The organism is Enterobacter mori LMG 25706 (assembly GCF_000211415.1).
GTDB lineage: Bacteria > Pseudomonadota > Gammaproteobacteria > Enterobacterales > Enterobacteriaceae > Enterobacter > Enterobacter mori.
Genome location: NZ_GL890775.1, coordinates 833,999 through 889,750 on the forward strand (window position 1 = coordinate 833,999; position 55,752 = coordinate 889,750).

The 55,752-nt window shown below is 53.9% G+C and carries 57 protein-coding genes, 1 tRNA gene, 1 other RNA gene and 2 pseudogenes (1 of these 61 running past the window's edge); 32 read left to right on the forward strand and 29 right to left on the reverse strand.

Going from position 1 to position 55,752, the window contains the following annotated elements:
- The 4 genes and pseudogenes from ENTMO_RS26505 to ENTMO_RS0109005 form a co-directional block, all read right to left on the reverse strand.
- Positions 1-119: pseudogene (locus tag ENTMO_RS26505) on the reverse strand (pyrimidine utilization protein B); the annotation flags it as partial.
- Entirely contained in the window at positions 119-1,210 is a 1,092-nt protein-coding gene (gene rutA / locus ENTMO_RS0109000) for a pyrimidine utilization protein A (RefSeq protein ID WP_010429516.1), read from the reverse strand. The pseudogene ENTMO_RS26505 and the gene rutA, both read right to left, overlap by 1 nt.
- Positions 1,211-1,525: 315 nt before the next feature.
- Positions 1,526-2,143: a hypothetical protein gene (locus tag ENTMO_RS26100; RefSeq protein ID WP_157133711.1), complete on the reverse strand. Its 618-nt coding sequence runs from the start codon at positions 2,141-2,143 to the stop codon at positions 1,526-1,528.
- A 178-nt stretch (positions 2,144-2,321) separates the two neighbouring features.
- Positions 2,322-3,839: a hypothetical protein gene (locus ENTMO_RS0109005; protein WP_202795936.1), complete on the reverse strand. Its 1,518-nt coding sequence runs from the start codon at positions 3,837-3,839 to the stop codon at positions 2,322-2,324.
- 649 nt (positions 3,840-4,488) lie between these two features.
- Here ENTMO_RS0109005 and rutR point away from each other — a divergent pair.
- The gene (gene rutR / locus ENTMO_RS0109010) at positions 4,489-5,127 is read left to right on the forward strand and encodes an HTH-type transcriptional regulator RutR (RefSeq protein WP_010429525.1); all 639 of its coding nucleotides are present in this window, start codon (positions 4,489-4,491) and stop codon (positions 5,125-5,127) included.
- Between the two features lie 53 nt (positions 5,128-5,180).
- Here the strand turns inward: rutR and ENTMO_RS0109015 are convergent, their stop codons facing one another.
- Positions 5,181-5,573, reverse strand: coding sequence for a lysozyme inhibitor LprI family protein (locus ENTMO_RS0109015; RefSeq protein ID WP_010429528.1), 393 nt, complete (start codon positions 5,571-5,573; stop codon positions 5,181-5,183).
- Between the two features lie 51 nt (positions 5,574-5,624).
- A pseudogene (gene putA / locus ENTMO_RS23990) lies at positions 5,625-9,588 on the reverse strand (trifunctional transcriptional regulator/proline dehydrogenase/L-glutamate gamma-semialdehyde dehydrogenase).
- A 422-nt stretch (positions 9,589-10,010) separates the two neighbouring features.
- Between putA and putP the strand changes: the two are divergent.
- Together putP and ENTMO_RS0109030 are read left to right on the forward strand one after the other, a co-directional pair.
- A complete protein-coding gene (putP, locus tag ENTMO_RS0109025) occupies positions 10,011-11,519 on the forward strand; it encodes a sodium/proline symporter PutP (RefSeq protein WP_010429531.1) in 1,509 nt (502 codons plus the stop codon).
- Between the two features lie 115 nt (positions 11,520-11,634).
- The gene (locus tag ENTMO_RS0109030) at positions 11,635-12,054 is read left to right on the forward strand and encodes a DUF3574 domain-containing protein (RefSeq protein WP_010429533.1); all 420 of its coding nucleotides are present in this window, start codon (positions 11,635-11,637) and stop codon (positions 12,052-12,054) included.
- An 81-nt stretch (positions 12,055-12,135) separates the two neighbouring features.
- Here ENTMO_RS0109030 and ENTMO_RS0109035 read toward each other — a convergent pair whose 3' ends face one another.
- Complete coding sequence (locus ENTMO_RS0109035) at positions 12,136-13,320, reverse strand: NupC/NupG family nucleoside CNT transporter (RefSeq protein WP_010429536.1); 1,185 nt, start codon at positions 13,318-13,320, stop codon at positions 12,136-12,138.
- Positions 13,321-13,571: 251 nt separating this feature from the next.
- Here ENTMO_RS0109035 and efeU point away from each other — a divergent pair, with 251 nt between their 5' ends.
- The 4 genes from efeU to phoH all read left to right on the forward strand — a co-directional run bounded on the left by efeU (position 13,572) and on the right by phoH (position 18,150).
- Complete coding sequence (gene efeU, locus ENTMO_RS0109040; protein ID WP_010429539.1) at positions 13,572-14,405, forward strand: iron uptake transporter permease EfeU; 834 nt, start codon at positions 13,572-13,574, stop codon at positions 14,403-14,405.
- A 40-nt stretch (positions 14,406-14,445) separates the two neighbouring features.
- Positions 14,446-15,573 (forward strand): iron uptake system protein EfeO, encoded by a 1,128-nt coding sequence (gene efeO, locus ENTMO_RS0109045; RefSeq protein ID WP_010429542.1) that lies wholly within the window; start codon positions 14,446-14,448, stop codon positions 15,571-15,573.
- A 5-nt stretch (positions 15,574-15,578) separates the two neighbouring features.
- On the forward strand, positions 15,579-16,862 hold the full coding sequence (gene efeB / locus ENTMO_RS0109050; RefSeq protein ID WP_010429545.1) for an iron uptake transporter deferrochelatase/peroxidase subunit: 1,284 nt from the start codon (positions 15,579-15,581) through the stop codon (positions 16,860-16,862).
- Between the two features lie 499 nt (positions 16,863-17,361).
- Positions 17,362-18,150, forward strand: a complete 789-nt coding sequence (gene phoH / locus ENTMO_RS0109055; protein ID WP_010429550.1) for a phosphate starvation-inducible protein PhoH — start codon at positions 17,362-17,364, stop codon at positions 18,148-18,150.
- 294 nt (positions 18,151-18,444) lie between these two features.
- On the opposite strand, the gene ENTMO_RS25175 is transcribed toward phoH, so the two are convergent.
- Positions 18,445-18,581: non-coding RNA, RtT sRNA (locus ENTMO_RS25175), on the reverse strand.
- Between the two features lie 44 nt (positions 18,582-18,625).
- A tRNA-Ser gene (locus ENTMO_RS0109060) sits at positions 18,626-18,713 on the reverse strand.
- Positions 18,714-18,945: 232 nt separating this feature from the next.
- Between ENTMO_RS0109060 and ghrA the strand changes: the two genes are divergently transcribed.
- From ghrA to ENTMO_RS0109080, 4 genes are all read left to right on the forward strand, one after another.
- The gene (gene ghrA, locus ENTMO_RS0109065) at positions 18,946-19,884 is read left to right on the forward strand and encodes a glyoxylate/hydroxypyruvate reductase GhrA (RefSeq protein WP_010429553.1); all 939 of its coding nucleotides are present in this window, start codon (positions 18,946-18,948) and stop codon (positions 19,882-19,884) included.
- Between the two features lie 84 nt (positions 19,885-19,968).
- Entirely contained in the window at positions 19,969-20,706 is a 738-nt protein-coding gene (locus tag ENTMO_RS0109070) for a phosphatase (RefSeq protein ID WP_010429555.1), read from the forward strand.
- Positions 20,707-20,725: 19 nt separating this feature from the next.
- Positions 20,726-21,280 (forward strand): TorD/DmsD family molecular chaperone, encoded by a 555-nt coding sequence (locus ENTMO_RS0109075; protein WP_010429557.1) that lies wholly within the window; start codon positions 20,726-20,728, stop codon positions 21,278-21,280.
- A gap of 96 nt (positions 21,281-21,376) precedes the next feature.
- Positions 21,377-21,859: a DUF1097 domain-containing protein gene (locus ENTMO_RS0109080; protein WP_143350036.1), complete on the forward strand. Its 483-nt coding sequence runs from the start codon at positions 21,377-21,379 to the stop codon at positions 21,857-21,859.
- A gap of 43 nt (positions 21,860-21,902) precedes the next feature.
- On the opposite strand, the gene csgG is transcribed toward ENTMO_RS0109080, so the two are convergent.
- The 4 genes from csgG to csgD are packed head-to-tail and all read right to left on the reverse strand — an operon-like array spanning position 21,903 to position 24,250.
- Positions 21,903-22,736 carry a curli production assembly/transport protein CsgG gene (gene csgG, locus ENTMO_RS0109085; protein WP_010429561.1) on the reverse strand — a complete coding sequence of 278 codons (834 nt, stop codon included), beginning with the start codon at positions 22,734-22,736 and terminating at the stop codon, positions 21,903-21,905.
- A 26-nt stretch (positions 22,737-22,762) separates the two neighbouring features.
- Positions 22,763-23,179 carry a curli production assembly/transport protein CsgF gene (gene csgF / locus ENTMO_RS0109090; protein WP_010429564.1) on the reverse strand — a complete coding sequence of 139 codons (417 nt, stop codon included), beginning with the start codon at positions 23,177-23,179 and terminating at the stop codon, positions 22,763-22,765.
- Positions 23,180-23,205: 26 nt separating this feature from the next.
- The gene (csgE, locus tag ENTMO_RS0109095) at positions 23,206-23,595 is read right to left on the reverse strand and encodes a curli production assembly/transport protein CsgE (protein WP_010429567.1); all 390 of its coding nucleotides are present in this window, start codon (positions 23,593-23,595) and stop codon (positions 23,206-23,208) included.
- A gap of 4 nt (positions 23,596-23,599) precedes the next feature.
- Positions 23,600-24,250, reverse strand: coding sequence for a biofilm master transcriptional regulator CsgD (gene csgD, locus ENTMO_RS0109100; protein ID WP_010429571.1), 651 nt, complete (start codon positions 24,248-24,250; stop codon positions 23,600-23,602).
- 757 nt (positions 24,251-25,007) lie between these two features.
- Between csgD and csgB the strand changes: the two genes are divergently transcribed.
- The 5 genes from csgB (at position 25,008) to ymdB (ending at position 27,456) form a co-directional block, all read left to right on the forward strand.
- Complete coding sequence (csgB, locus tag ENTMO_RS0109105) at positions 25,008-25,463, forward strand: curli minor subunit CsgB (protein ID WP_010429575.1); 456 nt, start codon at positions 25,008-25,010, stop codon at positions 25,461-25,463.
- Positions 25,464-25,502: 39 nt separating this feature from the next.
- Positions 25,503-25,958 (forward strand): curli major subunit CsgA, encoded by a 456-nt coding sequence (gene csgA, locus ENTMO_RS0109110; protein ID WP_010429577.1) that lies wholly within the window; start codon positions 25,503-25,505, stop codon positions 25,956-25,958.
- Positions 25,959-26,018: 60 nt separating this feature from the next.
- On the forward strand, positions 26,019-26,351 hold the full coding sequence (csgC, locus tag ENTMO_RS0109115) for a curli assembly chaperone CsgC (protein ID WP_010429579.1): 333 nt from the start codon (positions 26,019-26,021) through the stop codon (positions 26,349-26,351).
- A gap of 164 nt (positions 26,352-26,515) precedes the next feature.
- Positions 26,516-26,836, forward strand: a complete 321-nt coding sequence (locus tag ENTMO_RS0109120) for a type 1 fimbrial protein (RefSeq protein WP_010429582.1) — start codon at positions 26,516-26,518, stop codon at positions 26,834-26,836.
- A 77-nt stretch (positions 26,837-26,913) separates the two neighbouring features.
- On the forward strand, positions 26,914-27,456 hold the full coding sequence (gene ymdB / locus ENTMO_RS0109125) for an O-acetyl-ADP-ribose deacetylase (protein WP_010429585.1): 543 nt from the start codon (positions 26,914-26,916) through the stop codon (positions 27,454-27,456).
- A gap of 25 nt (positions 27,457-27,481) precedes the next feature.
- Here the strand turns inward: ymdB and mdoC are convergent, their stop codons facing one another.
- Complete coding sequence (mdoC, locus tag ENTMO_RS0109130) at positions 27,482-28,618, reverse strand: glucans biosynthesis protein MdoC (RefSeq protein ID WP_029485032.1); 1,137 nt, start codon at positions 28,616-28,618, stop codon at positions 27,482-27,484.
- 273 nt (positions 28,619-28,891) lie between these two features.
- On the opposite strand from mdoC, the gene mdoG reads away from it, so the two are divergent.
- From mdoG to ENTMO_RS0109145, 3 genes are all read left to right on the forward strand, one after another.
- The gene (gene mdoG / locus ENTMO_RS0109135) at positions 28,892-30,427 is read left to right on the forward strand and encodes a glucans biosynthesis protein MdoG (RefSeq protein WP_010429591.1); all 1,536 of its coding nucleotides are present in this window, start codon (positions 28,892-28,894) and stop codon (positions 30,425-30,427) included.
- On the forward strand, positions 30,420-32,948 hold the full coding sequence (gene mdoH, locus ENTMO_RS0109140) for a glucans biosynthesis glucosyltransferase MdoH (protein ID WP_010429594.1): 2,529 nt from the start codon (positions 30,420-30,422) through the stop codon (positions 32,946-32,948). Before mdoG ends, mdoH begins: the two co-directional genes overlap by 8 nt.
- Positions 32,949-33,031: 83 nt before the next feature.
- Positions 33,032-33,259, forward strand: coding sequence for a YceK/YidQ family lipoprotein (locus ENTMO_RS0109145; RefSeq protein WP_010429597.1), 228 nt, complete (start codon positions 33,032-33,034; stop codon positions 33,257-33,259).
- Positions 33,260-33,266: 7 nt separating this feature from the next.
- Here the strand turns inward: ENTMO_RS0109145 and ENTMO_RS0109150 are convergent, their stop codons facing one another.
- From ENTMO_RS0109150 to ENTMO_RS0109160, 3 genes are all read right to left on the reverse strand, one after another.
- Positions 33,267-33,641 (reverse strand): MysB family protein, encoded by a 375-nt coding sequence (locus ENTMO_RS0109150; protein WP_010429599.1) that lies wholly within the window; start codon positions 33,639-33,641, stop codon positions 33,267-33,269.
- Between the two features lie 86 nt (positions 33,642-33,727).
- The gene (gene mdtG, locus ENTMO_RS0109155) at positions 33,728-34,957 is read right to left on the reverse strand and encodes a multidrug efflux MFS transporter MdtG (RefSeq protein ID WP_010429600.1); all 1,230 of its coding nucleotides are present in this window, start codon (positions 34,955-34,957) and stop codon (positions 33,728-33,730) included.
- Between the two features lie 139 nt (positions 34,958-35,096).
- Entirely contained in the window at positions 35,097-36,023 is a 927-nt protein-coding gene (locus ENTMO_RS0109160; protein WP_010429601.1) for a Kdo(2)-lipid IV(A) acyltransferase, read from the reverse strand.
- A 219-nt stretch (positions 36,024-36,242) separates the two neighbouring features.
- On the opposite strand from ENTMO_RS0109160, the gene trhO reads away from it, so the two are divergent.
- Positions 36,243-37,292 carry an oxygen-dependent tRNA uridine(34) hydroxylase TrhO gene (gene trhO, locus ENTMO_RS0109165; protein WP_010429603.1) on the forward strand — a complete coding sequence of 350 codons (1,050 nt, stop codon included), beginning with the start codon at positions 36,243-36,245 and terminating at the stop codon, positions 37,290-37,292.
- A gap of 37 nt (positions 37,293-37,329) precedes the next feature.
- Here trhO and ENTMO_RS0109170 read toward each other — a convergent pair whose 3' ends face one another.
- The 9 genes from ENTMO_RS0109170 to mdtH form a co-directional block, all read right to left on the reverse strand.
- Entirely contained in the window at positions 37,330-37,908 is a 579-nt protein-coding gene (locus tag ENTMO_RS0109170) for a YceI family protein (RefSeq protein ID WP_010429605.1), read from the reverse strand.
- Position 37,909: 1 nt separating this feature from the next.
- Positions 37,910-38,476, reverse strand: a complete 567-nt coding sequence (locus tag ENTMO_RS0109175; RefSeq protein WP_029485034.1) for a cytochrome b — start codon at positions 38,474-38,476, stop codon at positions 37,910-37,912.
- Positions 38,477-38,702: 226 nt separating this feature from the next.
- Positions 38,703-38,816, reverse strand: coding sequence for a DUF2770 family protein (locus ENTMO_RS24595; RefSeq protein ID WP_010429609.1), 114 nt, complete (start codon positions 38,814-38,816; stop codon positions 38,703-38,705).
- Positions 38,817-38,865: 49 nt separating this feature from the next.
- The gene (gene solA, locus ENTMO_RS0109185) at positions 38,866-39,984 is read right to left on the reverse strand and encodes an N-methyl-L-tryptophan oxidase (RefSeq protein ID WP_010429611.1); all 1,119 of its coding nucleotides are present in this window, start codon (positions 39,982-39,984) and stop codon (positions 38,866-38,868) included.
- 116 nt (positions 39,985-40,100) lie between these two features.
- Positions 40,101-40,355 (reverse strand): biofilm formation regulator BssS, encoded by a 255-nt coding sequence (gene bssS, locus ENTMO_RS0109190; RefSeq protein WP_003858012.1) that lies wholly within the window; start codon positions 40,353-40,355, stop codon positions 40,101-40,103.
- Positions 40,356-40,629: 274 nt separating this feature from the next.
- On the reverse strand, positions 40,630-40,875 hold the full coding sequence (gene dinI, locus ENTMO_RS0109195; protein ID WP_010429615.1) for a DNA damage-inducible protein I: 246 nt from the start codon (positions 40,873-40,875) through the stop codon (positions 40,630-40,632).
- A gap of 74 nt (positions 40,876-40,949) precedes the next feature.
- Positions 40,950-41,996 carry a dihydroorotase gene (gene pyrC, locus ENTMO_RS0109200; RefSeq protein WP_010429618.1) on the reverse strand — a complete coding sequence of 349 codons (1,047 nt, stop codon included), beginning with the start codon at positions 41,994-41,996 and terminating at the stop codon, positions 40,950-40,952.
- A gap of 127 nt (positions 41,997-42,123) precedes the next feature.
- Positions 42,124-42,684 carry a lipoprotein gene (locus tag ENTMO_RS0109205; RefSeq protein WP_010429621.1) on the reverse strand — a complete coding sequence of 187 codons (561 nt, stop codon included), beginning with the start codon at positions 42,682-42,684 and terminating at the stop codon, positions 42,124-42,126.
- A 124-nt stretch (positions 42,685-42,808) separates the two neighbouring features.
- On the reverse strand, positions 42,809-44,017 hold the full coding sequence (gene mdtH / locus ENTMO_RS0109210) for a multidrug efflux MFS transporter MdtH (RefSeq protein WP_010429623.1): 1,209 nt from the start codon (positions 44,015-44,017) through the stop codon (positions 42,809-42,811).
- 238 nt (positions 44,018-44,255) lie between these two features.
- Here mdtH and rimJ point away from each other — a divergent pair, with 238 nt between their 5' ends.
- The 4 genes from rimJ to murJ all read left to right on the forward strand — a co-directional run bounded on the left by rimJ (position 44,256) and on the right by murJ (position 48,091).
- Positions 44,256-44,840: a ribosomal protein S5-alanine N-acetyltransferase gene (rimJ, locus tag ENTMO_RS0109215; RefSeq protein WP_010429626.1), complete on the forward strand. Its 585-nt coding sequence runs from the start codon at positions 44,256-44,258 to the stop codon at positions 44,838-44,840.
- Positions 44,841-44,849: 9 nt separating this feature from the next.
- Positions 44,850-45,500: a YceH family protein gene (locus ENTMO_RS0109220; protein ID WP_010429628.1), complete on the forward strand. Its 651-nt coding sequence runs from the start codon at positions 44,850-44,852 to the stop codon at positions 45,498-45,500.
- 2 nt (positions 45,501-45,502) lie between these two features.
- Positions 45,503-46,426, forward strand: coding sequence for a Gfo/Idh/MocA family protein (locus ENTMO_RS0109225; protein ID WP_010429632.1), 924 nt, complete (start codon positions 45,503-45,505; stop codon positions 46,424-46,426).
- Between the two features lie 129 nt (positions 46,427-46,555).
- The gene (gene murJ / locus ENTMO_RS0109230; RefSeq protein ID WP_010429634.1) at positions 46,556-48,091 is read left to right on the forward strand and encodes a murein biosynthesis integral membrane protein MurJ; all 1,536 of its coding nucleotides are present in this window, start codon (positions 46,556-46,558) and stop codon (positions 48,089-48,091) included.
- Between the two features lie 59 nt (positions 48,092-48,150).
- On the opposite strand, the gene flgN is transcribed toward murJ, so the two are convergent.
- The 3 genes from flgN to flgA all read right to left on the reverse strand — a co-directional run bounded on the left by flgN (position 48,151) and on the right by flgA (position 49,627).
- Positions 48,151-48,576, reverse strand: coding sequence for a flagella biosynthesis chaperone FlgN (gene flgN, locus ENTMO_RS0109235; protein ID WP_010429636.1), 426 nt, complete (start codon positions 48,574-48,576; stop codon positions 48,151-48,153).
- 4 nt (positions 48,577-48,580) lie between these two features.
- The gene (gene flgM, locus ENTMO_RS0109240; protein ID WP_010429637.1) at positions 48,581-48,874 is read right to left on the reverse strand and encodes a flagellar biosynthesis anti-sigma factor FlgM; all 294 of its coding nucleotides are present in this window, start codon (positions 48,872-48,874) and stop codon (positions 48,581-48,583) included.
- A gap of 93 nt (positions 48,875-48,967) precedes the next feature.
- Entirely contained in the window at positions 48,968-49,627 is a 660-nt protein-coding gene (gene flgA / locus ENTMO_RS0109245; RefSeq protein ID WP_010429641.1) for a flagellar basal body P-ring formation chaperone FlgA, read from the reverse strand.
- A gap of 157 nt (positions 49,628-49,784) precedes the next feature.
- Here flgA and flgB point away from each other — a divergent pair, with 157 nt between their 5' ends.
- The 8 genes in view from flgB to ENTMO_RS0109285 are tightly spaced (at most 57 nt apart) and all read left to right on the forward strand, a layout consistent with a single transcriptional unit that may run on beyond the window.
- Positions 49,785-50,201 carry a flagellar basal body rod protein FlgB gene (flgB, locus tag ENTMO_RS0109250; protein WP_010429643.1) on the forward strand — a complete coding sequence of 139 codons (417 nt, stop codon included), beginning with the start codon at positions 49,785-49,787 and terminating at the stop codon, positions 50,199-50,201.
- A 3-nt stretch (positions 50,202-50,204) separates the two neighbouring features.
- The gene (gene flgC / locus ENTMO_RS0109255) at positions 50,205-50,609 is read left to right on the forward strand and encodes a flagellar basal body rod protein FlgC (protein ID WP_010429647.1); all 405 of its coding nucleotides are present in this window, start codon (positions 50,205-50,207) and stop codon (positions 50,607-50,609) included.
- A gap of 11 nt (positions 50,610-50,620) precedes the next feature.
- Positions 50,621-51,331, forward strand: a complete 711-nt coding sequence (gene flgD, locus ENTMO_RS0109260) for a flagellar hook assembly protein FlgD (protein WP_010429650.1) — start codon at positions 50,621-50,623, stop codon at positions 51,329-51,331.
- Between the two features lie 26 nt (positions 51,332-51,357).
- Positions 51,358-52,608, forward strand: a complete 1,251-nt coding sequence (gene flgE, locus ENTMO_RS0109265; RefSeq protein ID WP_010429652.1) for a flagellar hook protein FlgE — start codon at positions 51,358-51,360, stop codon at positions 52,606-52,608.
- 20 nt (positions 52,609-52,628) lie between these two features.
- Positions 52,629-53,384, forward strand: a complete 756-nt coding sequence (locus ENTMO_RS0109270) for a flagellar basal body rod protein FlgF (protein ID WP_010429655.1) — start codon at positions 52,629-52,631, stop codon at positions 53,382-53,384.
- An 11-nt stretch (positions 53,385-53,395) separates the two neighbouring features.
- Positions 53,396-54,178, forward strand: a complete 783-nt coding sequence (gene flgG, locus ENTMO_RS0109275) for a flagellar basal-body rod protein FlgG (protein WP_000625853.1) — start codon at positions 53,396-53,398, stop codon at positions 54,176-54,178.
- Between the two features lie 57 nt (positions 54,179-54,235).
- The gene (gene flgH / locus ENTMO_RS0109280) at positions 54,236-54,934 is read left to right on the forward strand and encodes a flagellar basal body L-ring protein FlgH (protein WP_010429658.1); all 699 of its coding nucleotides are present in this window, start codon (positions 54,236-54,238) and stop codon (positions 54,932-54,934) included.
- Positions 54,935-54,946: 12 nt separating this feature from the next.
- Positions 54,947-55,752: the 5' portion of a flagellar basal body P-ring protein FlgI gene (locus tag ENTMO_RS0109285; RefSeq protein ID WP_010429662.1), read on the forward strand. It continues 292 nt past the right edge of the window; only the first 806 of its 1,098 coding nucleotides appear in the window; it begins with the start codon at positions 54,947-54,949; its stop codon lies off the right edge, out of view.

The following is a 55,752-nucleotide window of genomic DNA, read 5'->3' on the forward strand; positions in this document are numbered from 1 at the left end:
CCTGCCAGGTCCAGATAGCCGCCCTGGCTGGCGTAGGCGTTTTGCATGTCCACCACGATCAGCGCGCTCTGCTCCGGCGCAAAGGTGATGGCTTCCGGGCGTGCGTTAAGGGTCGTCATTACGCCACCTCCTTCGTGACGGCAGGGATGTGGGCGCGGCACTGCATCAGCGGCTGGATGCGCTCGCCGAAGGTCTCCACGCCGGTCAGGAAATCATCGAAGGTCAGCAGGACGCCTTCCGCCCCGGGTACGGCCGCCACTTCGTCAAGCATTCTGGCCACGCTGGCATAAGAGCCGACCAGGGTGCCCATGTTGATATTGACCGCAGAGGTGGGGTCGGCCATCTGGCGCACGTTGGTATCCGCCCCGGAGCGGGTATCCTTCTGGCTCTGCTCGGTGAGCCAGCTCAGGGCCTCCTCGTCGGCACCGTCCTTATAGCACTCCCATTTCGCGCGCGCGGCGTCGTCGGTTTCGTCGGCGATCACCATAAACAGCACGTAGGAGCCCACGTCGCGTCCGGTCTTGTCGGCCGCCTCTTTCATGCGCGCGGCAGTCGGGGCGAAGGCGGCAGGCGTGTTCACGCCTTTACCGAAGCAGAAGTTGAAGTCAGCGTATTTGGCGGAGAATTCCATCCCCGCGTCGCTCTGCCCGGCGCAAATCACCTTCATCGGCTCCGACGGTTGCGGGCTGACGCGACAGTCGTTCATGGTAAAGAAGTCACCCTTGAAATCGCTTTTGCCTGTACCCCACAGATCGCGCAGCACCTGCACGTATTCGGTCAGGTAGTCGTAGCGACGCGAGAAGTAGTCGTCACCCGGCCAGAGCCCCATCTGCTCGTATTCGGGTTTTTGCCAGCCGGTGACCAGGTTGACGCCAAAGCGCCCGCCGGAGATGGAGTCGATGGTGGAGGCCATGCGCGCTACGATCGCTGGCGGTAAGGTGAGGGTGGCGGCGGTGGCGTAGATTTGGATCCGCGAGGTGACCGCGGCCAGCCCGGCCATCAGGGTAAAGGACTCCAGGTTGTGATCCCAGAATTCGGTTTTGCCGCCAAAGCCGCGCAGCTTGATCATCGAAAGCGCAAAGTCGAAATGGTAGTGCTCCGCTTTCTGCACGATAGCTTTATTCAGCTCAAAGGTCGGCATGTATTGCGGTGCGGTGGTCGAGATAAGCCAGCCGTTGTTGCCGATGGGTACAAATACGCCAATTTTCATCACGAACCTCTCTTCATTTCAGTGTGGGGTGAAAGTCAGACGTGGCGCTGCATCCTGCATATCCTGTTCAGCCTCGTGAAAAGGGATTTGCAAAGGGGATGCCAGTTTTTAAAATTGCTTTGTTATTAATGTGTTAATTAGGGGTTGGTGAATTGGGTGTAAATAAAGTGGACTAAATGGTCAAAAGAAATGCACACAAAGCAGGCAACGGTGCGCGATGGCGGTGCAGGGTCGGTGAGGGCAGTGCAGCACGATCCCTGTGCGGGCCGGGATTGCAGGTTAGCGTTTATTGTGGCTTCAGGTATAAAAACGTCTTTACTTAGTTGCTGGTTTAGCATTAACCACTGTCTCCTTACCTTTGATAGCATTATCTAATATTTTAGAGAATAGTTGTGCGTAGGCATTTTGGTCTATGGCATTTGAACCATAAGCCATGCATAGCGAGAAGCTAGACGATAATACAAATAAAGCCGATGACATTTCATCGTCTTTATTCAGAACAACCACATCAGAAGTATCTTGAGCATTACGTTTCCCTGTAATAGATACTTTCGGTACGGTGATTGTAGCTTCTGTATTGCGGATTTTTTTTAATGCTTCTGCAGCTTGAGATGGAAGAGTACAAAGTACTGGTTCAAAGTGTGCTGTATCACCCTTCCGGTAGAGGACATAAGATAAATTTTTCATAGGATTGGTTAAAATTAATTTACCTTGCACTCTGCAATTGCTATCTCTGTGGTGTAAAATTCCATTAGCATCCTTATAATCATCGCAATTATATGAAGCTTGATTGGTAATCGCTAAAATATCAGTTTCCTTAGGTGCCTCTGAGGTGCACCCACTTAAAATTAAACTAGCCAAAACAATAGAGGGAGAAATTAATTTGTTTGAGTCTGAGAGAATGCGTAAATAAAAGCAAAAGTAAGTCGACATGGGTGACTCCAATCAAAATGATAATTAAAATAACAGGCGGTCTCTATATCACATAACTATAGCCATTCAAAAAAATTATTCACTAGCACATTAGTTGTAGTTAATTAAATGGGTTCAATCTTTATTCACCATTGAGGGACCCTGATGGCTGAACATGTTACGGAGTTAGCCAACGTTTTTATTTCATTGCATAAGCCTGGATGAGTCTCCACAACAACCGACCCATAGGTAATCGATAGATATCGCTATGAGCATCCCCACCTGTTCCAAAGGAATTGTATTGTGTAATTCCGTTTGATGTATCAATGTAATCAATAACTCTTGCCCCATTAATACCGTTAAGAGGATTTATACATTTTTCTGATGTATCACCACGGTTGCATAGTGAAAATTTACCTTTTTTTTCTGTAGCTGATGTATCTGAGGCAGTCATACAGTGAAATGTTCCCGAGTAAACTGGTTGCGTACAAGCTTTCACATAACTTTTCACTGCTCCTGCAGGGTCAGTCCATTTCGCAAATTTTACTGCTGAGTCGAATTTCGATGCTGTTAATACTAATTTAGTATTACCCAACCTCATGTAATCTCTGTATGGCGCTCCTTCTTCACTTAACCCTGGAAAGAACCTGTTGATACTCATGGCACCCTGCAATGACACAGCTAAATTTACAGGGCTCGAGACCGTTGTGTCATTTTTTATTAATGGACTGCTAAATAGCGCTCGAGTCATAGCGCGAGCACCGAAACTATGACCAATGGCGATGACAGGAAGTTTGATGCCTGATTCGCTCATACTCTCAGGTATAGTTTGATTGATAATTTTATTGAGCCAGATGAGACCCAGTTCGTCCGCATCGTTTGCTTTGTTTAGGTAACTAGCAACATTATCAAGTCTAGTGGACCAATATGAAGGCCAGGTAATACCAATTACGAGCGGCCTAAAAGAAAGGTTATTTTTTTCGGAGGGCTTTATTACTCGTACTCTGGGAATTAGCATGTTACTTGCGGGACTTGAAGGGTTTTCTTTAACATCATCCTGTTGTTCAAGAGAGGCTGTTATTATATTTCCAGTAATGTCATTAAAATTACGAATTGCGTCACTTTGAGACGTATTCCAACCCATGACGATGATCAGGATATGGCTATAACCGCCACTTTTAAGATCATGCTTGAGATTGCTTTTAAGCGCAGTAAGCCCAACGTCACTATTTTTATAAAATGAGTATAATTTAGCGTCATTTGCATCTTTAATCGAACTTGAAATGTCACATGCATTCCACCCGCTTATTTTAGCTATGTCGACATTTGATTTATCAACCAACTCTTTTGATATATAGGAGTTATAAACAAAACAGTAATTACTAGTAATATAAGGAGTGACTGATTTTTCATTTATGATATTAAAGTCATTTTTTATGATATGAGAGATAAACATGGATTTTATATTGTATTTTGTAAGTGGTTTTATTTCACTTGGTCCGCCAATAATTCCTTTTGGTGATTTTTCAACCCCAATGATATATCCGGGGCTGTGAAGGGCTATACCTGAAGGATAATATAACATTGAATGAAAACTTCGAGTGGTTGAGTCATTGAGCTCAAGTTTTTTTTCATAAGGAGCCATTACCGTATCAGCATTGCTACAGCTGCTGGCAGCAGAACAAAACATGATGGTGAAAATTTTTGATAATTTCATGTGCTTTTACCCAATCAAGTGCTGTGATTTGAATTTTTTTGAATGCAATAATTCATAAACAATAGAATCTATTTATAAAAATACCTTAATATCACTTAAAAACAATTCAATGTGTTAAAGAATAAATGTGATTTGTTCTCATGCCCCCCATCAAATAGTTTTCTAATCATAAAAGCACAGTGCTTCAAGTTCGAGTAGGTAACTTCATTAAACTTAGACCTGCTTAAAAACAACTCCAGTGATTTCCGGTTAGAAATGAAAATAACATTAAAATACTGAGTTTTATTTTTATTGTGGTGTTTAATTTCATGGCATTAAACTCTTTCAGGATTTTATTGATTTTACTTTGGTAGAATAGAAAGCTTTAACAATAGATTCATTCTCCAAATGAATAAATGGTGTATTGAAAAAAACATCAGTCTGTTTCTAAAAAAATTTATGGTTCATATAGTTTTAGCAACCGCACCAGGCACTAAGCGGACCGTCTACAGGACCGAGTAGTCAGCGATAAAGAAGGGGTAACAGCATTCGCACCTGAACTCCCACAACAGCTTGTCTTTTTTCGATTTTGCTCAGAGCCTGCACCCCAAAATGTCGAGAGAAAGCAGGGCTTTTGCTATGCTATGGCAAACCAATAAGGAGAGCGGGAATGACACAAGGCGCAGTGAAAACACCGGGTAAACGTTCACAGGCGGTGAGTGCGAAAAAGCAGGCTATTCTGAGCGCGGCGCTGGATACGTTTTCGCAATTTGGCATCCACGGCACGCGCCTGGAGCAGGTGGCGGAGCAGTCCGGGGTATCCAAAACCAATCTGCTCTACTACTACCCGTCGAAGGAGGCGCTCTATATTGCGGTGATGCAGCAGATCCTCGATATCTGGCTGGCGCCGCTGAAAGCGTTCCGCGCAGAGCTGGCCCCGCTGGTGGCGATCAAGGAGTATATTCGCCTGAAGCTGGAGGTGTCGCGCGATTACCCGCAGGCATCAAGGCTATTCTGTCTTGAGATGCTGCAGGGCGCGCCGCTGTTGCAGGCGGAACTCACCGGAGATTTAAAGCAGCTGGTGGACGATAAATCGGCCATTATCGCCGGATGGGTCGCCAGCGGAAAGTTGGCCCCGGTCGATCCGCATCATCTGATCTTTATGATTTGGGCCTCCACCCAGCATTACGCTGATTTTGCGGCCCAGGTTGAAGCAGTGACCGGCAAAACGCTTCAGGACGAGGCGTTTTTCCAGAGTACGCTGGATAACGTGCAGCGGATGATTATCGAAGGGATCCGTGTGCGCTAGTTTCCCTCACCCTAACCCTCTCCCACAGGGAGAGGGAATAGTTCCGTGCCTTGTCAGCCCGGAGGGCGAGGGCAGCTTAAGTCGCCCTCTTCACACTGCATCAGCGAGGCCAGAAACGCTTCGCGCTCGACCGTTTTCTCCGCCAGGCACTGGTTAACAATCATTGGCTGGACGCTTCCGCCTTCCGTCCCCGAACCGATAAACGCGCAGTCCGCATCGCGCAGGGTAATCCACGCCTGCTGCGCTTTTTTCAGCAGGTCGCGCTGGGGGGCTGCCGCGCGTTTGATGGCGGCCTGATACGTCTGGTTGAGCTTTTTATCGGCAGCCTGGTACTGCTGCGCGCTACAGGTATTCAGTTCAAGCTGGGTGGTCGCTTTGTCGCACTCGTCGGCCAGCGCGCTGGCGCTGAGCAGCAGTGCTGCGCCTGCGATAAGATATCGTTTCATACACTCCCCAATAAAATAAGGCTCCGTCTCCGGAGCCTTATTAGCACAGCGTTAGCCGATTGTCATCAGGCTGGCGTTACCTCCCGCCGCCGCGGTGTTGACGCTGAGCGAGCGCTCAACGTACAGACGCTCCAGCAGCAGGTTGGTTTCCCCGCGCGCAAAGCCCTGCACGGAAACGATGGCACCGCTGCGGGCCGCAACCTGCTCGCACAGTTCGCGCAACTGGTCGGAATCACCGTGGTAGATCACTGCATCAAACGGCTGCGTCAGCAGCGCATCGGCCTTCGCAAAGCGAATGCGGGCCGAGACCGCTTTCGGCAGCTGTTTGGCGAGATCGCGATGCAGCGCATCTTCCGGCCACAGCACTTCACAACCGGTTGCCATTGCGGCAGCCAGCTGCACCAGCGCGTCCTGCTCGTTATCGGCCACGCACAGTACGCGCTCGCGCGGCATCAGCCTCCAGGTGTTGCGCTCGCCGGTTGGACCCGGCAGCAGACGCTGGGTGCCCGCCTGCGCCAGTTCGCCGTACTGCCGGGCGACGGCACGCAGTTCGGGACGCTTTTCCGCCCAGGCGATCAGCGCCTCCAGCGGCTGGGTCAGCACGGGTTTTCACCTGTATATCCACCGGATAGTGTGCGTCCTGACGCGCCAGGGTCACGCCCAGGGCGTTCTCCGGACGGTTAGCCAGCAGACGGTACAGGTAGAGCGGGCCACCCGCTTTCGGACCGGTGCCGGAGAGACCTTCACCGCCAAACGGCTGCACGCCCACGACCGCGCCAACCATGTTGCGGTTGACGTACAGGTTGCCGACTTTGGCATTGCCGGTGACCTGCGCAATGGTTTCGTCAATACGGGTATGCACGCCGAGCGTCAGGCCGTAGCCGGAGGCGTTGATCTGCTCAACCAGCTCGTTCAGGTTGTTACGGTTGTAGCGCACCACATGCAGTACCGGACCGAAGACCTCTTTTTTCAGCTCGTCGAAGCTTGCCAGCTCAATCAGCGTTGGCGGCACAAAGGTGCCGGTCCGCCATTCGCGGGCATCTTCGCTGTTCTCGCGCACCGCCTGGAACACCGGACGGCCTTTCGCGCGCATGGTCTGAATGTGGTTTTCGATATTGGCTTTGGCTTCCGCGTCGATCACCGGCCCGATGTCGGTGGTGAGACGGCCCGGGTTGCCCATACGGCATTCGGCCATCGCGCCGCGCAGCATTTTCAGCGTGTGATCCGCGACGTCGTCCTGCAGGCACAGCACGCGCAATGCGGAGCAGCGCTGACCGGCGCTGTCGAACGCAGAGGCCAGCACGTCGACCACCACCTGCTCGGTGAGCGCCGAGGAGTCAACGATCATGGCGTTCATCCCGCCGGTTTCCGCGACGAGCGGAGTAGGACGACCCTGCGCATCCAGACGGGTAGCAATGTTGCGCTGCAGCAGGGAGGCTACTTCGGTCGAACCGGTAAACATCACGCCGCGCACGCGGTTATCGGAGGTCAGTTTGGCGCCGACGGTTTCACCGCGGCCCGGCAGCAGCTGAACCACGCCCGCAGGCACGCCGGCTTCCAGAAGAATGTTGATACCCTGTGCGGCAATCAGCGGGGTCTGCTCTGCCGGTTTTGCCAGCACGCTGTTGCCTGCGGCAAGCGCGGCGGCTATCTGGCCGGTGAAGATCGCCAGCGGGAAGTTCCACGGGCTGATACATACGACCGGACCCAGCGGACGGTGGGTTTCGTTATCGAAATCATCGCGTACCTGACCGGCGTAGTAGTGCAGGAAATCGACGGCCTCGCGCACTTCGGCGATGGCGTTGCTGAAGGTTTTACCCGCTTCGCGCACCAGAATGCCGATGAGCGACTGCATCTGATCTTCCATCAGCACCGCGGCGCGTTCCAGAATGGCGGCACGCTCCTGCGGCGGCGTGGCGAACCAGATTGGGGCGTTATTCACCGCGCTTTCCAGCGCCCGGTCAACTTCCGCTTCGGTGGCTTCACGCACGTAGCCGACGATATCTTTTGGCTCTGCCGGGTTAATGACCGGCTGCATTTCGCCGTCAGCAACGGACTGTTCCAGGATCGGCTTCGCCTGCCATTTCTGCAATGCGCTGTTGAGCAGGGCAGAGGAGAGCGACGCCAGACGATGTTCGTTGGCGAGATCCAGACCCGCCGAGTTGACGCGGCCTGCGCCATACAGCTCGCGCGGCAGGGCAATCTTCGGATGCGGCAGGCCAATCTGGCCTTCCTGCGCCGCCATCTTCTCTACGGCCTGCACCGGATCGGCAACCAGCTCGTCCAGCGGCAGGGTGGTGTCGGCGATGCGGTTAACGAAGGAGGTGTTCGCGCCGTTTTCCAGCAGACGACGCACCAGGTATGCCAGCAGGGTTTCGTGGGTTCCCACCGGGGCATAGATGCGGCACGGGCGGTTCAGCTTGCCGTCTGCCACTTTACCGGTGACCTGCTCGTACAGCGGTTCACCCATGCCGTGCAGGCACTGGAACTCGTACTGGCCCGGATAGTAGTTCTGTCCCGCCAGGCTGTAGATTGCCGCCAGGGTGTGGGCGTTATGGGTAGCGAACTGCGGATAGATCAGGTTCGGCACGCCGAGCAGCTTTTTCGCACAGGCGAGGTAAGAGACGTCGGTGTAAACCTTGCGGGTATAGACCGGATAGCCTTCCAGACCTTCCATCTGGGCGCGTTTGATTTCGCTGTCCCAGTAGGCACCTTTCACCAGACGGATCATCAGGCGACGGCGGCTGCGGCTTGCCCGGTCAATCAGGTAATCAATGACGAACGGACAGCGCTTCTGGTAAGCCTGGATCACGAAGCCGATGCCGTTCCAGCCTGCCAGCTCCGGCTCGAAGCACAGTTTTTCCAGCAGATCGAGGGAGATCTCCAGACGATCGGCCTCTTCGGCGTCGATATTAATGCCGATGTCATACTGGCGCGCCAGCAGGGTCAGGGACTTCAGGCGCGGGTAGAGCTCTTCCATCACCCGGTCGTACTGCGCGCGGCTGTAGCGCGGGTGAAGAGCGGAAAGCTTAATGGAGATGCCCGGGCCTTCGTAAATACCGCGACCGTTGGACGCTTTACCGATGGCGTGAATCGCCTGCTGGTAAGAGACCATGTAGGCCTGCGCGTCGGTGGCGGTCAGCGCCGCTTCGCCCAGCATGTCGTAGGAGTAACGGAAACCTTTATCTTCCAGCTTGCGGGCGTTCGCCAGCGCTTCGGCAATGGTTTCCCCGGTGACGAACTGCTCGCCCATCAGGCGCATCGCCATGTCCACGCCTTTGCGGATCAGCGGCTCGCCGCTCTTACCGATAATGCGGTTCAGGGAGCGGGAGAGGTTGGCTTCGTTATGGGTGGAGACCAGTTTGCCGGTAAACAGCAGGCCCCATGTCGCGGCGTTGACGAACAGCGACGGGCTGCGGCCAATGTGGGAATGCCAGTTGCCGTTGCTGATCTTGTCGCGGATCAGCGCGTCGCGGGTGGCTTTATCCGGAATACGCAGCAGCGCTTCCGCCAGGCACATCAGCGCCACGCCTTCCTGTGAAGAGAGGGAAAACTCCTGCAGCAGACCCTGAACCATCCCGGCGCGGCCGGTGGCGGTTTTCTGGTTGCGCCGCTTGTCGGCTAACTGATACGCCAGGCTGTGCGCCTGCGCGGCAATGGCTTCCGGCAGGCGAGCCTGCTCCAGCAGCATTGGCACGGCGTCGGTTTCGGCGCGGCGGTAGGCGCCGGTAATGGCGGCACGGCTGACGGACTGCGGCAGGATCTGCTCGGCGAATTCGAGGAACGGCTGATGGTTCTCGTCGCCAGCGGCTGGCGCTTCCTCGCTTTCGTTCGCTGCACCGGCCAGCAGGGCAGGCAGTTCCGGCAGACCTTCATCGCTCTCGAGCCTTTCAAGATAGTTAAAAATCGCCTGCTTAATTAACCAGTGCGGCGTGCGGTCAATGCGGGTTGCTGCGGTCTTAATCCGTTCGCGGGTGGCGTCATCCAGCTTAACCCCCATGGTGGTCATACCCATGCCAAAGCTCCTGTTGTTCTTTCATCGTGTTTGGTCGTTAGCGTGAAATATCCCCCATGTTGCAACTTTGTGCAACCGTGTTAAATGTGACCTGGTTTGCAACCCGGAAAATGAATGGATTGTTAACGAATGGTTAGCTGGAAAAACGCACTGGCTTTTGGGCGGGAAGCCTGTTTTTATGCGGGAGTTAACACTTTTAAAAGGTGCAACCCGTAAAAGCGTGAGCGAGTGCAACCTATAGGAAACTCGTATCAAACCAGGGATGAAATTGATGTAAATGCAGTGTTAAATCGTTTGTCAGCGGGATGCGCATACGGCAGGATAGCGCGCCCAACAGAAACACAAGATACATTCACCTCGTTCCGGTGATCATATAACAAGGCAGCCCGGATGGTTGTCGCTCGACATTTTGGAGAATTTGAATGGCTATTAGCACACCGATGCTGGTGACATTTCTCGTTTATATATTTGGCATGATCCTGATAGGGTTTTTGGCATGGCGTTCAACAAAGAACTTTGACGACTACATTCTGGGCGGACGCAGTTTAGGCCCGATGGTGACCGCGCTCTCTGCGGGCGCTTCCGACATGAGCGGCTGGCTGTTGATGGGCCTGCCGGGCGCGATTTTCATCTCCGGTATCTCTGAAAGCTGGATTGCCATCGGTCTGACCGTCGGCGCGTGGATCAACTGGAAGCTGGTGGCAGGCCGTCTGCGCGTACATACCGAGGCCAATAATAACGCCCTGACACTGCCGGATTACTTCACCGGACGCTTTGAAGATAACAGCCGCGTTCTGCGCATTATCTCCGCGGTGGTTATTCTGCTGTTCTTCACCATCTACTGTGCCTCCGGCATCGTGGCCGGTGCGCGCCTGTTCGAAAGCACCTTCGGCATGAGCTATGAAACCGCTCTGTGGGCCGGTGCTGCGGCGACCATCCTCTATACCTTTGTGGGCGGTTTCCTGGCCGTGAGCTGGACCGACACCGTGCAGGCGAGCCTGATGATCTTCGCCCTGATCCTGACCCCGGTGATTGTGATTTTCACCGTTGGCGGCTTTGGTGATTCGCTGGAAGTGATCAAGCAGAAGAGCATTGAAAACGTCGACATGCTGAAAGGACTGAACTTCGTTGCCATCGTCTCCCTGATGGGCTGGGGCCTGGGCTACTTCGGTCAGCCGCATATTCTGGCGCGCTTTATGGCGGCGGATTCTCACCACACCATCGTTCATGCCCGTCGCATCAGCATGACGTGGATGATCCTGTGTCTGGCAGGGGCGTGTGCGGTCGGCTTCTTCGGTATCGCGTACTTCAACAACAACCCGGCGCAGGCGGGCGCGGTGAACCAGAACGCCGAGCGCGTGTTCATCGAGCTGGCGCAGATTCTGTTTAACCCGTGGATTGCCGGTATTCTCCTCTCTGCAATCCTGGCGGCGGTGATGTCCACCCTGAGCTGCCAGCTGCTGGTCTGCTCCAGTGCGATCACCGAAGACCTCTACAAAGCCTTCCTGCGTAAAAACGCGAGCCAGAAAGAGCTGGTCTGGGTAGGGCGCTTTATGGTGCTGGTGGTGGCGCTGATTGCCATCGCGCTGGCGGCCAACCCGAATAACCGCGTACTGGGTCTGGTGAGCTATGCCTGGGCGGGATTCGGTGCGGCATTTGGTCCGGTCGTGCTGTTCTCCGTCATGTGGTCACGTATGACCCGTAACGGTGCGCTGGCGGGGATGATCATCGGTGCGGTTACCGTTATCGTCTGGAAACAGTTCGCGTGGCTGGGCCTGTACGAAATCATTCCGGGCTTCATTTTCGGCAGTATCGGTATCGTGGTGTTCAGCCTGCTGGGTAAAGCACCGTCAGCCTCTATGCAGAAACGCTTTGCTGAAGCCGACGCGCACTACCACACTGCGCCACCGTCTAAACTTCAGGCAGAATAATTTTCCCACGTAACACCGTAGGCCGGGTAAGCGAAAGCGCACCCGGCTTTTTTCTTGCCAAAATCCGTATTTTCCTGTGATATCCATGTGCTTATAACAATGAGGATAGCGAAGCATGACCATCAAAACAGGGGTAATGGCAGCGGCATTATTGATGCTGGCGGGCTGCAACGCGCCATCGCAACATGCGGCGGTAGAGACCTGCAAAGCGGATAACCAGATGCAGCAAACCACGCTCTATTTCGGACTGAATCGTCCGGCCGGGGCGCAGATTACCGGCAACGAATGGCAGCAGTTTGTTGACCAGGACGTGACGCCGCGTTTTCGCGATGGCTTAACGGTATTTGATGCGCGCGGGCAGTGGCTGGGGAACGACGGGAAAGTGGCGCGTGAGCCGAGCAAGGCATTGATGCTGATCCACGGTAAAGATGCGCAGAGCGAGAAGAACATCGAAGCGTTACGCGGGATTTATAAATCACGCTTCGCGCAGGAGTCGGTGATGCGGGTCGACCAGCCGGTGTGCGTGCAGTTTTAATGAAAACGGCGGGATAACCCGCCGTTGTTGTATCGTAGGCCCGCGCAAGCGAAGCGCCGCCGGGCACAAACGGCACAAAACTTACAACACCAACCCCGCAAAGCTCGCCGACAGCAGGCTCACCAGCGTCGCGCCATACACCAGACGCAGACCAAACCGCGATACCACGTTGCCCTGCTGCTCGTTCAGGCCCTTAATCGCCCCGGCGACGATACCGATTGAGGCAAAGTTAGCAAACGACACCAGGAAGACGGACAAAATACCCAGCCCGCGAGGGGACATCTGATGGGCGATTTTTTGCAGCTCGATCATCGCCACAAATTCATTCGCCACCAGCTTGGTTGCCATAATACTGCCCGCGTTTAAGGCATCGCTCAGCGGGATCCCCACCAGCCAGGCCAGGGGATAAAACACATAGCCCAGGATCTGCTGGAAGCTCATGCCAAATACGCTGGAGAAGAGGGCGTTAACGGCGCTAATAAGCGCGATAAAGCCAATCAGCATCGCCAGAATAATCATCGCCACCTTAAAACCGGCCAGAATATACTCGCCGAGCATTTCAAAGAAGCTTTGCGATTCATGCAGCTTTTCGAGCTTGATATCCGGCTCCGCTTCCGGGCGCACCGGGTTGATGACGGAGAGAATAATAAAGGTGCTGAACATATTCAGAATAAGCGCCGCGACGACAAATTTGGCGTCGAGCATGGTCATATAGGCACCGACTATCGACAGGGAGACCGTCGACATGGCCGTGGCCGCCATGGTGAAGAGACGACGTGAGGAGAGATCGCCCAGCACGCCTTTGTAGGCAATGAAGTTTTCCGACTGACCGAGGATCAGCGAACTTACCGCGTTAAAGGATTCCAGCTTGCCCATACCGTTCAGTTTTGACAGCACTGTCCCGATGACGCGAATAAAAATTGGCAGGATCCGCCAGTGCTGAAGAATACCAATCAGTGCGGAAATAAAAATAATCGGACACAGCACGCCGAGGAAAATGAATGCCAGCCCTTTTTCACCCATTCCGCCAAAGACGAAATTCGTCCCTTCGGCCGCAAATTTAAGCAGCGATTCAAAGAAACCGGAGACATATTTAATAATAAACAGACCGCTTTCTGCGTGCAGGAAAAAGAATGCCAGCGCGATTTCAATAACAATCAGCTGTACAACAAAACGAATGCGAATTTTTCGGCGGTCGAAACTCACCAGCCAGGCAAGCGCAAGAATAATCACCAGCGCCAGCAGGAAATGGATAATCTTAAACATGGTTTATTTTCAGTTAGTTTTCGAGGTGGATATTTAGCCACAGCGCTGATTAACCGTAAATGGGCATTTTCGTTATAACTTATAAACGCAATCGTAACGGATGGAATTATTATCCTGCGATGCGGTTACAACTCGTCATCAAAAGGCCACATATTTCGCTTGTTTTTCTTCTTGCCGTAATGATAATCACTATCACAAGAATTTACCTTTCTTTGCATCAGTTGACCGCGATAAACATTTAAGGTGTCGGCATGTTTGTTCCATTTCTCATTATGTTACGTGAAGGCCTTGAAGCGGCCCTGATTGTCAGCCTTATCGCCAGCTATCTGAAGCGAACCCAGCGCGGACGCTGGATTGGCGTCATGTGGGTTGGCGTCTTCCTTGCCGCGGCGCTCTGCCTGGGCCTGGGTATCCTCATCAATGAAACCACCGGCGAATTCCCGCAGAAAGAACAAGAGCTTTTCGAAGGGATCGTCGCCGTGATTGCGGTGGTAATCCTCACCTGGATGGTGTTCTGGATGCGTAAAGTCTCCCGCAACGTGAAGGTGCAGCTGGAGCAGGCGGTAGACAATGCCCTGCAGAAGGGGAACAACCACGGCTGGGCGCTGATCCTGATGGTCTTTTTTGCCGTTGCGCGTGAGGGGCTGGAATCGGTCTTCTTCCTGTTGGCGGCCTTTCAACAGGATGTCGGTATCTGGCCGCCGGTTGGCGCGATGCTCGGGCTGGCAACCGCGGTTGTGCTGGGCTTTCTGCTCTACTGGGGCGGCATTCGTCTCAATCTGGGCGCCTTCTTCAAGTGGACCAGCCTGTTTATTCTGCTGGTGGCGGCAGGGCTGGCGGCAGGAGCGATACGCGCCTTCCACGAGGCGGGCCCCTGGAACCACTTCCAGGACGTGGCGTTCGATCTCAGCAACGTTCTCTCCACCCATTCACTGACCGGTACCCTGCTTGAAGGTATCTTCGGCTATCAGGAAACGCCGAGCGTCAGCGAAGTGGCGATGTACTTTATCTATCTGGTTCCGGCGCTGGTGCTGTTCGCTATGCCGCCGCGTACCGGCACCCAGACGTCGCGCGTTGCGCCGTAATGTGTAATTTAGTTACAACATACTTTTAAAGGGAAGAGTCATGGCAATTCAGTTCCGTCGTAGTGCGTTATGCGCAGGCATTGCCGCGCTGTTCGCTTCTTCATTCTCTGCCTGGGGCGCTGATGTTCCTCAGGTCAAAGTGACCGTCAATGATAAACAGTGCGAGCCGATGACCATCACGGTCAACAGCGGCAAAACCCAGTTTATCATCCAGAACCACAGCCAGAAGGCGCTGGAGTGGGAGATCCTCAAAGGTGTAATGGCGGTGGAAGAGCGTGAAAACATCGCCCCTGGCTTCAGCCAGAAGATGACCGCCAACCTGCAGCCGGGTGAATACGACATGACCTGCGGCCTGCTGACCAATCCGAAAGGTAAGCTGATCGTCAAGGGCAACGCCACGAAGGATGCCGCGAAAGGCGAAGCGCTGCTGAGCCTGGGCGAGGCCATCACCGCCTATAAAGCCTACGTTACCAAAGAGACGGCGGACCTGGTTGCGGGCACCAAAGCCTTTACCGATGCGGTGAAAGCCGGGGATATCGAAAAAGCGAAATCCCTGTACGCGCCAACCCGTCAGCACTACGAGCGCATCGAGCCGATTGCCGAGCTGTTCTCTGACCTCGATGGTAGCATCGATGCCCGTGAGGACGATTACGAGCAGAAGGCCGCCGATCCGAAATTTACCGGCTTCCACCGACTGGAAAAAGCCCTGTTTGGCGACAACTCCACCAAAGGGATGGAGAAATACGCCGGGCAGTTGAACGGCGACGTGCTGGAGCTGCAAAAGCGCATCAGCGAGCTGGCCTTCCCGCCGTCGAAAGTGGTTGGCGGCGCGGCCGGTCTGATTGAAGAAGTGGCTGCAAGCAAAATCAGCGGTGAAGAAGATCGATACAGCCACACCGACCTGTGGGACTTCCAGGCCAATGTCGACGGCGCGCAGAAAATTGTCGATCTGCTGCGTCCTCAACTGCAAAAAGAGAACAGCGCACTGCTGGCCAAAGTGGATGCCAACTTCAAAAAAGTCGACACCATCCTGGCGAAGTACCGCACCAAAGACGGGTTCGAAACCTATGACAAACTGACCGACGCTGACCGTAACGCGCTGAAAGGCCCGATTACCACCCTGGCGGAAGATCTCTCCCTGCTGCGCGGCGTTCTGGGTCTGGACTAAGCACGATGAACAAGCATGACGAGCACGACGTGGCGGAACCTTCCCGACGTCGTTTGTTAAAAGGGGTAGGGGCGCTGGGCGGCGCGCTTGCCCTGGCAGGCGGCTGTCCGGTGGCGCATGCGGCTAAACCGCAGAGTGCTCCCGGCACGCTGTCGCCGGATGCGCGCATGGAGACGCAGCCGTTTTATGGCGAGCATCAGGCGGGCATTCTGACGCCGCAGCAGGCCTCCATGATGCTGGTGGCGTTTGATTCGCTGGCCAGCGATAAAGCCGATCTGGTGCGTCTGTTCCGCCTGCTGACGACGCGTATTGCGTTTCTCACCGCGGGCGGTCCGGCACCGGAAACGCCAAATCCGCGTTTGCCGCCGATGGACTCCGGTATTCTCGGGGCGTTTATCGCCCCGGATAACCTGACCATTACCGTTTCGGTGGGCGAGTCGTTGTTTGATGACCGCTACGGCCTGGCAAAACAGAAGCCGAAAGCGCTGCAAAAAATGACGCGCTTTCCAAATGACTCCCTCGACGCGGCGCTGTGCCACGGCGATCTGCTCCTGCAGATTTGCGCCAATACCCAGGACACGGTGATCCACGCCCTGCGCGATATCATCAAGCACACGCCGGATCTGCTGAGCGTGCGCTGGAAGCGGGAAGGGTTTATCTCTGACCACGCTGCCCGCAGCAAAGGCAAAGAGACGCCGGTGAACTTGCTGGGCTTTAAGGACGGCACGGCCAACCCGAACAGCAGCGATGCGGCACTGATGAAAGACGTGGTGTGGGTGACGGCGGATCAGGGCGAACCGGCATGGGCGGTGGGCGGCAGCTACCAGGCAGTACGCATTATTCAGTTCCACGTGGAGTTCTGGGACCGCACGCCGCTGAAAGAGCAGCAGACCATATTTGGCCGCGACAAGCAGAGCGGGGCACCGCTGGGCATGAAGCACGAGCACGATGTGCCGGACTACGCGAGCGATCCTGACGGGAATACCATCGCGCTCGACAGCCACATTCGCCTTGCGAACCCGCGCACCAAAGAGACGCAGTCGAGCCTGATGATGCGTCGTGGCTACAGCTATTCGTTAGGCGTCACCAACTCTGGTCAGCTTGATATGGGGCTGCTGTTTGTCTGCTATCAGCACGATCTGGAGAAAGGGTTCCTCACCGTACAGAAGCGGTTAAACGGCGAAGCGCTGGAAGAGTATATTAAGCCCATCGGCGGCGGTTATTTCTTTGCCCTGCCTGGCCCGCGCGACCAGAACGCGTACCTCGCTCAAGGGCTGATCGAAGCCTGATAATCGTCCCTGCGATAGTTCGCGGGGACATTATTTTTTCATATGACTATCTTGTTGTTATATTTCTGTAATATTTCTATATAAGACTGAATCCACTGCAGGTGCAGTCTTAAAAGTTGCATTCAGGTAAAATAAATGTTGCATTTATGATAACTCCTGATGTACTTAAGATAAGACAGCGGTAGTTCCCGGCAGTGATGCTGAATCACTATGGAGATCGCGAATGGTTGGGTCCTGTACTGGACAAGGTAAACATAACAACCGCAGCACCCGGCGCGGAGGCTCAGACTCCGGCAGCGATTTCCTCACCACTAAATTCTCCCCTTCACCTCAAGAATCTGATTCCACCGACGTGCAGACTGGTGCGCGTAGCTATTCTGTATCGTCATCCGGTAAAGCAAGCAATGGCTTACAAGGAAGCCAACCCTCTGATGTTCGTGCGCATAATCGTGCCGAAGCTGGCGCGTGTGATGAATACCAACAACTCAAGGTGCTATCCATGGGAAGACAAAAAGCAGTGATCAAAGCTCGTCGCGAAGCAAAACGTGTGCTGAGACGGGATTCACGTAGCCATAAACAGCGTGAAGAAGAATCGGTCACCTCGCTTGTGCAGATGAGTGGCGTAGAAGCAATTGGCATGGCCCGAGACAGCCGTGATAATTCTCCAATTGTTGCGCGCAATGAGGCTCAGGCGCACTACCTGAATGCTATCGAGAGTAAACAGCTCATCTTTGCAACCGGTGAAGCCGGATGCGGGAAAACCTGGATTAGTGCAGCCAAAGCGGCGGAAGCGCTGATCCATACGGACGTGGAACGCATTATTGTTACCCGTCCGGTACTGCAAGCTGATGAAGATCTCGGCTTCTTGCCCGGAGATATTTCGGAGAAGTTTGCCCCGTACTTCAGGCCCGTTTATGACGTGCTGGTGAAGCGACTGGGTGCATCCTTTATGCAGTACTGCCTGCGACCAGAGATTGGCAAGGTGGAAATCGCGCCGTTCGCCTATATGCGCGGACGTACATTTGAAAATGCGGTCGTCATTCTTGACGAGGCTCAGAACGTGACCGCAGCGCAAATGAAAATGTTCTTAACGCGCCTCGGGGAGAACGTGACGGTTATCGTTAACGGCGATATTACCCAGTGTGACCTGCCGTCCGGCGTTAAATCCGGATTAAGCGACGCCATGTCACGTTTTGAGGAAGATGAGATGATTGGGGTGGTACGTTTCACCAAAGATGACTGCGTGCGCTCGGCGCTCTGTCAGCGCACGCTGCAAGCGTATTATTGAGTTTGCTGTTGTGTTCAAGGCCCGGGAAACCGGGCTTTGTTTTTTGTGCATTTTATACCCTCTCCCTTGGGGAGAGGGTTAGGGTGAGGGGCTCAGGCCGCATCGAGCTGCATATAGCACCGGGGGGGATTGACTCACTTCGCTCGCCCTGTGGGCAGCCTGTTCGCTACGCTCTCAGTCTGTCCAACTGGCTGTCGCCAGTTGTCGAACCCCGGTCGGGGATTCTCATCCCCCCGCAGGCATGCAATATGCGAAAAAAAAGCCCGCATTTTCATGCGAGCTCTTCTTTAAATATGGCGGTGAGGGGGGGATTGACTCGCTTAGCTCGCCCTGCGGGCAGCCTGTTCGCTGCGCTCTCAGTCTGTCCAACTGGCTGTCGCCAGTTGTCGAACCCCGGTCGGGGATTCTCATCCCCCCTTTCGGAGAATATAAAAGAAAAAAGCCCGTACTTTCGTACGAGCTCTCATCTTAAATATGGCGGTGAGGGGGGGATTCGAACCCCCGATACGTTGCCGTATACACACTTTCCAGGCGTGCTCCTTCAGCCACTCGGACACCTCACCATATTGTCATCCCGTTGTTGCCGGGACGGGCGCTAATGTAAGGAAAAGCCGAACTGGCGTCAACTCACTTTTTCAGTAATTTAGCGTATTTAGACAAACTTCAAGCAACCTGATTCCTAAATGTGCACAAAGCGCCTCTTTTATCAGCAACGCGGTTTCCTGATAAATTTGTTATGCTGGCAATCCACTTGAAAATGAAAACAAAACAGCGCACTAAAAGGCAGGAATGACCATGGATATTCTCTTCTATCACCCTACATTTGATACCGCTTACTGGATTAACGCACTTTCGGCGGCGCTGCCCGGCGCACGCGTACGCGAGTGGAAACGTGGCGATAATGAACATGCCGACTATGCGCTGGTCTGGCACCCGCCGGTTGAGATGCTGCAGGGCCGCAAGCTGAAGGCGGTTTTCGCGCTGGGTGCGGGGGTTGATTCGATCCTCAGTAAACTGAAAGCGCATCCAGAAATGCTGCCTGACAATATTCCGCTGTTCCGTCTTGAAGATACGGGAATGGGCCAGCAGATGCAGGAGTATGCCGTGAGCCAGGTGCTGCACTGGTTCCGCCGCTTTGACGATTATCAGGCCTTTAAACAGCATTCCCACTGGGAGCCGCTGCCGGATTATCGACATGAAGATTTTACCGTTGGGATCCTCGGCGCGGGTGTGCTCGGCTCAAAAGTGGCAGAAGTACTCGCTCCGTGGGGCTTCCCGCTACGTTGCTGGAGCCGCAGCCGTAAGGATTATCCGGGCGTCGAGAGTTTTGCCGGAACGGATGAGCTTCCTGCGTTCCTGAAAGGGACTCGCGTGCTTATCAACCTGCTGCCGAATACCGCCGAAACGGTGGGCATTATCAATAGCACTCTCCTGAACCAGTTAGCCGAGCAGAGCTATTTGATGAACCTCGCGCGCGGGGTCCATGTCGTGGAGGGCGATCTGCTGAACGCCCTGGACAGCGGAAAGCTCAAAGGTGCCATGCTGGACGTTTACAGCCGTGAGCCACTGCCAGCGGAAAGCCCGCTGTGGGCGCACCCGCGCGTCGCGATGACGCCACACGTGGCTGCCGTGACGCGTCCGGCTGAAGCGGTGGCGTATATATCCCATACCATCAGCGAAATGGAAAAGGGTAACCCGGTGACCGGACAGGTCGACAGAGAGCGCGGCTACTAATGGAAACCCGGCGTTCGCCGGGTTTTTGCTAATATTCGCCGCTGATAACTGCTATCCTTTGGAAAAACCGCAGAGGAGAGAAAGATGTATCCCGTAGACCTGCATATGCACACCGTCGCCAGCACCCACGCGTATAGTAACCTCCATGATTATATCGCCCAGGCAAAGCTCAAGGGCATCAAGCTTTTTGCGATTACCGATCATGGCCCGGATATGGCGGATGCGCCGCACTACTGGCATTTTGTGAATATGCGGATTTGGCCACGTTTGGTGGACGGTATCGGGATACTGCGCGGCATTGAGGCGAACATCAAAAATACCGACGGTGAGATCGACTGCACCGGCCCGATGCTGACCTCTCTTGACCTTATCCTTGCCGGTTTCCATGAGCCGGTCTTTGCGCCTCAGGATAAGGACACCAACACCGCGGCGATGATTGCCACCATTGCCAGCGGCAATGTGCACATTATCAGCCATCCCGGTAACCCGAAGTATCCGATTGATATTCAGGCTGTCGCGCAGGCGGCAGCGAAACACCGCGTGGCACTGGAGATTAATAACTCCTCCTTTGTTCACTCGCGTAAGGGCAGTGAAGCCAACTGTCGCGAAGTGGCTGCCGCCGTGCGTGCTGCGGGGGGGCTGGTGGCGCTGGGGTCCGATTCTCATACCGCGTTTACGCTGGGTGATTTCAGTGAGTGTATGAAAGTATTAAATGACGTTGGTTTCCCGGAAGCGCAAATCCTGAACGTGACGCCACGCCGCATGCTCGATTTCCTCGAGTCGCGCGGAATGGAGCCGATTGCCGAATTTGCCGATCTTTAATTGTGTAATGGAATAAAAAATGAACGAGTTCTCCATCCTTTGCCGCGTGCTGGGTACGCTCTATTATCGCCAGCCGCAAGACCCGCTGTTGGTTCCGCTTTTCACGCTGATCCGTGAAGGCAAGCTGGCGCAGAACTGGCCGCTGGAACAGGATGATTTGCTGGAACGTCTGCAAAAAAGCTGCGACATGCAGCAGATTTCAACGGATTACAATGCGCTGTTCGTCGGTGACGAGTGCCGTGTTTCGCCGTACCGTTCTGCCTGGCAGGAAGGGGCGACGGAAGTAGAAGTGCGTGCGTTTCTCTCCGAGCGCGGAATGCCGCTGAGCGATACGCCAGCCGATCACATCGGTACGCTGCTGCTTGCGGCCTCCTGGCTCGAAGACAATGCCGGTGATGACGAGAACGAAGCCATCGAAACCCTGTTTGAAACCTATCTGTTGCCGTGGGTTGGGACGTTCCTGGGTAAAGTTGAAGCCCACGCCACCTCGCCATTCTGGAGAACCCTGGCACCGCTGACGCGTGATGCGATTGCTGCGATGCGGGATGAGCTTGAAGAAGAGAATGAAGAGTGATTTAGATCACAAAAATTCTGCAACGATACATTTCAACTTGCACATAGTGTGCTTCTGATCGCATTTCTATGGCGCGCTTCTGCTAAGATGCGCGCCATGAACATATTACTTTGTATTGCACTGACAACAGGCATTCTCTCCGGTATCTGGGGATGGGTGGCCGTGTCTCTCGGATTGCTCAGCTGGGCCGGGTTCCTCGGCTGCACCGCCTATTTCGCCTGCCCGCAGGGCGGCGTCAAAGGGCTATTCATCTCCGGATGTACCCTGATGAGCGGTGTGATTTGGGCGCTGGTGATCATGAAGGGCAGCGCGCTGGCGCCTCACCTGGAGATCCTGGGCTATGTCATGACGGGCGTGGTCGCATTTTTAATGTGCGTTCAGGCAAAGCATTTGCTGTTGTCGTTCGTACCGGGCACGTTCATGGGGGCCTGCGCGACCTTTGCAGGGCAGGGGGACTGGAAGCTGGTCGTTCCCTCGCTGGCGCTGGGACTTCTCTTCGGCTATGCCATGAAAAACAGCGGCCTGTGGCTGGCAGCGCGGCGAGAAAAAGCGCAAAACATCACTGCGGTGAGTGAATAAAAAAAGGCGAGACAGGGATCTCGCCTTTTTTATGCGCTTTCGATCAGGATTCCGGCGGCACCGACATATCGCGGTATTTTACCAGTACCGGGTTTTGCGCTTCTGATTTGTTCTGCAGATCCCACAGCCCGCGATCAATACCATCGTTGATCAGGAAGATAACCCCGGTTTCGATAGCCGACATCAGACACAGCATCACCGGTTCATTAGAGGTATACCCAATTTCACCCTCCAGCAAACGCTGGTAGTCGATAAAGCGGAATACCCCGGCCTGAACTTCATACGAGAGAATGGTTTTGCTGGTGTTCACGGAGGATAAGATCTCACCCGTGCTCACGTTAACCACGCGCAGGTTGACGGCAATCTGGTCGAGTTGATACTGGGTGTCAGCACCGATACCGAAGTAACGCGCACCTGCTCCCCCCGATTTCACGTTACTTTCGTAACCGATAATCGAGCCTTCCACCATGATATTGGCCGCGGTAAGCGACTGAAGTGGCATTCGATTATTCACGCCAACGGTTCCGTTTTCCTGTGCGGCGCGGATGATTTTTCGTTCATTCAGCAGGTTTTGCAATCCCTGGCGTTCCAGAGGAATAAACCAGCGTGAATCCTTCAGGGCAGTGACCAGCATGGCGGTTGCACTCTGCGGCACGGCCGTAGAGAAGTTACTTGCCGGATACGGTTTAAACTGTCCTGTTTCATCCTGAATGTTATATACCGAGACAAATATCTTACCGGTTGGTGTCGGCAGATGGGTTAAATCGCGGTAGCTTTGTGCCCGAGGCATTAATGTTGGCTTAGCGGCTTCTTTGGGTGGAGCAGTTAAACAACCGCTCAATAAGCACACTGCAACAATGATCAAAAAGCGCTGCATGATAATTGTCCTTATTTTGGGGTTGTTTAAAAATCAGTCGAACTGGTTTGCAAACCCGACACCTGGATTGTCGATGTTTTTCCGGTTTTGCGATCCGTTACGTTCAACTGAAGCTGCCCATCTTTGTTGGCGATATCGACGATAAAGTCGTTAGTCACCATGCGGCCGGGTTTACCGGTATTAATATTGGTTAATAAGCCACCTAATATTTGCGACTGGATGGCCTGGGTGAAGTTATCCAGCGCTGACGGGGTTTCGATACCGAAATCGTCGTCAAAGCTTGGGTCTTTGTAAGAGTTTTGAGCCTGGGCTTCGTTAAGCATGAATGCCCCGTTGTTCGGGTTGCCGCCAAAATTAGGGTTGCGGAACTGGAAGGTCATATTCCCGGCCCAGCTTAGCGGTGCAATGAGCATTAACGAAATCACTGTGTGTGCGAGACGCATTACAGCCTCCGAAATAAGTATCGTTGCTAGAACTCATCTTTTGCTAAATCGCCTGTACTCAGCAGGGCTTTATCTAACTGCAGACGATTAATAGCTTCTTCTGTTTGTGCCAGGGCAAAAGCGACGTTCTGATCGAAGTCTCTTTTGGTGGGGAACAGGAAGGTTTGGTAAATAACATCCTGATTGGCTGTTATTGTGATCCAACTTCCCCACCGTGCACTGGGCCGTTCGTTGATTGTTAAGTTACCGGGGTAGTCACTTTCCCATTTATCGCTGAAGGCGCGGTAGAAATCGTGCCCTATAGATGTGACGGTGTGGTCGGTTAACAATCCGGGAACCTCAACTTCCACTGCCTGGAGATTCCCGGCCGCAAGCAGGAAACCTGCTGCAGCAATCCAACTCAACGTGCGTTTCATGCTATTAACGCCTGAGGTTATCGTTTGCCCATGAAACTGCCTGAGTCCGGTTTTTAACAGCTATCTTCTTGAAAAGATTATAAAGGTGCGTCTTGACCGTATTTTCGCTGATAAATAACGAACGGGCGATTTCAATGTTTGAAGCACCAATGCGCAACTTGTTCAGGATCTCTTTCTCACGATGCGTCAGCAGTGCAGACTCTGTACTGTTGTAGCGATAATTTCCGGAGTGTGTAATGAGGTAGCTGGCAAGCTTTTGCGAGAAATAGCATTCGCCTCGCAAGATGCCCTGCAAGCCTTCCACAACACGATTCTCTTCTTCAGTGACGTAGAACACGCCATTGATATGCGGCCAGCTTTCTATGTCTCTAAAAGGATACTCATCAGGGGTATTCAATAATAACACGCGGATATTATTGTTTTTCCTGCTTAAGTTATCTTGCCAGTAATGGATCAGCTTTTTATCCGCTTCCATCATATCGAGAAGAATGATACTACCAGGTGCAATGTCATCAAAAGAACGTTGAATGTTATGCAATTTCCCGTTCAATGAAAGAGATTGCTTTAAATGCTGCAATAATGCTGTCGCTTGTAAAGAAGGTTTGGTGATCAACAATAATGTATGACCATGTAAACTATGGACTTCATTAAACATGATGAAACCCCACTTTATTTATGACACCTGGCAGCTATCCCTTATTAATAGATAAGGAATACCAGAAGCACTGACAGATGTGGCACTGCTGTGTGTAGAATCAAACCATTCCTCCAGAGGAGAACGGAAATAAAAATAAAATGACTTACTACTGTTTTCAATCTAGCTATTACAAACGTTAAAGCAAGTGTTAATCATGTAACTAAATGTAAAATTCAATATTAAATTGTGTATTTGGGGTAATAAATTAGTTTTTGTTTAAGAGAAAAGTTGTACATGAGAATAACACTGCACACATTTTAAAAATCATACAAATAATTATAACCGCCTGAAAAAATAGTGGATTTATAATTCTTACCCCGCCGGTAAAAGGTATGAGATACATAAGAAAACTAAGCCTTCCCTCATCAGGCTATTCCTTCTTAAGAAAACTCACTCTGTGTGACAAGGTCTTCAAATTGTCTCGCGTGGGTGTGGTGAAGCCAGGCTACGTAAGGCTGGACAAGAAACCTGCCATTGTACAGGATCTGAGAGAGACGATTTTTTTCTCGCGCTAAACCTAACGTCTGTCAGCGTATTTTTACCGGAATTAATACTTTGAGGTGAAGTCATTAATTAAAATAAGCCGCGCGGGTGAGATATTTAAATTGTTTCGGCAGACATACTCTTTTTCGTAACGCGACGTTAACAAAAAAACGATTCGCGTTTATGCATGAAGAAACGTTATTTTGTGTATAGCCAGGTCCAGGGTGACAACATGAAAAACAGAACGTTATTTATGATGTTTACATTGCTGGGTGCGCCTGGATTTGTAACCGCAGGCAGTTCGGACTTAGCCGGTTCTGAATATAACTTTGCGGTTAATGAATTAAGTAAGTCCTCCTATAATCAGGCAGCCATTATTGGTCAACAAGGTTCAGGTAATTCTACTGATATTCGTCAGGACGGTTCCAAATTAATGTCCGTTGTCTCTCAGGAGGGTGGAGGCAACCGAGCGAAGGTTGATCAATCAGGAACTTATAACCTTGCTTATATCGATCAAGATGGAAATGGTAATGACGCGAGTATTAAGCAGGACGCTTTTGGTAATACCGCAATGATTATCCAAAAAGGGTCGGCTAACAGAGCGAGTATTACGCAGTATGGTACGCAGAAAACAGCAGTTGTAGTGCAGAGACAGTCACAAATGGCCATCCGCGTTATTCAACGTTAGGGCGTTGTGGCGACTTAATCAATCCGATGGGGGTTTACCATGAAACTTTTTAAAGTGGCAGCAATTGCAGCAATCATCGTTTCTGGCAGTGCTTTCGCAGGTGCGGTACCTCAATTTGGCGGCCACGGTCATGGCCACGGCGGTGGTGGTAATAGCGGTCCTGACTCAACCCTGAGCATTTACCAGTTTGGTGGCGGCAACTCTGCTCTTGCCTTGCAAACGGATGCAAGAGATTCAGAACTGACAATTACCCAGCATGGCGGCGGTAACGGTGCTGATGTTGGACAAGGATCTGATGACAGCACCATCGATCTGCTGCAGAAAGGCTTTGGTAACAGCGCAACCATTGACCAGTGGAACAGCAAAAACTCCGTCATCGATGTTAAACAGTATGGTGGCGGCAACGGTGCGGCAGTGGACCAGACAGCATCTGGATCAACTGTTACCGTGCATCAGGTCGGCTTTGGCAACAATGCGACCGCACATCAATACTGATTTCAAATCTGTGCTACAAAAAAACAGGGCATTTGCCCTGTTTTTTTTCGGGAGTTCATCATGAATACGTTAATTCTCCTTGCCGCGCTTTCCAGCCAAATAACCTTTAAAACATCTCAGCAGGGAAATATGACCACCATTATTCCGCAGGTCACCCTGACACACGCGTGCGATTGTCAGGTTCAAATTTTGTCCGTTCGCCAGGGGGAGGGAGGACAAAGTACCTCACGTCAGCAAAATACCTTTTCTATACCCGCTAATCAGACGATTGATTTGATGAGACTGAGTTTAAATATTGGCACAGGGGATACGGTGAACATTACGGTCACCGTCTCTGACGGAAAATCGCTGCATTTATCACAACAATGGTCGCCTGCAGAACGCTCGCTTTAATCATTCACAAAATCAATGATTTGGGAATGTGGCGGGAGTTGAAAGGTGTAACTATGATGTTATCAGGAGCTGAACACGTTTCGCTGTTCAATTACCGGCTACCGCGTTGTCATACTGGAGCGCTTTTACCCCTCAAGGATGATTTATTTTGAGGAGTACAACTTGTGACCAAATCTACCGCTCTGCTCATCTCAGGTTTTAGCCTGATCGTCTCGGCTTATATGACACCCGCATTTTCAGCAACGATTGTTGAAGGCGGTGTTATCCATTTCCGTGGTGCCATTGTTGCCGATCCCTGTGAGATTACCCCTCAGCATCGTCAGTTTGCGATGTCCTGCCCGGAAAATAACCGTATCCAGACCCGAATGGTCAGCTATGAGGATGCACTGAATGGGCGCTCAGCCTATCCAGGACTGGCATCCGTGAGTATGCAGTATCTCAATCCTGAAAAAACGCTGGCCGTTGTTAAGGTGGAATATCGCTAGCCGTTTTAAACGATAGTTTTTTCTGACCCTCCCCTCTGCGATACACTTAAGAAAAAGGCGGGTAGCAGGGGGAATGTATGAGACCGCAAATCGAGATTATTCACGGCGATATCACAACGTTACATGTTGATGTGATCGTCAATGCAGCGAATTCCTCGTTGCTGGGGGGAGGCGGCGTGGATGGCGCTATTCATCGCGCTGCCGGGCCGCAATTGCTCGAAGCTTGCAAGGCCGTGCGTCAACAACAGGGGGAATGTCCGCCGGGGCATGCCGTGATTACGCTGGCAGGGGATCTGCCCGCCAAAGCCGTTATTCACGCTGTGGGACCGGTGTGGCAGGGGGGCGAGCACCACGAGGCACGGATCCTTGAGGATGCTTACCGTAACTGCCTGCGCCTCGCTGCGGACAATGGCTATAAAACCCTGGCGTTTCCTGCCATCAGCACCGGTGTTTATGGCTATCCCAAAGCGGCTGCCGCGACCATTGCGGTGAATACCGTGTACCACTACCTTTCCCTGAAGCCCATGCCGGAAAAGGTCATCTTTGTCTGTTTCGACGAAGAAACGACGCATCTCTACCAGAGGCTTTTGACCCAGCGTGGAGAAGAACTGGACGGCTGATATAAAAGCGGCGCCGCTTTTTCGATCAGGCTTTAACCTGCGGTTTCCCGGAGAAGAGGAACCGCAGGAGCGGGATACGCAGGTGGATCTCGTACAGCACGATGGCAATCCCAATCACGAAGACCAGCCCGGTGAAGAAGCCCAGCGTGTTGGAAGCAATATGCGGAGTGATGTAAGCACCGAAGAACAGTGTCAACGGGTGATGCACCAGATAAATGAACAGTGATGCATTAACGAAATAGGTAACGCGGCTGGATTTAAAGTTCAGCAGGCGATGACCGAGGGCAAACACCACGTTCACCATCCACAAGCCCAGCAGCATGGTAATGACACTCTCCGTTTCGTACATCCACGCGTCACCGCTGCCGTAGCGCTGATTGAGAAGATATGCCGCGAAGGCAAGGGCTGCGCCGACGGCACACCAGGGCGACGGTTGGGTAAACAACGCTTTTAACTGCGGATAGACAAACGCCAGCGCTCCCACCAGGAAGAAAGGAATGTAGAACAGCGACTGCATCACCACGAAATTAAACAGCCCATCGCTCAGGATAGGTGGATAAACAATGAACAGCGTGCGTCTGATGGCCGCGTAGACAATCCCCAGTACCAAAAAGAGCAGGGACAGTTTACCGAGCGTTATGTTGGCAAAGAAAGTGTCTGACGTAGCGCTTAAATGACGGCGCAGACGGCTGAAGATGACAAGACTGACAGTGGTAAGAACCACCAGAACCAGCAGGAACCAAAGGTGTGAAATCAGCTCCCAGACCAGCGTATTGTACTTTTCATACAGCGACAGGTTAGGCCAGTTTTCCGCTTTGCCTTTCACATACTGCAGCATAATGAATTGCGGCAGCGTCAACAGCGGGATGGCGGTGAGCATCGGTATGCCGACGCGCTCTACGCGCACCTTCCACCATCGCTTAAGCGGGTAGCGCAAAAACAGCATATAAGAGAAGTAGCCGGATATGACAAAAAACACCTGCATACGGAAGGCGTGAATGAAGTCATTAAACAGCGTCAGCCACCAGGAGGGCATTTGGCTGTTCACGTGCCAGGTGTGGCTGGAATAAATCAATGAAATGTGAAACGGGATCCCCAATAGCATCAGCCATGCCCGGATCGAGTCGAGGAAATATTCACGTTGTACGGGTGTTGTGCTCATATAACTCAGTACATTCTCAGACTAATCGTCTTATCCCTAAGACGCATAATGGTTACATTCGAAGCCAACCCTACACCAAGACCGACACCCTGTCTCCAGGATAAGCACGCAAAGTGAAAAGCGGGTTCTTTCATTTGCTTAATCCCTGAGCCAGCGAGCTGAACAAAGCAGTGATAATGTTGTCGGATTGCCTGAGTTTCCATTAAAATGGATCGGATCGAATTAAGCACACAAAGGGGGAAGTGCTTACTTATTATGAAACATAAATCACAAATGATGAAAATGCGTTGGTTGGGTGCGGCAGTGTTGTTGTCCCTGTATACCTCATCGGCCTGGTCCTTTACCATCGATGACGTTGCTAAACAGGCCAAGTCTATGGCTGGCAAGAGCTACGAAGCGCCAAAAAGTAACCTGCCCTCCGTTTTCCGTGACATGAAATACGCGGACTATCAGCAGATCCAGTTCAATCACGACAAAGCATACTGGAACAACGTTAAAACCCCGTTCAAGCTTGAATTTTATCATCAGGGTATGTATTTCGACACGCCTGTTGCTATCAATGAAGTGACGGCAACCGCGGTACGTAAAATCAAGTACAGCCCGGATTATTTCAATTTCGGCGATGTGCAGCACGACAAAGACACGGTTAAGGACCTGGGCTTCGCCGGCTTCAAAGTGCTTTACCCAATTAACAGCAAAGATAAAAACGACGAAATCGTCAGCATGCTCGGTGCCAGCTACTTCCGCGTGATTGGCGCAGGGCAGGTGTACGGGCTTTCCGCACGTGGTCTGGCTATTGATACCGCGCTGCCATCAGGTGAAGAATTCCCACGTTTCCGCGAGTTCTGGATCGAGCGTCCTAAACCAACGGATAAACGTCTGACAATCTATGCGCTGCTGGACTCCCCTCGTGCAACAGGCGCATATCGCTTCGTGATCATGCCGGGACGCGACACTGTCGTTGACGTGCAGTCCAAAGTTTACCTGCGCGATAAAGTGGGCAAGCTGGGCGTTGCACCGCTGACCAGTATGTTCCTGTTCGGGCCGAACCAGCCGTCTCCGGCGACCAACTTCCGCCCGGAGCTGCATGACTCTAACGGTCTCTCTATCCATGCCGGTAACGGCGAGTGGATCTGGCGTCCGCTGAATAACCCGAAACACCTCGCGGTGAGCAGCTTCGCGATGGAAAATCCGCAGGGCTTTGGTCTGCTGCAGCGTGGCCGTCAGTTCTCTCGCTTTGAAGACCTGGATGACCGTTACGATCAGCGTCCAAGTGCCTGGGTAACCCCGAAAGGTGACTGGGGTAAAGGGAAAGTCGAGCTGGTTGAAATTCCAACTAACGATGAAACCAACGATAACATCGTCGCTTACTGGACCCCGGACCAGCTTCCGGAAGCCGGTAAAGAGATGAACTTCAAATACGCCATCACCTTTAGCCGTGACGAAGACAAACTGCATGCGCCGGATAACGCGTATGTGATGCAGACTCGCCGTTCAACGGGTGATGTGAAGCAGTCAAACCTGATCCGTCAGCCTGACGGTACCGTAGCTTTCATCGTGGACTTCGCGGGCCAGGACATGAAAAAACTGTCCCCGGATACCGCCGTGACTGCGCAGGCGAGCATCGGTGATAACGGTGAGATCGTTGAAAATGCCGTACGTTACAACCCGGTAACGAAAGGGTGGCGTTTGACCCTGCGCGTGAAAGTGAAAGATCCGAAACAGACCACTGAAATGCGCGCCGCGCTGGTCAGCAACGATCAGCCGCTGAGTGAAACCTGGAGCTATCAGCTACCTGCCAATGAATAATACATCTGAATATATTGATGCCATGCCGCTGACGGACATTGAAAAAGCGGCACTGCCTAAAAGCGACATCCGTGCGGTACACACCGCGCTGGATGGCGATCATCGTCAGTTTACACGTGATGATGATACGCCGCTGGGGTCAGTAAAGGCGCGTCTGGAGCAGGCCTGGCCAGACTCGCTGGCAGAAGGACAGCTGATTAAAGACGACGAAGGGCGCGACCAGCTTCAGGCGATGCCGAAAGCCACGCGTTCTTCTATGTTCCCCGATCCATGGCGCACCAACCCGGTGGGTCGCTTCTGGGATCGCCTGCGCGGACGTGACGTCACGCCGCGCTATCTGTCGCGTCTGACCAAAGAAGAGCAGGCCTCAGAGCAGAAGTGGCGTACCGTCGGAACGATCCGTCGCTACACGCTGTTACTGCTGACGCTGGCGCAGACGGTGGTGGCAACCTGGTACATGAAGACCATTCTGCCGTATCAGGGTTGGGCGCTGATCAACCCAGCTGACATGGTAGGCCAGGATATCTGGGTCTCCTTCATGCAGCTGCTGCCGTACATTCTGCAAAGCGGCATTCTGCTGTTGTTTGCCGTTCTCTTCTGCTGGGTCTCGGCGGGGTTCTGGACCGCGCTGATGGGCTTCCTGCAACTGCTGATGGGGCGTGATAAATACAGTATTTCAGCGTCAACGGTCGGGGATGAGCCCCTCAATCCTGAGCACCGTACTGCGCTGATTATGCCTATCTGTAACGAAGACGTTGACCGCGTGTTTGCGGGGCTGCGCGCAACCTGGGAGTCTGTTAAGGCGACCGGTAACGCCGAGCATTTTGACGTTTACATCCTGAGCGACAGCTATAACCCGGATATCTGCGTTGCAGAACAAAAAGCCTGGATGGAGCTGATTGCGGAAGTGCAGGGCGAAGGCCAGATCTTCTACCGTCGCCGCCGCCGTCGTGTGAAGCGTAAAAGCGGTAACATCGATGACTTCTGCCGTCGCTGGGGTAATCAGTACAGCTACATGGTGGTCCTGGATGCCGACTCCGTGATGAGCGGTGACTGTCTGAGCGGTCTGGTCCGCCTGATGGAAGCCAACCCGAACGCCGGTATCATTCAGTCCTCGCCGAAAGCGTCCGGAATGGACACGCTTTACGCACGTTGCCAGCAGTTCGCGACCCGTGTGTATGGCCCGCTGTTTACGGCTGGTCTGCACTTCTGGCAGTTGGGTGAATCCCACTACTGGGGCCACAATGCGATTATCCGCGTGAAGCCGTTCATTGAGCACTGTGCGCTTGCGCCGCTGCCGGGTGAAGGGTCTTTTGCCGGGTCGATTCTGTCGCATGACTTCGTGGAAGCAGCGCTGATGCGCCGCGCAGGGTGGGGCGTCTGGATTGCTTACGACCTGCCAGGCTCATACGAAGAACTGCCGCCGAACCTGCTGGATGAGCTCAAGCGTGACCGTCGATGGTGCCACGGTAACCTGATGAACTTCCGCCTGTTCCTGGTGAAAGGGATGCACCCGGTTCACCGTGCGGTATTCCTGACCGGCGTGATGTCCTATCTCTCTGCTCCGCTGTGGTTTATGTTCCTGGCGCTGTCGACTGCCTTACAGGTGGTTCATGCCCTGACGGAGCCGCAATACTTCCTGCAACCGCGCCAGCTGTTCCCGGTGTGGCCGCAGTGGCGTCCGGAGCTGGCGATAGCGCTGTTTGCGTCGACAATGGTGCTGCTGTTCCTGCCTAAGCTGCTCAGTATCATCCTGATCTGGTGCAAAGGCTCGAAAGAGTATGGCGGTTTCTGCCGCGTGACGCTCTCGCTGCTGCTGGAAGTGCTGTTCTCCGTGCTGCTGGCGCCGGTGCGCATGCTGTTCCATACCGTGTTTGTGGTCAGCGCGTTCCTGGGCTGGGAAGTGGTCTGGAATTCACCGCAGCGTGATGACGACTCCACCCCGTGGAGCGAAGCCTTCATGCGTCACGGTTCGCAGCTGCTGCTCGGTCTGGTGTGGGCTGCGGGGATGGCGTGGCTGGATCTGCGCTTCCTGTTCTGGCTGGCACCGATTGTCTTCTCGCTGATCCTGTCGCCGTTTGTGTCCGTGATCTCCAGCCGTTCAACGGTAGGGCTGCGTACCAAACGCTGGAAGCTGTTCCTGATCCCGGAAGAGTATTCCCCGCCGCAGGTGCTGGTGGATACCGCCAAGTACCTGGAGCAGAACCGCAGCCGTTCGCTGGATGATGGCTTTATGCACGCGGTGTTTAACCCGTCATTCAACGCCCTGGCGATGGCAATGGCGACCGCGCGTCACCGCGCCAGCCAGGTGCTGGAGATCGCCCGCGATCGCCACGTTGAGCAGGCGCTGAACGAGACGCCGGAAAAACTCAATCGCGACCGCCGTTTGGTGCTGCTGAGCGACCCGGTCACCATGGCGAGGCTTCACTATCGCGTGTGGTCTGCTCCAGAGAAATACTCTTCGTGGGTGGGCTACTACAAAGAGCTGAAGCTGAATCCGCTGGCGCTGAAGGCGAAGTAAGCTGCTAAGTAGGGCGGGTAAGCGAAGTGCACCCGCCAGATAAAATACCGGCTGCGAGGCCGGTATTTTTTTAGAGGTAATGAATGAAAATAATTGTCGTGGTGTTGATGACATGTCTGCTCAGCGGCTGCGGCAGCATTATCAGCCGCACTATTCCGGGACAAGGTCACGGGAATCAGTATTACCCCGGCGTCAAATGGGACGTACGAGATTCCGCCTGGCGCTACCTGACCGTGCTCGATCTGCCGTTTTCGCTGATCTTCGACACGCTATTGCTGCCCATCGACGCCAGCCACGGGCCTTACGAGTAATGAGCGCTTAACGTTCGTCCCACTCATCGGCTGCGGTCTGGCCCTCTTCGGTATCCAGCGGCGGTTCGAGTTGAAATTCGCCCCCCTCCCCTTCATGCCGGGTATTTTCTTCAAGCCATTCCTGGCGTAATTCAATTTCGTCGTAATCGCCGTCAAAGACGGCCTGAGCACCTTCACCGCTCAATATCGGCAAACATTCTCCCTCTTCACCGTCATCGGCAAAAAATTCGGCCTGCCACATAATATCGCCGTCCTGCAGGACATACTTTTGGATATTGAGTTGTTGCACGTCAGCATCTTCTTCCTCAATGCCGGGGTTATCGGCGAGGAATTCTTCACGAGCGGCATCAATAGCTTCTTCCAGCGTGGCGTACATGGTCATCGGTGTCTCCCTGTTTTTCATGAAGGTATTCAGGGAAAGAATAGCTGATTCTCTGATTTTGCAAGTATGAATGCGAAAATAAGCCGTCAGGCATTTGTCTTATTCAGTTCAGAACGCATCGTCCGGGATAAACTGAACCAGGAGTAAATGGCGTTAAACAGCACGACACCGGCCGTGACGATAAAAACGGCGCGAAAGCCAAAGCTGGCAGAAATTCCCGCCCCGACAAGCGGTCCGGTGACGTTGCCGATATCACGAAACGACTGGTTATAGCTAAAAATACGTCCGGCGATTTGGTTCGTTGAGTTGTAGACCAGCAGGGTCTGTACGGCAGGTAATAGCGCGCCGTCTGCCGCGCCGAGCAAAAAGCGCAGCAGGCCGAGTTGCCAGGGAGACTGCACCATCGCCATCGGGATGAGTAACAGAACGGAAATCACCAGGGCACAAATCAGGATCTTTTCGGGCCCAACACGGTCGCCGAGTTTTCCCAGCCTTGGCGCGCTGAGCAGTGCCGCCACGCCAGGTACTGATGCGATCAGCCCGCTGATAAAGGCAATGTTGCTGACGTTGCCCGCCAGATCGCGCACGTACAGCGTTAAAATCGGGGCGATCGACCCGGTCGCCACCTGAATAATCATGGTCGTCACGAACAGGCTCAACACCAGTTTGGGATTTTTCAGCGAGGTAAGAACATCCCGGGCATGAAGCATCTCTTTTTTGGTGACCGGCGTGAATTTTTCACGGATACAGAGCAAGGTGACGACAAAGCAGAGGAACAGCACGCTGGCGGCGATGAAAAAGACGGGCCGCAGGCCGTAGCTATCCGCCAGTAAGCCGCCCGCCAGAGGTCCAAGCAGCGCACCGCTGACGCCACCCGTTGAGAGCGTACCGAGAGCCCAGCCGCTTTTATGGCGTGGAATTTGTGTGGCAATCAGGGCGTTGGCATTGGGGATGAATCCACCCAGCAGGCCAAGCAGTGCGCGCAGCACCAGGAACTGCCAGACGTTTTGCGCCACGCCCATCAGCGCCATAATAATAGCCATCCCCAGCGCTGAACGTAGCAGCATAATTTTTCGCCCCTTGCGGCCGGCGAGGCCGCCCCAGAATGGCGAAGCGATAGCGGAAAACAGAAAGGTGATGCTAAACACCAGACCTGACCACATATTGAGCGCGCTATGGCCCGTAACGCCAAGCTGTTCAACGTAGAGAGGCAGGAAAGGCATGACCAGGCTGAACGCCGCGCCCGTCAGAAAGCAGCCGAGCCAGGCAACCGCGAGGTTACGTTTCCAGTTTATGGGAGCATCTGAGGGTGACATAACTCTCCGCAAATTAAGATACAGTGCGCCGGGAAGGGGAAGTAATAAGCGTGCTAATTATGCGCCTGGGTCAGGATTGCCGCAATGTGGGGGAGCTTTTAAAGCTAAAACAGCATGCGGCCCGGAGGCCGCATGACAATCAGTATCGGGAGGGAACGCCTTGCGGGCGCGTTTTAAAGCGGCGATGGAGCCACATGTACTGCTCTGGTGCCATCATGATGCATTTCTCCACAATATCGTTCATCCAGCGCGCGGTGGTTTCTGCGTCGTCCAGAGGCGGCGTGAGTTCTGGCTCAAGCATGATGAGCTGATAGCCTGAACCATCCGGCTTGCGGCGTGGAACAAAGGGAACAATGGCCGCTTTAGACATTCGGGCGAGCATCCAGGTCCCTGTGGTGGTCGCTGCTTCTTCGACGGCAAAAAACGGCACAAACACGCTGGATTGCGGGCCGTAATCGTGATCGGGGGCGTACCAGACCACCTCACCGGATTTGAGGGCGCGGATCATGCCCTTCAGATCCTTACGGTCAATCATGCTTTTGTTAGAGCGCATGCGGCCATTAGTCTGGATGAGATCGATGACCGGATTGTCATTCGGCCGATATACGCCAATACCAGGCGCCTGCATGCCAAACATACGCGCGCCGATTTCAAGCGTCAGGAAATGGACGCCAATCAACAGTACGCCGGTCTGATTAGCCTGCAATGTGTGCACGGGCTCCATACCTGTTCCGGCAACCTCCGTCCAGCGGGCCATTCTTTTGTCCGACCAGAACCATGCAATGCCTGTTTCCATCAGACCCATGCCAACGGATTCGAAATTTTTAACCACCATATCGTGACGCTCTGTCTCACTCATCTGCGGAAAACAGAGTTCGAGGTTGCGGTGAGCAATCCTGACGCGGCGTTTCATGAATTTCCGGGCAACGTGGCCGATCCCTTTACCGAGGCGGAAAATAACCGGGTAAGGAAGTTGTACGATAAGCCACAACAAGCCAATGCCAATCCAGGTCAACCAATAGCGGGGATGCAAAAGGGCGGTAGTAAATTTCGGTAACTGGGTCATGTCTGTCCTGTGTTCTTACGTCCTGAATGGCTATTCTCGCATTTTTTAGTACGTAGCCAAAATGTCTGTCATCGAAACGTGCACGAATCCAGCAATTGTTAATCCTGGTAAATCAGGTAGGCTGAAATGTAGCGTAAATTGTGTGGATGTAAATTAGCTTTGTTTGCTATATGATGCCGACCGATTTTAATTCTCTAACGAATGCAGGACTTGTACACCATGCCAGTGTTACACAACCGCGTATCGAATGAGATGTTGAAGGCGCGTATGTTGGCTGAAACCGAACCGCGCACGACCATCTCATTTTACAAATACTTCACTATCAACGATCCACAAGCGACCCGCGATGAACTCTATCAGGCATTGACTGCGCTCAATGTCTTCGGGCGCGTCTATCTGGCGCGTGAGGGCATCAATGCGCAGATCAGCGTGCCGGAAAGTCAGGTGAACGCCTTCCGTGATTTTCTTTACGGCTTCGATCCGGCGCTTAATGGCTTACCCCTGAACATTGCGCTGGATGATGACGGGAAATCGTTCTGGGTTCTGCGCATGAAAGTGCGTGAGCGCATCGTGGCTGACGGTATTGACGATCCCAGCTTTAATGCGGGTGACGTCGGGGAATACCTGAAGGCCGCTGAAGTGAACGCCATGCTTGACGATCCTGATGCGGTCTTTATCGATATGCGCAACCACTATGAGTATGAAGTGGGCCATTTCGAGAACGCGATGGAAATTCCGGCTGATACCTTCCGCGAGCAACTGCCAAAAGCGGTTGAGATGATGCAGGAACATAAAGACAAAAAGATCGTGATGTACTGCACCGGCGGGATCCGCTGTGAGAAAGCCAGTGCGTGGATGAAGCACAACGGTTTCAACAAGGTCTGGCACATCGAAGGTGGCATCATTGAGTATGCTCGCCGCGCGCGTGAGCAGGGCCTGCCGGTGCGCTTTATCGGCAAAAACTTTGTCTTTGACGAGCGCATGGGGGAGCGTATTTCCGACGACGTGATCGCCCACTGCCACCAGTGCGGAACGCCTTGCGATACGCATACCAACTGCAAAAACGACGGTTGCCACCTGCTGTTTATTCAGTGTCCAACCTGCGCTGAGAAATTTAACGGCTGCTGTAGTGAGCTGTGCAGCGAAGAAAGCGTGCTGCCGGAAGAAGAGCAGCGTCGCCGTCGCGCAGGTCGCGAAAACGGGAACAAGATTTTTAATAAATCCCGCGGACGTCTGAATACCAAACTGGGTATTCCCGACCCTGAGTAATGTTTATGCCCGACGGAAAATACCGCCGGGCATATTTTTATCCCTTCTGCTGAACGCCTTCCACGGAAATAATCAGTTCAACATCCTGAGATGCCGGGCCTAAATCCGTGGTGATGTTAAAGTCTTTCAGGTGAATTTTACCTGCAGCTTCAAAGCCTGCACGTTTCCCGCCCCACGGATCATCACCCTGACCAAGCAATTTCGCATTAAGAGTGACGGGTTTCGTTACGCCATTAAGCGTCAGGTTGCCGGTAATATCCAGCTTGTCACCGTCCTTTTTCACGCCGGTAGAGGCGAATGTTGCCTGCGGGAATTTCGATACGTTCAGAAATTCTGCACTGCGTAAATGTTTATCACGCTCGGCGTGGTTAGTATCCACGCTGTTGGTATTAATGGTGACATTGACTTTATCCGCTGCCGGATTTTTCTCGTCAAAAGTAAAGGTGCCATCAAAATCGTTAAAGGTGCCATATAGCCAGCTATAGCCAAGATGCTGAATACGGAAATTGACGAAGGCATGTTGGCCCTCTTTATCAATTTTATAATCAGCCGCAACAGCAGAACCGGTGGTGAATAACAGTGAACCTAAGGCGATGCCCAGCAGGTGTTTTTTCATTTTATGCTCCAGAGTCAGAAGACGAACGGCCAAGCATGCGCTTCAGCGTGTCGTCTTTATCGATAACGTGATGTTTGAGGGCCGCAAGCCCGTGAAGGACAGAAAGAATAACCACGCTCCAAGCCAGCCACAGATGGACAACGCCAGCGGTATCCGCCTGGACGCCAGCATCGCTGAGCGTGGCGGGAACGTCAAAAAGACCAAAGACGCTGATCGGCTTGCCATCCGCTGTTGAAATAAGGTATCCGCTAATCAGAATGGCAAAAAGCAGGGCGTAGAGAGCAATATGGGCCGCGACAGCGCTCACGCGCGTGAATTTACCGTGGGTTTTCGGCGCGGGTGGCGGCGGGGAAATATGTCGCCAGACTACGCGAACAACCAGACCCATCATCAACAGGACACCTATGCTTTTATGCAGTTCCGGTGCCTGGTGATACCAGCCGTCATAATAGCTTAACGTGACCATCCAGAGTCCAAGCCCGAACATAGCATACACCGCAAGCGCGAATATCCAGTGCAAACTTATGGATATTATTCCGTAGCGATGGGGGGTATTACGCAATTGCATAGGAGATACCACTCAAAATCATTCGAGCAATAAAAATGAACGGGAAGAGAGGATATTGCAACTGAAATAAGTAGATAACGTTTTTAATTTAATTTATTTCAGCGTATTTGAAGGTGTTGCGTGGATGTATTTCAAAAGCTTCGAGCAATATAACTCAGGCGGAATCAGTGGATGCGTTAAAAAATAATTAACCTCAAGAAATGTCAATAAACGTAAGCGTTTCTTTTCAATAAAATACAATGTAAATAACATCAATGATTGCCAGCAGCGCCCACAACAACAGATAGAGCATAAAATGCTCGCGAATATTATTGACGAGTAAATCGACGATCCTGCGCATCATTTTTCCTCAGATAAAAGAGGCTCCGGGGACCGGAGCCTGGCGGGTATTATCCATTAAAACGTGAGAGCGAGAAGGGCTGCAGATCAAATGGCGGCGTAATACCCTGCGCAAACTGCGCGGCAATTTCGCCAAGCACGGAGGCGAACTTGAAACCGTGGCCGCTGAGCCCGGTAATGAGCAGCGTGTTGTCATGCTCCGGCAGGGTATCAATGATGAAATCTTCATCAGGCGTATTGTCATAGGTGCAGGCCGCGCCGTAGAGCAAGCCGCCAACGCCCGGCAGGATAGTGCGCAGGAACATGAACGCTTCTGAACCATCCTGAGGGTATGCGCCATAGGGTTTGCGCTCCTCAGGCGTGGAGATAATTTGTCCGCCGTTGTGTTTGCCAATCTTAAGCGCGTCTTTCTCTGACGGGAAGCCGTAGAACTGATCGCCGTTCGGTAACTCGCCGGTGAATGCCGGGAATTTATTCTGCGTGCTGTAACGCCCGTCTGACTGGAACCAGGAGAAGACTTTGCGCACGGGCTGAATGGGCAGATCCGGGAGCAGTTTTGTTACCCAGGTTCCGGCGCTAATTAGCAGCCGAGACGCAGAATAGTTTCCGTCAGCGGTGGTGACGGTGACACCGTCAGCATGATGGGTAATGCCGCTTACGGGACAGTTGAACAACTGGGCACAGCCGGCTTTTGCCGCCAAATCAATCCAGGTCTTAATGGCCGCTTCACAATGCAGTACGCCCGAGTTGGCTTCAAACAGCCCGATGTAATCATCCGGAACGGCGATCTCCGGCCAGCGTTGCATAATGCCGCTCGCATCCAGACGTTCAACATCAAGATTAAATTCCTTCGCGCTCTGTTCCACGTTCGCAAGAAATGCAGAACTGGCCGGGCCAAGGTTGATAATCCCCGTGCGGTCAAAAATGCGTTCTTCGGTCAGCGTTGCCAGTTCATCCCACAGCGTCTGGGCACGTAAGACCAGCGGGACATAACGCTCTCCTTCACCATAGGCGTGGCGAATAAGACGGGTATCACCGTGATGGCTACCTTCCGCGTGCGGAGGAAGATGGGCATCAATCATCAGAACCTTCAGACCGGCCTGCGTTGCGTAATAACCGGCAGCAGAACCTACGGAACCGCTGCCAATAATGATTAAGTCGTATCTCATATGCATCTCGTTAACTCACGCTTTGTTAGCAGAGTAATTAACTATGCGGGCTGACACAAGGGAGAAATAAATAAGGCACCACGTGGGTGCCTGTTGAGTGAAAAATGGGCATTGTACTAATGCCGTTTATACTCATTTTCCTGATAGTCGCCAGACTCTATTTTTGCGATACCTGCTTCTAAAATAGAAATAAACTGACGGGCGACGTCTGTTGTAAGCCACAGCGTCTGTCCAACTTCCGCTTCGTCACGGTTGAGTTGATTTGGGGTCTGGTAGTGCAAACGCAGCATCAGCGCATCGTAGCTATCTACGGTACTGATATCCCAGCCGACAAGCGGGTGGGTCTGGATGACTTCACTATTCTTTTCCATTATAACCCCCTAAATGCGTGTTAGAAGACAACGGCTTTGAGGTTCAATGCATGTTTTTCTGAAAGCATCTTCAGTATACAAGTAATAAGGGTTCCGAAGAGAAAAATAAACAGCTGGCAACACATTTTTCTGCGTTTTAGGATTCTTCGAACAATAAAACACCGTCTTGTTCACGATTTTCTAAGAAGATGCTGAAATAATTTGAACTTATCCAGGATAAAAAACAAAAAAAAGCCGGGGCGACCCGGCAAAACAAAACAATGAGGGAGCAAGGTTAATCCGTTATGAACCAGTCGTCGGCGCTTTCCCACGTTTCCTGCAGGATTTCGCGGATACGATCTTTGTCTTCTTTTGCACCGCCGATGACGGAGAGGTTGTTTGCGGCCGCGTAACGTACCGTTACGGCGCCATCATTTTCAGGAAAGGTGCTGTGAATACGACGGGATAACTCGCCCGCCAGCGCATCAAGTGCGCCAGCAGGCAGAACGGTTGTTTTGGCAATGGTGACTTCAATACGCATAAATGCCCCCTGTGTAATATACTGTTTATATATACAGGTATATTATGAATTTGACAACAGGAGGCGTTGATTTTTTAACGTTTTACCGTCCAGTGTACAGTTTCACCGGCCAGGAACGGGATCAGCGTGTCATCCGTCAACGGAATCGCGTCGTCCACCTGGCTGGCTTTGCGCTCCAGCTCGATGAAGCTCTCATTGACCGGCAGACCATAGAAGCGTGGGCCGTTGAGGGAGCAGAACGCTTCAAAATGTTCCAGCGCATTCATCTCTTCAAACACGGTGGCATAGCTCGCCAGCGCAGTAGGCGCGTTGAAGCAACCAGCGCAGCCGCAGCTGGCCTCTTTACGATGACGCGCGTGCGGGGCGGAGTCGGTACCCAGGAACGCGCGGGAGAAACCGCTCGCAACCAGCTCGCGCAGGGCTTGCTGGTGGATATTGCGTTTGAGGATCGGCAGGCAATAGAGGTGAGGGCGCACGCCGCCAACCAGCATGTGGTTACGGTTAAACATCAGGTGCTGAGGCGTGATGGTGGCGGCGATAAGATCGTTGCCATCGCGAACATATTCCGCGGCGTCTTTGGTGGTGATATGTTCAAACACCACCTTAAGGGCAGGCAGATGCTGGCGCAGCGGTTCCATTACCGTTTCGATAAACCGGGCTTCACGGTCGAAGATATCAATCTCGGCGTGCGTCACTTCCCCGTGTACCAGCAGCGGCATGCCCAGTTTTTGCATCCGTTCCAGAACGGGCATGATGGCATCAATGCTGGTCACACCGTGGCTGGAGTTGGTGGTGGCATTGGCCGGGTAGAGTTTTGCCGCGGTGAAGACACCTTCGTTAAACCCACGTTCTACTTCGTTCGGGTCGAGTGAATCGGTCAGGTAGCAGGTCATCAGCGGGGTGAAATCATGCCCCGCCGGAACGGCGTCAAGTATACGCTGGCGGTAAGCTATTGCGGCATCGACGGTCGTGACTGGCGGAACCAGGTTAGGCATAACAATCGCGCGGCCATAAATTTCGCTGGTATAGGGCACGACGGTTTTCAGCATATCGCCATCGCGCAGATGGATATGCCAGTCGTCAGGGCGGCGGATTTTAAGAACCTGGGGTTGTGCAGTCATGGAAGCTCCGGCTTGTCAGGAATCAGTCATAAGGATGGCTGTTTTTGCCGGACACAAATCATAAGCGGAAACGTTTTCGTTTGCACACTTTTCTGCGAAAAAAAAGGGCGCTTCCGCGCCCTTCAGGTTAATCGGTGAAAGGAATAATGATTTCTCCCGGTTTCACCTCTATCCCTTTTGCATATTTTTTCGCGAGCGCTTCACCCTTGCTCTTGTCTTCGCTCAAGACATAGGCGGGTTGCTGGTTGAAGTAATTACGCAGCGACTGATTCAGATAAGGCATCAGAGTTTGCAGTACCGGCTTCATTTTGTCCGGCGTGACGACCGCATCGACGATCTCCATTTCCTGCAGGAAAATGGCCCCTTTCTCTTTGTTGAAGACCGGCAGCGCCTTGAGCTTCAGCTTAATATCGGCTTTCTGGTTGCCGAATAATGAGGTCATATCCAGCGTGGCGTCACCGGAAAGGGTGACTTTGTTCGGTTCTTCACGTCCAATCTGGCTGGCGAGATTGCTGAGGACGATATGGGCATCGGCAAGGCCCGGAACGCCGATGTCTTTGGCAAAGTTATTATGTTTTTCCAGCGCCTGATTAATTTCCTGCTCACTGACGGTGTACTGCGTAAGCTGGTTACAGCCTACCAGCAGGCCACTCACAATTAACGCAGCGGCAATGACAATCTTCTTCATAGTGTTCCTCAACGAAAAATCGGCGCATCTGTCCTGATACGCCAGTATGTCAGTGTGAATAGTGAGAAACCAGCAGAAAAAACTGAGAATTGAGGCGGGAAAGGATACCCGCCAGAAAGAAGAACTAGGCGCCGGGTTCGAGCATGCCGCTCGCGCTGCGCTTCTGGCTGAATTGCCACCACAGGGCCAGCAGGGTCATAAAGCCTACCACGCCGAGCATCATCCACGGCAGTTCCGGCTGGTTCAGCGCTTTACCAGCGTCGAACAGCCAGCCGCCTCCGGCATAGCCCAGCGCGCCGCCAAGGGCGAGCCCAAGTCGACTGAACCCCATATAGCTGCCACGCGCGCGTGCATCGGCCAGTGAGGCACTCAGCGTCTCACGCGCGGGTTCGGCAATGATCGAGCCGATGTAGACGGTGCAAATCAGCATGAACAGCTGCTGCAGTGAATTCACGAGCCCGATGGGCATCATGCTCAGCGTCATCAGCAGAAGCCCTGCCATCAGGCGATGCTCCAGACGAAAGCGGCGCTCGCTCCAGCGGGCTATCGGGTAGAGGAGCGTCAGTGACAGGCAGGCCTCAATGGCATACATCCACTTCACGGCGGCAGGGGTTCCTGCAATGTCGTTAACCATGATCGGCAGCATCAGCATGCCCTGCACCGCCAGCATGTAGTACCCCGTCAGGGTGAGCACATAGGTGACAAAGCGTTTGTCGCGCAAAACGCGGCCCAGACCTTCTCTCACCGGTGCTTTCACCGTCGACAATTTCCACGCGGGCAGGAACAGGCCATTGAACAAGGCGCAGAGAATAAACAGCACCGCACCAGTCGCACAGACCAGACGGAAATCATACTGCAGGAGCCAACTGCCCAGCAGTGCGCCAATCACCGCGCCAGCGCTATCCTGCATCATCAGAATCGAGAAGAAGCGTCCACGGTGCTGCGGGCGGATCAGCTTCACCACCAGCGCGGTACGCGGCGGATCGAACAGGGTGCCGCCAATCCCGGAGAGGAAGCAGGAGAACCACAGCAGCCAGGGCTCGTGGGCGATTGCCATCGTGGCAAAGCCTGCCGCGCGTAACAGCATGCCGGTAACGATCATCGGTTTAGCGCCGAAGCGGTCAGCAATGGCCCCACCAAAGACGCCCAGACCCTGCTGGACAAACTGGCGCAACCCCAGTGCAATGCCAACCATTAATGCCGCCCAGCCCATCTGATCGACAAAGCGGATCGAAATAAGCGGAAAAACGACAAAAAAGCCGAGCACGACCAGCATGTTATCGACGAGCAGGAAATATTTACCCAGGCTCCTGGCCTGTGATACGCGGGACATTGTTCCCTCCAGGGAAAATAAGAAGGTGAGCACGCTAACATTCTGCGGTGTCGCCGCGTTTTTTCCCACCCCCGGGCGTGACAATATTTTTTTATCAAAAGGGTGCTTTGATAGAGAGTTCTCATCGAAAAATGTGAAAAGAGGTCAAAATGGTATGTCACTGTTTTCACAGACGGCGCAGGCGCAGGTATAGTAAAGCTAATCGGTAGAACAGAAGTGACGGGAAGGAGTGGTATCGATGTTTGGCTATCGCAGCAATGTGCCAAAAGTGCGTCTGACAACGGACAGGCTCGTCGTTCGTCTAGTGCATGAGCGTGATGCCTGGCGTCTGGCGGATTATTACGCCGAGAATCGCCAGTTTTTAAAGCCCTGGGAACCCGTTCGGGATGAGAGCCATTGTTACCCCTCCGGCTGGCAGGCGCGTCTCAGTATGATCGCGGAATTTCACAAACAGGGCAGCGCATTTTATTTCGCGCTGCTGGATCCGGAAGAAAAAGAGATTATCGGCATCGCCAATTTTTCTAACGTGGTGCGCGGATCGTTCCATGCCTGTTATCTCGGCTACTCCATCGGTCAGAAATGGCAGGGGCAGGGGCTGATGTTTGAGGCGTTAACGGCGGCGATCCGCTACATGCAACGCACGCAACATATCCACCGTATTATGGCGAACTACATGCCGCATAATCAGCGCAGCGGGGATTTGCTGGCGCGCTTAGGCTTTGAGAAAGAGGGCTACGCCAAAGACTATCTGCTTATCGATGGCGAATGGCGCGATCATGTCCTCACCGCATTAACCACCCCGGACTGGACTGCAGGTCGTTAAGGAGAAAAGATGAAATATCAGTTAAGCGGTGCAGAAGCGCGCGTTGTCGGCAGCCTGCTGGAAAAACAGGTCACCACGCCGGAACAGTATCCGCTTTCGGTCAACGCCGTGACGATGGCCTGCAACCAAAAAACCAACCGTGAGCCGGTCATGAACCTCAGCGAGCATGATGTTCAGGACGTGCTGGATGCGCTGGTCAAACGCCACTACCTGCGCACCGTCAGCGGCTTCGGTAACCGCGTCACGAAGTATGAACAGCGCTTTTGTAACTCCGAATTTGGCGACCTGAAGCTGAGCAGCGCGGAAGTGGCGGTCATCACCACGCTGTTGCTGCGGGGGGCACAGACGCCAGGGGAACTGCGGACGCGCGCTTCCCGTATGCATGAGTTCAGCGATATGCAGGAGGTCGAACAGACGCTTGAAGGGCTGGCGGCTCGTGAGGACGGCCCTTACGTGGTGCGTCTGGCGCGCGAGCCGGGAAAACGCGAAAGCCGATATATGCATCTGTTTAGCGGTGATGTTGACGCCGCAAGCGCAGCGGCTGAATCGGATCGCCCTGAAAACAATGACAGCCTTGCCGCGCGCGTAGAGGCCCTGGAAGAAGAGGTCGCCGGGCTAAAACAGCGTCTGGATGCGTTGCTGGCACATCTGGGAGACTAACAGTGAAAAAATTACGCATTGGCGTGGTCGGTCTGGGCGGTATCGCGCAGAAAGCCTGGCTACCGGTTTTGGGCGCAGCATCTGACTGGACGCTGCAGGGGGCCTGGTCGCCCACGCGCGAGAAGGCCGAACGCATCTGTGAAACCTGGCGCATTCCGTATGCCAGCTCGCTTCAGGCGTTAGCCCACGAGTGCGATGCGGTATTTGTGCATACCTCAACGGCAACGCACTATCAGGTGGTGAGCGAGCTGCTCAACGCGGGTGTCCACGTCTGCGTGGATAAGCCGCTGGCAGAAAATGTTCAGGATGCCGAACGGCTGATTGAGCTTGCCGCGCGCAAAAAGCTGACGCTGATGGTGGGCTTCAACCGCCGCTTCGCACCGCTTTACCAGCAGCTTAAGGCGCAGTCGGGCACGTTTGCCTCGCTGCGGATGGATAAGCACCGCACCGACAGCGTCGGGCCGAACGATCTGCGCTTCACCCTGCTGGATGATTATCTTCACGTTGTGGATACGGCGTTATGGCTGACGGACGGCAATGCACAGCTGAAAAGCGGCACTCTGCTGACAAACGATCAGGGGCAGATGGTCTATGCGGAACACCACTTTGCCGTTGAGCATCTTCAAGTGACCACCAGCATGCATCGTCGGGCCGGTAGCCAGCGTGAATCCGTGCAGGCGGTGACCGACGGCGCGCTGGTCGACATTACGGACATGCGTGAGTGGCGGGAAGAGAAGGGCAACGGCGTGGTGACACTGCCCGTTCCCGGCTGGCAGAGCACGCTGGAGCAGCGCGGTTTTGTCGGGTGTGCTCGTCACTTTATCACCTGCGTACAAAATCAGACGGTTCCTGAAACCTCCGGCGAGCAGGCGATTCTGGCGCAGCGCATTGTAGAAAGGCTCTGGCGCGACGCCATGAGTGAATAACTCGCTGTAACATCTGCGGATAGTAATTCGTTGAAATCCGGTTAGACTAAGCGCCGCTTGTTGGCTTTGCCGGGTGGCGCTTACGCTTACCCGGTCTACAAATCCGTATGGTTCTGGAAATTCACGTTAATGAACTTATTAAAATCGCTGGCGGCCGTCAGCTCAATGACCATGTTTTCCCGCGTGCTCGGCTTTGCGCGCGACGCCATTGTGGCAAGGGTATTTGGTGCAGGGATGGCCACGGACGCCTTTTTCGTCGCGTTCAAATTGCCGAACTTATTACGCCGTATTTTTGCGGAAGGCGCATTTTCCCAGGCCTTCGTGCCGATTCTCGCAGAATATAAAAGCAAGCAGGGCGAGGACGCGACCCGCGTTTTTGTCTCTTACGTCTCGGGGCTACTGACCCTGGCGCTGGCGGTGGTGACCGTCATCGGGATGCTGGCCGCGCCCTGGGTGATTATGGTGACGGCACCGGGCTTTGCGGATACGGCGGATAAATTTGCCCTGACCTCGCAGCTTCTGCGCATTACCTTCCCCTATATTCTGCTGATCTCGCTGGCCTCGCTGGTGGGGGCGATACTCAATACCTGGAACCGCTTCTCCGTCCCGGCGTTTGCGCCGACGTTTCTTAACGTCAGCATGATCGGCTTTGCGCTGTTTGCCGCACCGCATTTCAATCCGCCGGTGCTGGCGCTGGCCTGGGCCGTGACCGTGGGCGGCGTGCTGCAGCTTGCTTACCAGCTGCCGCACCTGAAGAAAATCGGCATGCTGGTCCTGCCGCGTATCAACCTTAAAGATGCCGGTGCGATGCGGGTTATTAAGCAGATGGGGCCCGCGATCCTCGGGGTATCCGTCAGCCAGATCTCACTCATCATCAACACCATTTTTGCCTCTTTCCTGGTATCTGGTTCGGTCTCATGGATGTACTACGCTGACCGTCTGATGGAGTTTCCATCCGGCGTGCTGGGCGTGGCGCTGGGGACCATCCTGCTGCCGTCGCTCTCCAAAAGCTTTGCCAGCGGCAACCACGATGAGTATTGCCGCCTGATGGACTGGGGGCTGCGTCTCTGCTTTTTGCTGGCGCTGCCGAGCGCGGTGGCGCTGGGGATTCTGGCGAAACCGCTGACGGTGTCGCTGTTCCAGTACGGTAAATTTACCGCCCATGACGCCGCCATGACCCAGCAGGCGCTTATTGCCTATTCGGTAGGGTTGATGGGGCTGATTGTCGTGAAGGTGCTGGCACCGGGGTTCTATTCACGCCAGGACATCAAAACGCCGGTGAAAATCGCCATTGTGACGCTGATTATGACCCAGCTGATGAACCTGGCGTTTATCGGTCCGCTGAGACACGCCGGACTGGCGCTGTCGATTGGTCTGGCGGCCTGCCTGAATGCCGGGCTGCTGTACTGGCAGCTGCGTAAGCAGGATATTTTCACGCCGCAGCCGGGCTGGTCGCGTTTTCTTGCGCGTCTGGTGATCGCGGTGCTGGTGATGTCGGCGGCATTGCTGGGCATGCTGTATGTCATGCCGGACTGGTCAGCGGGCACCATGCCATACCGCCTGATGCGCCTGATGGCCGTTGTGGTGGTCGGCGTGGTGGCATACTTCGCCCCGCTCGCGGCGTTGGGATTCAAGGTGAAAGAGTTCACCCGCCGTACGGCATAAACGCCAAAAGGGGAGTTCACCTTATGGTGCTCCCCACAGCCTGATTTGCCGCTAAGGCGTCAAATCGAAATCTTTTTCCCGCCCGTAATGCGTGCCGTGGCCGTCTGACCATCCGCACCGTACAGCCCCGGCTCTTTATGGGGTTTTAATACTTCCAGAGCCTGCTGATTACGCACCATCTGTCCCTCAAGTAACCAACCGTTATGCTGGTTGAGATCGCGCAGATGCTGGGTTTTTTCCGTAATCGTTTGCCAACGTTCGACAATTTCATCGTTGGCGCTGCGCTTCTGATCCTGTTCAGCGCGTCGCTGCTGCTCAAGGTAATCCAGCGTCGCCAGAAGCGAACTTTTGTCTTCAGTAATGCGTTGCACCGCGCTGCCGTTGATTTGACCCGAAGACAGGTGTTGTTGTTCAGCATCCATTACCGTTTTCAGGTCGTTCAGGACAACCGTCATCTGATCCAGTATTTCTGACAGTCGACTCATACGGTTATTTACTCTGTAAGAAACTCTGCGCTTCCTCGATCAGCGCGTCAGCGATTTTGCTGGTATCCATTTTCAGCTCGCCGTTACGAATGGCCGTTTTCAGCGCTTCAACACGTTCCATGTTGATATCGCTGCTGCCCGGCTGCATCAGTTTGGACTGCGCGTCGCTCAGGGTCACGCTGGTGCTGTTAGCCGTAGACGGTTTTTCCAGACGCGTTTTCTGCGCGGGAGCGTCATTCGTTTCGCGAGGTTGTACAGTGCTAACCGGCTTCAGGGCTGATGTACGATCAATGCTCATAGTGTTGTCCTCATCGAGGGTTCGCGGCGTTTGCGCCTGACATCATCATTAGTTGAATATTTATCGGCAGGCACCGCGAAATCTTTAAAAAGATTATAGGTTAATCAGAATATTCCCATCAGAATCGACGGTTCCGCTAACCACCTGGCCTGAAGACATTCTGACCCGGGCATTTTGCGCCACGGCGGCATTGTTTAATGCCTTACCTTCACTGTTGATACTAAAGCCGTCTCCGTTGGCGACCCCCATCACCTGCTGACCCGCTTTCACCCGCCACGCTTTACGCAGCATAGAGAGCTGAATGGCCTGGCCTGGTGCCATATCGCGCAGGCTGACCGCGTCCTGTGCCTGGTTTATGTCCAGCATCGTTCGCGGCGGAAGCTGATCCAGTCGACCGCGTTTAAGCGTCACGCTGCTGGCCTGCAGTACCCTGCCGCGGGCAATGGGCGCGGCGGCAACAACATAATTGCCCGTCGCCTGAACCGCAACCTGTAAATAGCGTTTTTCGTTGGCGCAGCGCGCCAGCACGTTCACGTTACCCCACAGCTTTGTCGTGCCGGTCACGGTGAATGAGGGCTGTTCGCAGGAGGGATAGAGATTAGGCGGCGTGCGAACGGTGACGCTGACTTCATCACTAAAGCCCGCCAGCTGCTGTGCAAAAAAAGTCGTCAGCTGAGCCTGTAAGTTTTCAGCCTGCGCCAGAGGGCTTAAAAGCAATAAGGTTGCCGCCAGGCCTCGTTTTATCGTCCGCATTGCACATCCCACCGTTTCCAGAATTGAGAGGATTCTACCCGCAGTGGTTTTACATCAACGCAATAAATAGCGACGCATTTTGCGCTTATTCCGTCGATAGGGGAGACGGGGTGAGATTTAAGCTGTGAACTGAAATTTTGCCATCAGCGGAGGAGACATGCTCGATAAACTCGACGCCGCGTTACGTTTTCAGCAGGAAGCGCTCAATTTACGCGCCCAGCGGCAGGAGATTTTAGCCGCCAATATTGCCAACGCCGATACCCCGGGGTATCAGGCGCGCGATATTGATTTTTCCAGTGAACTTAAAAAAGTGATGGAGCGCGGACGTGCCGAAGGAACGGGTGTCGCACTTGCACTGACATCCTCACGCCATATTCCTGCTCAGGCGATGACCGCGCCCACGACCGATTTACTTTATCGCATTCCCGACCAGCCATCGCTTGACGGCAATACCGTCGACATGGACCGGGAGCGTACGCAGTTTGCCGATAACAGCCTGCAGTACCAGACGGGTCTGACCCTACTCGGCGGACAAATTAAAGGCATGATGACCGTCCTGCAAGGGGGCAACTAATCCATGGCTTTGCTGAATATTTTTGATATCGCCGGTTCGGCGTTAACGGCACAGTCCAAGCGTCTGAACGTTGCCGCCAGTAACCTCGCTAACGCCGACAGCGTAACCGGTCCTGACGGACAGCCCTATAAAGCAAAACAGGTGGTCTTTCAGGTCGATGCTGCACCGGGTGCGGCAACAGGCGGCGTGAAAGTCTCTGACGTGGTGGAGAGCCAGGCACCTGACAAGCTGGTGTATGAACCGGGCAACCCGCTCGCCGATGCCAGTGGTTACGTGAAGATGCCTAACGTGGATGTGGTCGGTGAGATGGTGAACTCGATGTCCGCCTCGCGCAGCTATCAGGCAAACGTCGAAGTGCTCAACACCGTGAAGAGCATGATGCTCAAAACACTCACGCTCGGCCAGTAAAGGAGACACGCATGTCCATTGCCGTCAGTATGAATGACCCAACGAATACGGGGGTCAGCAGTGCCAGCACGACCTCCGGTTCCAGCTCCCTGACCGGAAGCAGTGCTAACGATCTGCAAAGCAGCTTCTTAACGCTGCTGGTGGCGCAGCTGAAGAACCAGGATCCTACCAACCCGATGCAGAACAACGAACTGACCACGCAGCTTGCGCAGATCAGTACAGTGAGCGGCATTGAGAAACTGAATACCACGCTCGGCTCCGTCTCCGGTCAAATCGACAACAGCCAGTCTTTGCAGGCAGCCAACCTGATTGGTCATGGGGTGATGATCCCGGGGACCACCATTCTGGCGGGCACCAGCACCACCGATGGCACCTCAACCACCACCACCACGCCGTTTGGCGTTGAGCTGCAGCAGGCGGCTGACAAAGTGACCGCGACGATCACCGACTCGACCGGTGCCGTGGTACGCACCATCGACATCGGTGAGTTGAAAGCTGGTGTGCATACCTTCACCTGGGATGGCAGCCTCACCGACGGCACCAAAGCACCAAACGGTTCCTATAAGGTGGCGATCAGCGCCAGCACCGGGACCACCCAGCTGGTTGCGCAGCCGCTGCAGTTTGCACTGGTTCAGGGCGTCATCAAAAGTAGCGATGGCAACAAACTGGATTTGGGTACCTCTGGTACCACCACACTCGACGAAGTTCGGCAGATTATCTAAGCCTTTACACTTATCAGGAGTAAGTCATGGCCTTTTCTCAAGCGGTCAGCGGCCTGAATGCTGCGGCCACCAACCTGGACGTCATTGGCAACAACATCGCCAACTCCGCGACCTATGGTTTTAAATCCGGTTCGGCCTCGTTTGCCGATATGTTTGCAGGCTCTAAAGTCGGCCTGGGCGTTAAAGTCGCGGGTATCACTCAGGACTTTACCGACGGTACAACCACCAATACCGGTCGTGGTCTGGACGTTGCCATCAGCCAGAACGGTTTCTTCCGTATGGTGGATTCCAACGGCTCTGTGTTCTACAGCCGTAACGGCCAGTTTAAGCTCGACGAAAACCGTACTCTGGTGAACATGCAGGGGATGCAGTTGACCGGCTATCCGGTTGCAGGTACGCCACCAACGGTGCAGACCGGTGCGAACCCACAGGCGATTACTATCCCTAACACCCTGATGGCCGCGAAGGCGACCACAACGGCAACCCAGCAGATCAACCTGAACTCCACGGATGATGCGCAGACTGCCGCGTTCGATGCGACTAACCCGGATACCTACAACAAAAAAGGGACCGTGACCGTATTCGATACCCAGGGTAACGCCCACAACATGTATGTCTACTACGTCAAAACAGCAGACAACAAATGGGATCTGTACACCCAGGACGGTAGCGTTGCCGGTTCTCCAGCAACCAAAGCCGCTCAAATGAACCTTGACAGCAACGGTAACCTGGCGGGCGTGTACAACTACAACGCGGCTGGCGTACTGAGCGCGACGCCAAACGCCACCCCGGCCATCAACATCACCACCGGTTCAGTGAGCGGCGCGACGCCAGCGACGTTCTCCCTGAGCTTCCAGAACTCCATGCAGCAGAATACCGGTGCCAACAACGTTGTCGGGACCACCCAGAACGGTTACAAGCCGGGCGATCTGGTGAGCTATCAGATTAACGACGACGGTACCGTTGTGGGTAACTACTCCAACGAACAGACGCAGGTTCTGGGTCAGATCGTGCTGGCAAACTTCGCTAACAACGAAGGCCTGAAATCGGAAGGCGACAACGTCTGGTCTGCAACCCAGTCCTCCGGCGTTGCGCTGCTCGGCACGGCGGGCACCGGTAACTTTGGTACGCTGACCAACGGCGCGCTGGAAGCCTCTAACGTGGACCTGAGTAAAGAGCTGGTGAACATGATTGTCGCGCAACGTAACTACCAGTCGAATGCGCAGACCATCAAAACGCAGGATCAGATCCTCAACACGCTGGTTAACCTGCGTTAAGCGGCTAACAGGAACGCGCAATGGATCACGCAATATATACAGCGATGGGCGCGGCAAGCCAGACGCTCAATCAGCAGGCAGTTACCGCCAGCAACCTGGCGAACGCCTCCACGCCGGGCTTTCGCGCGCAGCTCAATGCGCTGCGTGCGGTCCCGGTCGAAGGGCTTTCATTGCCTACGCGTACGCTGGTGACGGCATCCACTCCCGGTGCCGATATGACGCCGGGCCAGATGGATTACACCTCGCGTCCGCTGGACGTTGCTCTTCAGCAGGACGGCTGGCTGGCGGTGCAAACGGCAGACGGCGGCGAAGGCTATACCCGTAACGGTAATATCCAGGTGAGCGCAACCGGGCAGTTGACCATTCAGGGTCATCCGGTGATGGGCGAAGCCGGTCCGCTCACGGTACCGGAAGGTTCGGAGCTGACCATCGCGGCAGACGGCACCATCTCGGCGCTGAATCCGGGCGACCCGGCTAATACCGTTGCGCCCGTCGGGCGACTGAAGCTGGTTAAAGCGGAAGGCAAAGAGGTGCAGCGCGGCGATGACGGCATGTTCCGTCTGACCCAGGCGGCACAGGCCACCCGTGGCGCTACCCTCCAGGCTGACCCGAGCATTCGCGTGATGTCCGGCGTGCTGGAAGGCAGTAACGTCAAGCCGGTTGAAGCCATGACCGACATGATCGCCAGCGCCCGCCGTTTTGAAATGCAGATGAAAATTATCAGCAGCGTGGATGAAAACGCGAGCAAGGCTAACCAACTTCTGGCTATGAGTTAACAGGACTCCTTATGATCAGTTCCTTATGGATCGCGAAAACAGGCCTGGACGCGCAGCAAACCAACATGGATGTGATTGCCAACAACCTGGCAAACGTCAGCACCAATGGTTTCAAGCGTCAGCGTGCGGTTTTCGAAGATTTGCTTTATCAAACCATTCGCCAGCCGGGTGCTCAGTCTTCTGAGCAAACGACGCTGCCGTCCGGTCTGCAGATTGGTACCGGCGTGCGTCCGGTAGCGACCGAGCGTCTGCACAGCCAGGGCAACCTGTCTCAGACCAACAACAGTAAAGATGTCGCCATCAAAGGGCAGGGTTTCTTCCAGGTGCAGCTGCCTGACGGTACCTCAGCCTACACCCGTGACGGCTCATTCCAGGTGGATCAAAACGGCCAACTGGTGACGGCGGGCGGCTTCCAGGTTCAGCCTGCAATCACCATTCCGGCGAATGCCCTGAGCATCACCATCGGGCGCGACGGTATCGTGAGCGTTACCCAGCAGGGTCAGGCCGCGCCCGTTCAGGTTGGACAGCTCAACCTGACCACCTTCATGAACGATACCGGTCTGGAAAGCATTGGTGAGAACCTCTACACCGAAACCCAGTCCTCCGGTACGCCAAATGAAAGCACGCCGGGACTGAACGGCGCGGGTCTGCTGTATCAGGGTTATGTTGAAACCTCGAACGTTAACGTGGCGGAAGAGCTGGTGAATATGATCCAGGTTCAGCGCGCGTATGAAATTAACAGTAAAGCAGTGTCGACGACCGACCAGATGCTGCAGAAACTGACGCAACTCTAAGGTGCAGCCCGGTGCGGTCAACGCCGCACCGGCTCCCTGTTTTCGAAGATGAAGGCAATGCAAAAAAACGCGGCGTTTCGTTATCCGATACTGACTGTTCTGGCCGTCACCCTCAGCGGGTGTGCCTGGATCCCGTCTAAACCATTGGTCGAGGGTGCGACTACCGCCCAGCCCGTTCCCGGCCCTGCGCCCGTGGTGAACGGCTCCATTTTCCAGACCGCACAGCCGATTAACTACGGCTATCAGCCGCTGTTTGAAGATCGTCGCCCGCGTAACATTGGCGATACGCTGACCATTGTGCTGCAGGAAAACGTCAGTGCGAGCAAGAGCTCGTCGGCGAACGCCAGCCGCGATGGCAAAACCAATTTTGGCTTCGACACCGTTCCACGCTATCTGCAGGGCCTGTTCGGCAATGCGCGTGCGGATGTTGAGGCCTCCCGCGGCAATACCTTTAACGGTAAAGGTGGTGCGAACGCCAGTAACACCTTCAGCGGTACGCTGACGGTGACGGTTGACCAGGTGCTGGTTAACGGCAATTTACACGTTGTGGGTGAAAAACAGATCGCCATTAACCAGGGCACTGAGTTCATTCGCTTCTCCGGTGTGGTTAACCCTCGCACCATCAGCGGCACCAACACCGTACCGTCCACCCAGGTGGCGGATGCGCGCATTGAATACGTCGGTAACGGCTATATCAATGAAGCGCAAAATATGGGCTGGCTGCAGCGTTTCTTCCTTAACTTATCGCCGATGTAAGCGAGGTGACCCATGTTTAAAACGATCTTCGCCGTGGCGCTGGCGCTGGTGGCAACCTTCGCTCAGGCTGACCGTATTCGCGACCTGACCAGCGTTCAGGGCGTGCGCGAGAACTCGCTGATTGGCTATGGCCTGGTGGTGGGGCTGGACGGTACGGGTGACCAGACCACCCAAACGCCATTCACCACCCAGACCCTGAATAACATGCTTTCGCAGCTTGGTATTACCGTCCCTGCGGGGACCAACATGCAGCTGAAAAACGTGGCGGCGGTGATGGTGACCGCGTCCTATCCGGCGTTTGCGCGTCAGGGGCAGACCATCGACGTAGTGGTCTCCTCCATGGGTAACGCCAAAAGCCTGCGCGGCGGCACGCTGTTGATGACGCCGCTTAAGGGCGTCGACAGCCAGGTCTATGCCCTGGCGCAGGGTAACATTCTGGTTGGCGGTGCGGGTGCCTCTGCGGGCGGGAGCAGCGTGCAGGTGAACCAGCTGAACGGTGGGCGTATCACTAACGGGGCCATCATCGAGCGCGAGCTGCCGACCCAGTTTGGCGCAGGAAATACCATCAACCTGCAGCTTAATAATGAAGACTTCACGATGGCGCAGCAAATTGCCGACACCATCAACCGCAGCCGCGGCTACGGGAGCGCCACGGCGCTGGACGCGCGTACCGTGCAGATCCGGACCTCTTCGGGTAACAGTAACCAGGTGCGTATGCTGGCGGATATCCAGAATATGGAAGTGAACGTGCCGGTGCAGGATGCCAAAGTTATCATCAACTCACGCACCGGGTCGGTGGTGATGAACCGCGAGGTGTC

Excerpts from the sequence above, each read along its gene's own strand:
- ENTMO_RS0109080 (WP_143350036.1), top strand. The coding sequence starts at position 21,377 with ATGAACATATTACTTTGTATTGCACTGACAACAGGCATTCTCTCCGGT.
- ENTMO_RS0109005 (WP_202795936.1), bottom strand. The coding sequence starts at position 3,839 with ATGAAATTATCAAAAATTTTCACCATCATGTTTTGTTCTGCTGCCAGC.
- ENTMO_RS0109145 (WP_010429597.1), top strand. The coding sequence starts at position 33,032 with ATGAAAATAATTGTCGTGGTGTTGATGACATGTCTGCTCAGCGGCTGC.
- flgH (WP_010429658.1), top strand. The coding sequence starts at position 54,236 with ATGCAAAAAAACGCGGCGTTTCGTTATCCGATACTGACTGTTCTGGCC.
- flgE (WP_010429652.1), top strand. The coding sequence starts at position 51,358 with ATGGCCTTTTCTCAAGCGGTCAGCGGCCTGAATGCTGCGGCCACCAAC.
- mdoH (WP_010429594.1), top strand. The coding sequence starts at position 30,420 with ATGAATAATACATCTGAATATATTGATGCCATGCCGCTGACGGACATT.
- ENTMO_RS0109175 (WP_029485034.1), bottom strand. The coding sequence starts at position 38,476 with ATGCAATTGCGTAATACCCCCCATCGCTACGGAATAATATCCATAAGT.
- putP (WP_010429531.1), top strand. The coding sequence starts at position 10,011 with ATGGCTATTAGCACACCGATGCTGGTGACATTTCTCGTTTATATATTT.
- ENTMO_RS26100 (WP_157133711.1), bottom strand. The coding sequence starts at position 2,143 with ATGTCGACTTACTTTTGCTTTTATTTACGCATTCTCTCAGACTCAAAC.
- csgB (WP_010429575.1), top strand. The coding sequence starts at position 25,008 with ATGAAAAACAGAACGTTATTTATGATGTTTACATTGCTGGGTGCGCCT.
- efeB (WP_010429545.1), top strand. The coding sequence starts at position 15,579 with ATGAACAAGCATGACGAGCACGACGTGGCGGAACCTTCCCGACGTCGT.
- rimJ (WP_010429626.1), top strand. The coding sequence starts at position 44,256 with ATGTTTGGCTATCGCAGCAATGTGCCAAAAGTGCGTCTGACAACGGAC.
- ENTMO_RS0109035 (WP_010429536.1), bottom strand. The coding sequence starts at position 13,320 with ATGTTTAAGATTATCCATTTCCTGCTGGCGCTGGTGATTATTCTTGCG.
- csgA (WP_010429577.1), top strand. The coding sequence starts at position 25,503 with ATGAAACTTTTTAAAGTGGCAGCAATTGCAGCAATCATCGTTTCTGGC.
- ENTMO_RS0109205 (WP_010429621.1), bottom strand. The coding sequence starts at position 42,684 with ATGAAGAAGATTGTCATTGCCGCTGCGTTAATTGTGAGTGGCCTGCTG.
- efeU (WP_010429539.1), top strand. The coding sequence starts at position 13,572 with ATGTTTGTTCCATTTCTCATTATGTTACGTGAAGGCCTTGAAGCGGCC.
- mdtG (WP_010429600.1), bottom strand. The coding sequence starts at position 34,957 with ATGTCACCCTCAGATGCTCCCATAAACTGGAAACGTAACCTCGCGGTT.
- ENTMO_RS0109070 (WP_010429555.1), top strand. The coding sequence starts at position 19,969 with ATGTATCCCGTAGACCTGCATATGCACACCGTCGCCAGCACCCACGCG.
- flgG (WP_000625853.1), top strand. The coding sequence starts at position 53,396 with ATGATCAGTTCCTTATGGATCGCGAAAACAGGCCTGGACGCGCAGCAA.
- solA (WP_010429611.1), bottom strand. The coding sequence starts at position 39,984 with ATGAGATACGACTTAATCATTATTGGCAGCGGTTCCGTAGGTTCTGCT.
- pyrC (WP_010429618.1), bottom strand. The coding sequence starts at position 41,996 with ATGACTGCACAACCCCAGGTTCTTAAAATCCGCCGCCCTGACGACTGG.
- rutR (WP_010429525.1), top strand. The coding sequence starts at position 4,489 with ATGACACAAGGCGCAGTGAAAACACCGGGTAAACGTTCACAGGCGGTG.
- csgD (WP_010429571.1), bottom strand. The coding sequence starts at position 24,250 with ATGTTTAATGAAGTCCATAGTTTACATGGTCATACATTATTGTTGATC.
- ENTMO_RS0109075 (WP_010429557.1), top strand. The coding sequence starts at position 20,726 with ATGAACGAGTTCTCCATCCTTTGCCGCGTGCTGGGTACGCTCTATTAT.
- csgC (WP_010429579.1), top strand. The coding sequence starts at position 26,019 with ATGAATACGTTAATTCTCCTTGCCGCGCTTTCCAGCCAAATAACCTTT.
- ghrA (WP_010429553.1), top strand. The coding sequence starts at position 18,946 with ATGGATATTCTCTTCTATCACCCTACATTTGATACCGCTTACTGGATT.
- bssS (WP_003858012.1), bottom strand. The coding sequence starts at position 40,355 with ATGGAAAAGAATAGTGAAGTCATCCAGACCCACCCGCTTGTCGGCTGG.
- csgF (WP_010429564.1), bottom strand. The coding sequence starts at position 23,179 with ATGCGTCTCGCACACACAGTGATTTCGTTAATGCTCATTGCACCGCTA.
- mdtH (WP_010429623.1), bottom strand. The coding sequence starts at position 44,017 with ATGTCCCGCGTATCACAGGCCAGGAGCCTGGGTAAATATTTCCTGCTC.
- ENTMO_RS0109270 (WP_010429655.1), top strand. The coding sequence starts at position 52,629 with ATGGATCACGCAATATATACAGCGATGGGCGCGGCAAGCCAGACGCTC.
- murJ (WP_010429634.1), top strand. The coding sequence starts at position 46,556 with ATGAACTTATTAAAATCGCTGGCGGCCGTCAGCTCAATGACCATGTTT.
- flgD (WP_010429650.1), top strand. The coding sequence starts at position 50,621 with ATGTCCATTGCCGTCAGTATGAATGACCCAACGAATACGGGGGTCAGC.
- ymdB (WP_010429585.1), top strand. The coding sequence starts at position 26,914 with ATGAGACCGCAAATCGAGATTATTCACGGCGATATCACAACGTTACAT.
- ENTMO_RS0109220 (WP_010429628.1), top strand. The coding sequence starts at position 44,850 with ATGAAATATCAGTTAAGCGGTGCAGAAGCGCGCGTTGTCGGCAGCCTG.
- phoH (WP_010429550.1), top strand. The coding sequence starts at position 17,362 with ATGGGAAGACAAAAAGCAGTGATCAAAGCTCGTCGCGAAGCAAAACGT.
- ENTMO_RS0109170 (WP_010429605.1), bottom strand. The coding sequence starts at position 37,908 with ATGAAAAAACACCTGCTGGGCATCGCCTTAGGTTCACTGTTATTCACC.
- ENTMO_RS0109030 (WP_010429533.1), top strand. The coding sequence starts at position 11,635 with ATGACCATCAAAACAGGGGTAATGGCAGCGGCATTATTGATGCTGGCG.
- flgN (WP_010429636.1), bottom strand. The coding sequence starts at position 48,576 with ATGAGTCGACTGTCAGAAATACTGGATCAGATGACGGTTGTCCTGAAC.
- mdoG (WP_010429591.1), top strand. The coding sequence starts at position 28,892 with ATGATGAAAATGCGTTGGTTGGGTGCGGCAGTGTTGTTGTCCCTGTAT.
- csgE (WP_010429567.1), bottom strand. The coding sequence starts at position 23,595 with ATGAAACGCACGTTGAGTTGGATTGCTGCAGCAGGTTTCCTGCTTGCG.
- dinI (WP_010429615.1), bottom strand. The coding sequence starts at position 40,875 with ATGCGTATTGAAGTCACCATTGCCAAAACAACCGTTCTGCCTGCTGGC.
- csgG (WP_010429561.1), bottom strand. The coding sequence starts at position 22,736 with ATGCAGCGCTTTTTGATCATTGTTGCAGTGTGCTTATTGAGCGGTTGT.
- ENTMO_RS24595 (WP_010429609.1), bottom strand. The coding sequence starts at position 38,816 with ATGCGCAGGATCGTCGATTTACTCGTCAATAATATTCGCGAGCATTTT.
- efeO (WP_010429542.1), top strand. The coding sequence starts at position 14,446 with ATGGCAATTCAGTTCCGTCGTAGTGCGTTATGCGCAGGCATTGCCGCG.
- trhO (WP_010429603.1), top strand. The coding sequence starts at position 36,243 with ATGCCAGTGTTACACAACCGCGTATCGAATGAGATGTTGAAGGCGCGT.
- flgM (WP_010429637.1), bottom strand. The coding sequence starts at position 48,874 with ATGAGCATTGATCGTACATCAGCCCTGAAGCCGGTTAGCACTGTACAA.
- flgB (WP_010429643.1), top strand. The coding sequence starts at position 49,785 with ATGCTCGATAAACTCGACGCCGCGTTACGTTTTCAGCAGGAAGCGCTC.
- mdoC (WP_029485032.1), bottom strand. The coding sequence starts at position 28,618 with ATGAGCACAACACCCGTACAACGTGAATATTTCCTCGACTCGATCCGG.
- rutA (WP_010429516.1), bottom strand. The coding sequence starts at position 1,210 with ATGAAAATTGGCGTATTTGTACCCATCGGCAACAACGGCTGGCTTATC.
- ENTMO_RS0109015 (WP_010429528.1), bottom strand. The coding sequence starts at position 5,573 with ATGAAACGATATCTTATCGCAGGCGCAGCACTGCTGCTCAGCGCCAGC.
- flgC (WP_010429647.1), top strand. The coding sequence starts at position 50,205 with ATGGCTTTGCTGAATATTTTTGATATCGCCGGTTCGGCGTTAACGGCA.
- ENTMO_RS0109160 (WP_010429601.1), bottom strand. The coding sequence starts at position 36,023 with ATGACCCAGTTACCGAAATTTACTACCGCCCTTTTGCATCCCCGCTAT.
- ENTMO_RS0109150 (WP_010429599.1), bottom strand. The coding sequence starts at position 33,641 with ATGACCATGTACGCCACGCTGGAAGAAGCTATTGATGCCGCTCGTGAA.
- flgA (WP_010429641.1), bottom strand. The coding sequence starts at position 49,627 with ATGCGGACGATAAAACGAGGCCTGGCGGCAACCTTATTGCTTTTAAGC.